Raw genomic sequence first — 57,671 nt, 5'->3', positions numbered from 1 at the left:
TAAAAGAGTTCATATTTTTAATTTCCACCTTCGTGCCGAACTCTTTTCTGCCAACGGGGCGCACCGAAATATTCACGTCGCAGCGCAGGGAACCTTCCTGCATATTCCCGTCGCCGACACCGATATAACGCACGATCCGGCGCAATTCTTGACCGTACTCGGCAGCTTCCGCGCCCGTTCGCAAATCCGGTTCCGAAACAATTTCGATTAAAGGCACGCCGGCGCGGTTGTAATCTACCATTGAATAAGTAGAACCGCTGAGGCGATCGCTACCGCCGTGAACCAATTTCCCTGCATCTTCCTCCATGTGCAAGCGAGTGATTCCGATTTTTTTTCTAGTAGAATTGCCCGTTTCGTCTACCATTTCAATTTCTATCGAACCGTTAATGGCGATCGGCAAATCGAACTGAGAAATTTGATAATTTTTTGGCAAATCGGGATAGAAATATTGCTTGCGGTCAAACTTACTATAAGGTGCAATTTGACAGTTGAGAGCTAGCCCTGCCTTCACTGCATACTCCAGCACTTTTTGATTTAATACTGGCAACACTCCAGGCATCCCCATACAAATTGGGTCAATGTTAGTATTTGGAGCATTACCAAATTCTGTAGAAGAGCTGGAGAAAATTTTAGTATTCGTACTCAATTGACAGTGAGTTTCGAGACCGATAACAGCTTCGTACTGAGTTTTAACTGATGTAGCAGCAGTCATAAGAGACCTATAAAGACTGAATAACTTTAAGATTCGGGCTAGAAGCCCATCCCACAAAAATCTTTTTTCTTGTGGGATGGGCTTCTAGCCCGTCCCAAAATTTGGTTAAAAGGATTTTTGCAAGAGGTCTATTATATTTTAGCTGTTTATTGACGAAACCGACTTGGGAGTATTTGTCGGCTAGGGACGGTTTTCACTTCACACCGGCAGAGTTCGCAAACAAGATCGATCGACCATTTGGGCCACTGGTGGCTAATAATTGACTTCCCTGGGTTAGTTTTCCCCCGCCGCGCTCTTCTTGCTGGCGATCGGCACACCCAATGCTCTACTACGGATGCGCGATCGGCTCGCGCACAGATCTGCCTCAGTATTATTTCGACGCCACGGGAACACAATCCTGTGCAAAAATATACAGAGCAGAGTGCGCCCGTACTTGGGTGAGGAGAGTTTTGGGGCGATCGATCGCAAGTGCCGATCTGCACGCTAAACCTATACCTGCCGTCTTTAATAGCACCGCCGCCACTCAAAATCGGCGCCACGCACAAATTAAAAAGTAAAAATGTATAATTTAACAATAAACTACACATTTTTAATTGTTAAAGTTTAATTTAAAAGTCTCAACCTAACACTTGCTTAACTGTCAAAAATATGCCTGAAATTCCAGTGGAAAGTGCCGCACTGTTTCAGAACAGCATCACTGAGCTAGAGGAGGTGGAATCAGCCCTCGAACTCGCTTGGAACGAACTCGAAAAACAAACAGCAGAAACCATTGCTCAGATAGCCAAAGCCGGCGCCGCAAACGCACAGGAAATCAGCGAGCGCTTTGTCGCAGCCAAGGAACTCCGCCAGCAACTTCAAACCAAAATAAAACAAGCCAACTCGCAGCGGGAATTTCACCTAGAAAACTCGCCAATGGCAGTTCTAGAGTGGGATAGCGAACTGCGGGTAGTGCGGTGGTCGCCAATGGCCGAACAAATATTTGGCTGGAGTGCAGCAGAAATAATCGGCCAATACTGGCACGAATGCTCAATAATTTATCCAGAAGACTTCGAGCAAGTCAGCGCTGCGGCAAATCAAATGTTTTACAGCAGAGAACCCCGCAACGTTTGCCGCAACCGCAACTCTACCAAAGATGGCTCAGTAATTTACTGCGAGTGGTACAATTCTGCACTAATCGATGCAGAAGGAAAATTAGTTTCAATTCTGTCTTTTGCCACAGACATCACCGAACAGCACCGCACTCAAGAACAACTTCGCCAGCGCCAACAGGCCTTCAGCGCCCTCGCGGAAAATGCTACCGATATCATAGCGCGGTTCGATCGAGAACTGCGCCACCTTTACGTCAACAAAGAAGTCGAACGAGCCACCGGAAAACCCCCCTCAGAATTTATCGGCAAAAGCAACAAAGAATTAGGAATGTCCCCCCACATTTGCAACCTGTGGGACGAAGCGTGTGTCAAAGTTTGTCGCACCGGCAAACAAGAAACCATCGAATTTGACTTTCCCACTCCCGATGGGACAAAATACTATCAAAGTCGAGTAATTCCCGAATTTGCTGAGGACAATTCAGTAGAAACAGTTTTAAGCATCACCCGGGACATCACAGAAATCAAACAAGTCGAAGCTCAGTTGCGTCAAAGCGAAGCTAGGTTTAGGCGCGTAGTTAACTCTAATATTATCGGCATCTTTTTTTGGGAAATTAATGGTCAGATTACCGACGCAAATCAAGCTTTTTTAAACCTAGTAAAATACACAAGACACGATTTGCTTGAAAAAAAAATTAGCTGGCTAAAAATGACACCGCCAAAGTACCGCAGCCTAGACGAACAAAAACTTGCAGAAATGACAGTTACCACCACAGCTATTCCCTATGAAAAAGAATACATCTGCTCGGACGGCAGCCGCGTTCCGGTGCTGCTAGGCGCTGCATTTTTAGAAGGAAGCCAGGAAGTTGGGGTGAGTTTTGTGCTGGATTTGACACAGCGCAAACAAGCTGAATTAGAGCTGCAAAAACAGCAACAACTTTTAGAAAGCATTGTTACAACCCTCCCGAACTTTCTGTACATTTACGACACAGAAGCACAGCAAAATATCTATGCCAATGCAGCCGTCACAGCCATCCTGGGCTACACTCCCCAAGAAATGCAAGAGTTGGGTACAGAAGCTATTTCTAGCTTAGTTCACCCCGAGGATCTGCACAAGTTAAGTGCAAGTATGCAGTTGCTGGAAAACAGCACCAACCCTCACGCTACAAATGACACTGACTACAGAATCAAACACAAAAACGGCGAATGGCGGTGGGTGCACGATCGATCGACAATTTTCAAAAGAACCCCAGGGGGACAAATTCAGCAAATTATCGGTTCGATACTCGACATCAGCGATGCCGTGGCGGCAGCTACGCAACGCAAACAAGCCGAAGAATCCTTAAAAGAGCAAAACGAAGTGCTGCAAACAATCTTCGACAACGTGCCAGTCATGCTATCATTCTTGGGACATAGCGGTGAAATAGAGTGGGTAAACCGCTACTGGGAAAAAGTGCTGGGCTGGAGTTTTGCAGAACTCAAAAACTACGATATCTTTGCCGAATGCTACCCGCAGGCAGAATACCGCCAATACGTTTTGGATGAAATCCAAGCAGCAACTGAGAACTGGAAAGACTTCAAAACAACAGTTAGAGACGGGCGAATAATTGACACTACTTGGGCAAATATTCGTCTCTCCGACGGCCGACACATCGGCATCGGTCAAGATATCAGCGATCGCAAACGAGCCGAAGAAGAACTCAAACAGCTCTACGAAACTTTAGAAGTTCAAGTTGCCCAGCGTACCGCCGAACTTGAAACTTTTTTTGATGCTTTACCCGATCACATTTTTGTTGTAGAACGCGAAGATATGCGTCAGGTTTTTGTCAATCAACCTTTGGCAAAAATGGCAGGGTTCAACAGCCGAAAAGAAATGCAAGGAAAAACCGTGTCTGAGTGTTTTTCCCCTGAAGTTGTCACAAAATTTGTGCGTGAAAACTTGCTGGTATTTGAATCAGGTGAAACTCTACACTTGCAAGAAAAATTTGTATTGTCCGGCGATACTGTTTACTTCGACACTTTTAAAATTCCTCTCAGGAATCTCGATGGCGAGGTTTATGCTTTAATTGGCACTTCTCGCGATATCACTGAGTTGGTTGAGACAAAACAAGCTTTGTCGAAACGCACTGAGCAATTAGAGGCTGCTAATCAAGAATTAGAATCTTTTTGCTATTCTGTTTCCCACGATCTCCGCGCTCCTTTACGCCATATTTCAGGTTTTGTTAATGCTTTGAAACAACGCTTAGAATCAACTGAAATCTTGAACGATCCTAAAATCGTTCACTACATGGAAGTGATTGATGATAGCAGCCAAAAAATGAGTTTGTTGATTGACGGTTTACTCGCTCTTTCGCGGGTGGGCCGCACCGAGTTAGTGCAAATTCCGATCGATCTCACCCGCCTGGTGCAAACTGCGATTAAATTGACTAAACCCCGAACAGCCGGAGATCTGGGCCCAACTCCCGACAGCGTTGAATTTGCCGTCGGAGATTTGCCGACGGTGATGGGAGATCCCACCTTGCTGCAACAGGTGTTCAGCAACTTGATTAGCAACGCCGTCAAGTTCAGCCGCGGACGCACTCCGGCTACAATAGTTATTGATTCCTTACCTGATGGAACGATTTTTGTCAAGGATAACGGCGTGGGTTTTCCGATGGAATATGCCGATCGACTTTTTGGAGCCTTTGTGAGGCTGCATTCCCAGAGAGAATTTGAAGGTACGGGGATCGGTTTGGCGATCGTCGGGCGGATTATTCACCGCCACGGCGGCACGATTTGGGCAGAAAGCATACCTAGTCAAGGAGCCACGTTCTACTTTAAACTAGGCAAACAATCTCAAACAGCAATGTAGATTCGCAAGTGACCAGTATATAGCAGTTCTCAGAAAGATCGGGTACGCTTGGGTAATCGGGAAAAAGGTAATCGGCAATCACCGAAAAGCTTGCTGTTCAAAAGCTTTCTGGCACATTATTCATTACCTATTACCAGACATACGTCACTCTTCGCCTTCGATGCTATAGTAGTTCTTAATTTATAATTGAAAACTATTATACAGTTCAATAAGTAACAGTCGGTTCTGCCAGCCCTCCGTTGCACGTGCTAAATCAATGTCATCAAAACATCATTAATATTGCTAAAGCATTAAAAATCTAACTAAAAACAGTGATACAAACTTAACTATACTCAATTTAATAAATGAAATCTAGCCCAAAAACGAACAACAAATTTAATACTCCACAATACCGTATGTTAGATAGAACTCAGACAAACTATTTACTAAAAACAGTATCAGAATCAACGTTAAAATTGTTGATTGTCGAAGACATGGCGGAAGATCTGGAATTAATAGTGCTCGCGTTAGAAGCGGGGGGAGTAAATTTTAACTACGATACTGCCGAAACAGCAACAGAATGCAGACAACTGATCCACAATTGCAAGTACGACGCAGTGCTGTCAGATTACCGCCTCCCTGGGTTTAACGGTTTAGAAGTGTTGAAATTAATGCAGGAATTAGGGCAAGAAATACCATTTATTTTAGTAACGGGAAGTTTGGGAGAAGAAGCGGCAGTTGAGTGCATCAAAGCCGGCATGAACGATTTTGTATTAAAAGGGCGGCTGTTTAGGCTGCCAACAGTATTAGAACGATCGCTCCAAGAATACAAAATGCGCCGCCAGCAACAATTCGCGATCGCCCAAATTCAGCGGCAAGCGACTCGTGAGGCGATCGTCAACCGCATCATCCAAGCCATGCGCGAAACCCTGGTACTCGACGAAGTGCTGCAAACTACCGCAGATCAACTGCACGAATCTCTCGAAATCAGCGGCTGCGCGATCTTGCAGCCAGATGCTGAAGGCAGGATTGTAGTCCGCCATATCAGCAAAGCCGCAGAGAAACAAGGACTCATCGGGCTAAATTGCACATTTGCCCAACACTACCAAACCGAACTCGCGGCAGGAGAAGCCGTCGTCATCGAAGAGTTATCGGGCCTGTGCCCGTCCCTGCAAGCATCAGCAGAGTTTGTAGGGTTTCGCACCGTCACGATCGCACCGCTGCTTTACCGTCAGTCATTTTTGGGAGGAATTAGTATCTATCAGTGCGATCGCGATCGCTATTGGAGCGCCGAAGAACTGTCGCTACTCAAAGCGATCGCAGATCAATGTGCGATCGCAATCCACCAAGCCGAACTCTACCAACAAGCCCAAACCGAACTCGCAGAACGCAAACGCGCTGAAGCCGAAGTCCGCGGCATCCAGCAACAGCTAGCCACAATGGCAGCCAACATTCCCGGTTCAGTCTACCGCGCCGTGCTGCATCCAGACGGCACAACCTCCATGCCCTACATTAGTCCGGGGGTGCGCGAACTTACTGGGATCGGGCCAGAAGAAGCAATGGCGTACCCCGAACAGTTGACCAAAATCATCCATCCCGATGACAAAAGTTCCTATGACAGCAGCGTCGCAGCATCGAGTGCCAGTCTGTTGCCCTGCGATCGCCAGTACCGTATCCTGTTGAATTCAGGCGAAGTCAAGTGGGTGCAAGACAGCGCCAGATTTTCCAAAAACAAAAACGGGGACATCATTATAGACGGAGTAGCCCTGAATATCAGCGGACGCAAACAGGCAGAATCAGCCCTCAGACAAAGCGAACAGCGATTTCGATCGCTGATTGAAAACGCCACAGACATCACGATCATTCTCGACGCCGAGGGCATATTCCGCTACATCAGCCCTTCCGTCAAGCGAATTTTAGGCTACGCGCCCCACCAGGCGATCGGGCGCAGCGCCCTAGGGACTGTTCATCCCGACGACTGCGCCGCGATCGCCCAAACCCTCCACAAAGCCATTGAAAACCCCAAAACAAGCCAGTGCCCCCTGGAGTATAGAGTGCTCCACCGCAACGGTTCCTGGTGTTATGTAGAAGCTGTAGCCACCAATTTACTGCACGATCCGGCAGTCAAGGGCATCGTGATCAACTGCCACGACATCACTCAGCGCAAACTCGCCGAAGCACAATTGCTGCACGACGCTTTTCACGATGCCCTTACCGGATTGCCCAACCGATCGCTATTTAGCGATCGGCTGGAACACGCTCTGAGGCTAGCAAAACGGCGCAAAGACTACTTATTTGCCGTGCTGTTTCTCGATTTAGATCGATTTAAAGTAGTCAACGATTCCCTCGGCCATGCGATCGGCGATCAACTGCTAGTTGCGATCGCGCAGCGTCTAACAGCTTGTCTCAGAGTCGGAGATACAGTGGCCCGCCTCGGAGGAGACGAATTTGTGCTGTTACTCGAAGACATCGACGGCGTAAATGAAGCTACCAACATAGTCAACCGCTTGCAAAAGACAATCACCTCCCCCATCCTGCTAGACGGACACGAAGTCTTTATCACCGCCAGCATCGGCATTGCATTGAGCTCCGGCGAATACGAGGAACCGACAAGCCTGCTACGCGACGCCGATACAGCCATGTACCGCGCCAAAGAACTCGGCAGAGCCCGACACGAAGTTTTCAATAGTTCCATGCACGCCCACGCTTTGAAGCTGTTGCAGTTAGAAAATGACCTGCGACGGGCGATCGAATCAATTAGAGACCCCGCTAGAGAAGAAGACTCTCCGCAATCAGCCCGATCGGGCTTACCTCCCTTATCCCCAACACCCCAGTTTATCATTCACTACCAGCCGATTATGTCGATCGCCCATAACACAATTATCGGTTTTGAGGCCCTGGTGCGGTGGCAGCATCCAGAACGAGGCTTAGTTTCGCCCAACGAATTTATTCCCATAGCCGAAGAAACCGGATTGATCGTACCGCTGGGCCGCTGGGTACTCCGCACAGCTTGCCAGCAAATCCGCCAGTGGCAGCAGCTATTTCAAAATAACCCGCCCTTAAGCGTCAGCGTCAACCTGTCAGTCAAACAGTTTTCTCAGCCAGATTTAATCGAATATATCGATCGAGTTCTCGAAGAAAGTCACCTCGACGGCAACAGTTTAAAGCTAGAAATTACCGAAAGCGTACTCATAGAAAATTCCGAATCAGTCACAGCCATGCTGGTGCAGCTTAGAGCCCGAAACATACACCTGTGCATCGACGACTTCGGCACCGGCTATTCATCACTCTCCTACCTGCACCGCTTCCCCACCAATACCTTAAAAATAGACCGATCCTTTGTCAGCAGGATGGGAGGCGACTTCGACCTCGGCAAAGGAGGCATCGACCCCACAGAAATTGTGCGATCGATCGTTACTTTATCCCACAATTTAGGAATGGATGTAGTAGCAGAAGGAGTCGAAGAAGCCTCGCAACTATCGATACTCAAAGGATTAAAATGCGAGTTCGCCCAGGGATTCTTTTTCTCAAAGCCAGTAGACTCTCAAACAGCAGCAGTCTTAATCCGGCAACAAGCAGAAAATTAGAATTTGCGAAGATTTAGTCTGTCACACAAAGGTCATTTTAAAAACACTGCACTTTGTGGAGGGAGCATCTCATTTTCGCAAAAATATTTTTTTTTACAGTGCGAGCGGGACAGCACTACTACAAATGCAAAACTGAGATGCACCCTTTGTGGATCCCATTTCAGATTGACACTCCTCAGTCTTTCATACACGAGGATTCTTGTTTCAGCGAATTGACTTGCCGATCGAGAATTACTTCTAAATCAGTAGCGGTCAATTCTCCACAAGCGTTATGGGTATTACCCCAAGTTCCGGTATGCCCTACCGTACTCAATCCTCTCCTGAGGATATTTCTAGCTGCATTATCGTCGCGGTCTAAAACACACCCACACCTACAAACATGAGTTCGTGTTGATAGACTTTTCTTGACAATCGTTCCGCAACTAGAGCATTCTTGGCTTGTTCCGTTTGGTGGAACGGCAATCGTTATTCTTCCGAACACCTTGCCGAAATATTCCAACCAAACTCGGAACACATACCAAGAAACATCGTTAATACATTTCGCCAAACAGTGATTCTTCACCATATTCTTGATTCTCAAATCCTCGTAGGCTACACAGTCGTTTGACTGGATTACGCATCTTGCTAATTTAATCGCAAAATCTTTACGTTGCCTACTTATCTTGAGATGGCACTTACCCAGAATCCCTCTAGCTTTCATCCGATTCTTCGACCCTTTGACTCGTTTTGATACTTGTCTTTGGGCTTTCTTTAACCTACGCTCTCCCTTGTCCAGAAAACGTGGATTTTCGACGACAACGCCACTAGAATCAGTGTAGAACTCTTTCAGTCCGACATCTAATCCAATAGTATTCCCAGTAATTTCACTCACTTCTGAGCGGTCAACTTGAATACAAAATTGAGCGTAATACCCGTCTGCACGTTTAACCAATCTGACTCGTTTAATTTGAGTCAACGAGTAAAAATGCAAATCGCGCGTCCCTTTTAGTTTCAGTTTTCCAATTCCTTTCTTATCAGTGAAAGTGATAGACTTTCTGTCTGATGCTAGTTTCCATCCCGATGTCTTGTATTCAACGGAACGGTTGTCTTTTTGGAACTCAGGAAAACCTTTTTTACCGGGAGTCTTCTTTTTGCAGTTATCGTAAAATCGTGAGATCGCAGACCAGGCTCTTTCTGCACTGGACTGTCTAGCCATGCTATTTAATTCGTCGCAAAACGGAAACTCTTTCGCTAAGACAGCACTATATTTGTTGAGGTCAAACTTGTTGACTTTTTCGTTATCCATCCAAAAGCGAATTGCTTTGTTACGGATGAATTGTACAGTCTTTATTGCTGCATCGACAGCATTAAATTGTTCTCGTTTACCGTAAGTTTTGAACTCAAAAATTAGCATGACGTTCGACCTCATCACGACTTTCTTATACTACCAGTGGTAGACTAATATTGCCTGCCGTGTTGCAAATCTTTACAAAAAACCATGCTTTTACCGTAGGCTTGAAGAGAAAGCCGTCCTAGAAGGACGGGGTTTTAAACGCGTTTTCTTGATAAAATCTTAAAATATTTTAAAGCTGTCCCTAACTACTGGCGTCATCCAAATCATTATGGCTATTGGCTACCTCGCCCTCGTTCTCCACGCCCACCTGCCCTTTGTCCGCCACCCCGAAAGCGACTACGTTTTAGAAGAAGAATGGCTGTTTGAGGCGATCGCCGAAACCTACATTCCCCTGCTGCAAGTCTTTGAAGGGCTAAAGCGCGACGGCATCGACTTTAAAATTACCATGAGCATGACACCGCCCTTGGTAGCCATGCTGCGCGACCCCTTGCTGCAAGACCGTTTCGACGACCACTTAGCAAAACTCGAAGAACTAGCCGAACTCGAAATTGAACACAACAGCGACAACGGTCACGTTAGGTACTTAGCCGAACATTACACCGCCCACTTCTCCCAAGTTCGGAATTATTGGGAAAAGTTCGATCGAGATTTAGTCAAAGCCTTCAAACAATTTCAAGACAGCAACAACCTTGAAATCATGACCTGCGGGGCCACCCACGGCTACCTACCGCTGATGAAAATGTACCCCGAAGCAGTTTGGGCGCAAATACAAGTAGCCTGCGAAAGCTACGAACAAAACTTCGGCCGCCGCCCAAAAGGCATTTGGCTGCCCGAATGCGCCTACTACGAAGGCTTAGAGAGGATGTTAGCCGACGCCGGCCTCCGCTACTTCCTCACAGACGGTCACGGCATCCTCTACGCCCGCCCGCGTCCCCGCTACGGTAGCTACGCCCCAATTTTCACCGAATGCGGAGTAGCAGCATTCGGTCGGGATCACGAATCATCCCAGCAAGTTTGGTCATCCGAAGTCGGCTATCCGGGCGCCGCCGAATACCGCGAATTTTACAAAGATTTAGGTTGGGAAGCCGAATACGACTACATCAAACCCTACATCATGCCCAACGGCCAGCGCAAAAACACCGGGATTAAATATCACAAAATCACCGGTCGCGGATTGGGTTTAGGCGACAAACAGTTATACGATCCGTATTGGGCGCGGGAAAAAGCAGCCGAACACGCCAGCAACTTTGCCTTTAATCGCGAACGCCAAGTCGAGCACCTCAACGGCATCATGCAGCGTCCTCCGATTATCGTTTCACCTTACGACGCCGAACTTTTCGGTCACTGGTGGTACGAAGGGCCTTGGTTCTTAGACTACCTGTTCCGCAAGAGTTGGTACGACCAAAATACCTACGAAATGACGCACTTAGCCGATTATTTGCGCGGAAATCCGACTCAGCAAGTATGCCGTCCGTCCCAGTCTAGCTGGGGTTTCCGGGGTTTCCACGAATATTGGCTAAACGATACCAATGCTTGGATTTACCCGCACTTGCACAAAGCCGCGGAACGGATGATTGAATTGGGAAACATGGAAGCAGAGGATGAGTTGCAGTTGCGGGCTTTGAATCAGGCTGCGCGGGAAGTGTTGTTAGCTCAATCGTCTGACTGGGCATTTATCATGCGTACAGGGACGATGGTTCCCTATGCGGTGCGGCGGACGCGATCGCACTTAATGCGTTTCCACAAGCTGTACGATGAAGTCAAAGAAGGCAAAGTCGATTCCGGCTGGTTGGAGAAGGTTCAGGAGATAGACAACATCTTCCCCGAGATCAATTATCGCGTTTATCGATCGCTTTAAGCAAACTTCGAGCTAATTTCCCGCATAAAAAAACCCGCCAGTGCGGGTTTTTTTATTAAGTCTTAATTTACCCGCTCGTAGTAAGTCTTAGGGTGCGCCGCCATCAACAATATGTCGAGCAAATCGAACCATATAGTAGCAACGCACCATGCCAGGGGTGGCTTAACTAATATCATTTCTCTCAATTAGGACTTACGCACTGGTGGTCTGAAACCGGATTTTTTTACAAAAATTATTCTCTAGAGGCACAACTTTTGGCGAAAAACCTGTTTACTCGATCTAAAATGCGTAATTAGTGTCAATTTTTGATACTAAAAAATTAGTTTTAAGTGTGTTTACTCAACTATTTTTCAGGTGCATCGCTGCTCAAAAAGTCGATTTTTATTGAAGATTTTTTATGTATCGGCACCCTAGGGCTTCAGACTACGTTTATCAACGTTAATCAGCCGTTTCCCTATCCATCAAAAAATTATGGGCGTTGCTGAATTTAGGTATGATTCAGTCGCTTAGGCAATCTCGGAAATGAGCGAGTAGGGGCAATTCATGAATTGCCCCTACTCGCTCATTTCCGAGGCAAATCATACTCCAAATCAGGAACGCCTAATTTTGTTCTCTAATTATACCGCGAATTTAGGAATACCAATTTGCTTACTTGTTCAGACGAAAAGAACATCAGGTTTGAGCGAACCAACTATACAATAAACAATCCTAATTTTTTATTGGTATTTAGAGGGTGGCAAAACTTGCGATCGCTTTTGGTAGTAGCAATAAAATGAAAATCATGTGGAAATTACGGATTCTAATCAGACCCCAAGTACGTTAAGATAATTTGTATCACAAACATAGTCAACCAAAAAACTCCCAAAAAGCTCTCAGATATTGTGTAAAAAAGCACACTTTTAGATTGACTGTGGTATATTATAACATAATTCACTCACTAGATTTAATTTAACTAAATGCTTATGAGTATTAAGATTAACTACCAATTAATAGAAAAAATCAACCAAGGTTTGAATACAGTAGTTTATCGGGCTCAGAGGAAGCAAGATCGACAAGCTGTAATCATCAAAATTTTGAGAGCAGAATATCCTAATCTCGAAGAGATTATGCAATTGAGACATGAATACGAACTCTCTAGAAATCTCAATTTAGAAGGTATTGTCAAGCCCTACGGATTAGAAAATCATCGCAATGGTCTGGCATTGATATTAGAAGATTCAAAAGGAGAAGCACTCAAAAACTTTTTGAGCATTCACAAGCTTAAACTAAAAGATTTTTTATCAATCGCTATTCAGTTAGCAGATACTCTGGGTAAACTGCATGACAACCAAATTATTCATAAAGATATTAAACCAACAAATATCATCATCCATCCTGCCACCCTCCAAGTAAAAATTACTGACTTTAGTATTGCTACGCGATTGTCTAGATCGACCCAAACACTCAGCCATCCCAATTTACTAGAAGGCACAATTGCCTATATGTCACCAGAGCAAACTGGGCGGATGAATCGCTCAATTGACTACCGCACAGACTTCTACTCTTTAGGTATCACATTCTATGAAATGATGTGCGGTGAAGTGCCATTTAAAGCTACAGATCCAATGGAATTAGTTCACTGCCATATCGCTAAACAGCCTGTATCGCCCTGGAAGATTATATGTGCAAAAGAGCAAAATAGGCAAGTAGAAATTAGCAGCAATCACTCCAAATCTCAAATTCAAAATGGCGAGATTCTCAAAGCAATTTCTGACATTGTGATGAAATTAATAGCCAAGACTGCTGAAGATAGATATCAAAGTGGTTATGGCCTCAAGGCCGATCTAGAACAATGTCTAAATCAATTGCAGCAAAGTGGAAAAAATTGTAACTTTATTCCGGGCAAGTGTGATAAATCAGGTCATTTTCTGATCCCCCAAAAACTGTACGGACGAGAAACGCAAGTAGCCAATCTAATGGATGCTTTTGATAGAGTTAGTGCTGGAACAGCCGAGATGATGCTAGTTTCCGGTTACTCAGGAATAGGTAAATCATGCTTAGTTTATGAAATCCACAAACCCATTGTCAGAGCAAGGGGTTATTTTATCGCTGGTAAGTTCGATCAATTTAAACGCAATATTCCCTATGGAGCCTTGATTCAAGCTTTTGAAGAACTAATTCGACAATTGTTAACAGAAAGTTCTGAAAAAATAAATTTTTGGAAACAGGAGATTTTAAATAATTTAGGTCAAAATACTAGAGTCATAATTGACGTTATTCCCGAATTACAATTAATTGTTGGCGAGCAACCCGAAGTTACTCAACTAGGGGCAAGCGAATCACAAAACCGTTTCAATCATGTTTTTCAACAATTCATTCATATTTTTACCCAAAAAGCACATCCCCTAGTATTATTTTTAGATGATTTGCAGTGGGCAGATTCTGCTTCTTTGAAATTGATTCATGTGCTGCTAACTGACCGAGATAGCAAATATTTATTCGTGATTGGAGCATATCGAAATAACGAAGTCAGCCCAGCTCATCCGTTAATGCAGACCTTAGATAGTATTTATTCATCTGGATCGATCGTCAATAATATCATCCTTCAACCGTTGACATTTAATACCGTCAGTCAATTAGTTGCTGATACTTTGGGTGAAAGCTTCTTATCAGCAGCATCTCCTCTGACTTGCTTGTTCGATCAACAAGAACAACTTGAGGAAGAAAGTTTACTTGTAGGAAACGATGGATATGAAACACAAAGATGGCAATTACTAGCTGAGCTAGTTTTCAATAAAACTCAAGGAAATCCCTTTTTCTTAACTCAGCTACTCACTACCCTTTACGCAGAAAAGCTGTTGACATTCGACTTCAGCATTGGCAGATGGCAGTGGGACATGGGACAGATTCAAACTGTAGGAATCGCCGATTATAATGTCGTCGAACTCATCGCCAGAAACATTGAAAAACTACCTTCAGATACCCAGAAAGTTTTAAAGTTAGCAGCTTGTATTGGGAATCGATTTGATTTGGATGTTTTGGCAATAGTCAATGAAAAATCTATATCAGAAACGGCATCTGCTTTATGGGAGGGGCTTCAGACTGGTCTAATTTTGCCTTTGGGAGAAAGTGCTTGCAAAATACCGTTACTGTGCCAGAGTAATGAGTCCTTGGTAGTAGCCAATACTCAAGGAACCCAATTAGAAATTAATAATTACAAAGTTTCCTACAGATTTTTGCATGACCGAGTGCAGCAAGCAGCATATTCTCTGATTCCTACTGAGCAGCAAAAAGCTACGCACCTGAAAATTGGTCAACTCTTGTTACAGAATATGAATCCAGACATCCTAGAAGACAATATCTTTGATATTGTTAACCAGCTAAATGTCGGAGTGGAATTCCTTACCGAGCAAGAAGAAAAATATAACCTGGCTCACTTAAATTTAATAGCTGGTCGGAAAGCCAAAGCAGCGTCAGCTTATGAAGCTGCTGTCACACAACTAAGAGTAGGGTTAAAACTCTTAGCAGAAAACAGTTGGCAGACCAACTACAATCTGACACTATCACTCTATGTAGAAGCCGTAGAAGCGGAATATCTTAATACCAATTACGAAAGGTCAGCAACCCTGGCTGAAGTTGTTTTGCAAAAAGCAAACACTCTGCTCGAAAGAGTGAAGGTATACGAGCTCCAAATCCAGTTTTATATGGCTCAAAATCAGATGTTAAAAGCCATTGATACGGGTCTGCAAGTATTGGATATGCTGGGTGTTTCCTTGTCAAATGAAGTGGGCGACGGGGGTTTTGTTTTTGAGTTACCAAAGCTCAGCGACTTAGAAAATATCCCAGAAATGACAGACCCCTACAAAATAGCAGCTTTAAGGATAATGACATCCCTTGTTTCTCCTGCTGTCGCTGCTAATCCCGAAATTTTGCCCCTGCTTATAGTGAGCTTGGTTAAAATCTGCCTGGAACACGGCAACTCCCCTCTTAGTGCTGTTGCGTATGTCTCTTATAGTGTAATACTGTGTTCGGCAATCGGGGATATAGATGCCGGATATCATGCAGGCAACTTGGCTTTAAAGTTGTTGGATAAATTTAATGCGAACTCGCTTATATGTAAAGTACATCAAATATTTTATGGTTTGGTTATACATTGGAAAGCGCATGGTAAAGAAGCGTTGTTACCCTTACTCTCTGGGCTACAAAGTGGACTGGAAACTGGAGATATAGAATATGCTGGTTATTGTATTACTGTTTATTGCGCGAGCATATTTTTGACAGGGGAGCGATTAGACATTGTAGATCAGAAGCAAAGACAATATCTTGATTTGGCAATCAAGCTAAAACAAGACTATTCAATCTACTACATCAAAATATTCCACCAAATGACGCTAAATCTTGAAGATAGAAGTGGAGAAAAATGTCAGTTGATTGGCGAAAGTTTTAATGAAACACAAATGCTGCCTGTTTTTATTGAAAGTAACAATCGAACTTTGCTATATGTTTCCTATCTTGCCAAAACAATTCTTTCTTATCTATTTAAAGAACCTAAGAATGCTATTGCCAGCGCCAGTTTAGGCGCAGAACACGCAGGTAACGTCATGGGTATGGTAGTTTCTGCTCCTCATAACTTCTATTATTCCCTTGCTCTACTCGCTGTTTATCCTCAAGTTTCTCAGGCCGAACAACAACAATATATGAGCTTGGTAGAAGCTAATCAACAACAAATGCAGAAATGGGCATTCCATGCCCCCTTTAACTTCCAGCATAAGTACGAACTTGTGGAGGCCGAAAAAGCAAGGATTCAAGGGCAAATTGTAGAATCAATGGACTATTATGACCGAGCTATAACGGGAGCTAAAGAACAAGGATACATTCAGGAAGAAGCACTAGCTTCAGAACTAGCGGCAGAGTTTTATTTATCCCTGGGCAGAGACAAGTTTGCTCAAATTTATCTGACACAGGCTTACTATGGATATATTCGTTGGGGAGCCAATGCCAAAGTTAAAGATTTAGAGTCTAGATATCCTTTGGTATTTTCCGAGATTCTAAAGCGAGAATCCATAGGCCTAGAGATTAATAGGACAACAACATCGGTCGCAGGAGGAAATTCGGCGGTATTGGATTTGTCTACTGTCAACAAAGCATCTCTAGCCTTGGCTGAGGAAATAGTGCTGGATAAGTTGCTGAATAAGTTACTTAAAATTGTGATGGAAAATGCCGGAGCTACAAGTAGCTGCCTGATTCTAGAAAAAGATGGAAAGCTTTTGATAGAAGCTACAGGTGTTGTGGATAGTGATGCGGTTGTATTGTATTCAGACTCACCATTTGAAACAAGTGACAATCTTCCTGTTTCTATGATTAATTATGTTCGCATTGCCAAAGAAAATATCGCATTAAATGATGCAGCAGTTTCAGGAATATTTATCAACGATCCTTACATCATCAAAACCAAGCCGAAGTCAATCTTGTCTATGCCTCTTATTAATCAAGGCAAACTAATTGGAATTATTTATTTAGAAAATAATCTGACAGTAGGTGCCTTTACAACGGAGAGGCTGGAATTGTTGAAGATACTTTCTTCACAGATAGCTATCTCCCTTAAAAATGCGATGCTCTATGGTAAATTGGAAGCCGCAACTCAAAAATTGAAAACAGCCAACGAGCAATTAGACGATTACAACCAAAGGCTGGAACAGAAAGTCGAAGCAAGGACGCTGGAGTTACAAGAAAAAAATAGACTTTTGAGAGAACAAGCAGTTGAGCTTGAACTTGCTTTACAGGAATTGCAAGCGACACAGACTCAACTAATTCAGACTGAAAAAATGTCAAGTCTGGGGCAATTGGTTGGTGGTATAGCTCACGAAATTAATAACCCGATTAACTTTATCTATGGCAATCTTACCCACTCTAGTGACTATGTCGATCACTTGCTGGGGTTGCTGAATCTTTACCAGCAGCAATTGCCTAATGCAACTCCTGAGATTCAAAACTATGCAGAAGATATTGATATCGAATTCATAATTTCAGATTTTCCTAGATTGATTGATTCGATGCAGGTAGGGGCAGAGCGCATTCGCCAGATTATCTTGTCGCTACGGAATTTCTCGCGCTTGGATGAGGCTCAAATGAAACCAGTAGATATCCATGAAGGGATCGATAGCACTCTGCTGCTGTTACAAAATCAGCTACAAGCCAGCACCTCAAAATTAGGTATTGAAATTGTTAAAGAGTATGGAAAATTGCCTAGGGTAGAGTGTTACCCCGGCTTTTTGAACCAAGTATTTATGAATATACTCAACAATGCGATTGATGCGATTGAAGAGTCATTTGCGGTTTGTCCCACAGTAGCTGCACAGAAAAAAGAATTTGTGACGCATAATAAAGGAAAAATTTGCATTCGCACCAGAGTCGTAAACCGTAATAAAGTGGAGATATCTATTGCGGACAATGGAGCGGGGATGACTGAGGAAGTATGTCGAAAAATTTTCGATCCTTTCTTTACTACGAAACCTGTGGGATCGGGTACTGGTTTGGGGTTAGCTATTAGCTATCAAATTGTGGTGGAAAAACATCAGGGGAGCTTAACTTGTATTTCAGCACGAGGTAAGGGAGCGGATTTCGTGATTGAGATTCCTATTCAGCAGAAAATTTAATAAGGAGAAGGTAGCAGGTATAATTTTTCTGAAAATTTGATAGTTAAAAATTATTCTATATTTTCGTCTTTCGATTATTGGCAATACCCTTTTTCAAGGGTTTTGCTACATCAGTCATGGATGCAAGTTTCACATTAAAGAAAGGTACGTTGTTGCGCTTGAGCGCTCTCATGTATCAACTAGAGCGCTCAAGCGCAACAACGTACCTAATTTTCGGACATTAGCGCTAAGTGAACCTTATAGAAATATAATAGGTGAGTTTAGGAATAGCAACTAAAATATAACGATGCCAGTGACTAGGTTTATGGGCTTGTATAAAGGGGTTTAACCCCTTATGTATGACGGCATTTTTGTTAATAATTTAAGCCTTTTGGCTGGATCAGCTTAACTCAGCAATAGTTACGAAAAAAAAGAAAAAAAAACTCTGTATACCTCGATATAAGGAAAAATAAAATGTTAGATAATTTCCCGGATAGGTGCATTCACGAACTATTTGAGTTCCAAGTAGAGCGATCGCCTGATGCCATTGCCGTAATTTTTGAAGGGAAGCAGCTAACTTATCAGGACTTAAACTCTCAAGCTAACCAGTTGGCACATTATCTGAAGACTGTGGGTGTTGGGCCAGAGGTATTGGTGGCAGCCTGTGTGGAGCGATCGCTGGAGATGGTTGTAGGTCTATTAGGTATTCTGAAAGCAGGGGGAGCTTATGTACCGCTAGATCCGCATTATCCGGCAAATAGACTGGCATTTATGTTGGAACATTCCCAAACGCCAGTGTTGCTTACACAACAGCATTTAGTCGAGTCTCTTCCCTCGCATCAAGCGCGTGTCATCTGTTTGGATGGGAATTTAGAAACTGTCGATCGCTCCAGAGAGGAAAATCCAGACAGTGGGGTGACATCGGATAATTTAGCTTATGTGATTTACACATCCGGCTCAACTGGTCAACCGAAGGGAGTAGCGATCGAGCATGGGGGTGCTGTCAACACTCTACTCGATATCAACCAACGCTTTGAAGTGGGAGCGGGCGATCGGGTCTTAGCTCTATCTTCCCTGAGCTTTGACCTATCGGTATATGATATTTTCGGCTTGCTGGCAGCAGGAGGAACTGTTGTAATCCCTCAAGTATCAGCAACGCCAGATCCCGCTCACTGGGTCGATTTGATAGTGCAAGCACAAGTCACTATCTGGAACTCTGCACCGGCATTGATGCAGATGCTGGTAGATTATGCCGCTGTTCATAGCAAAGATTTATCTTCGTCTCTGCGATTAGTCCTTCTCAGCGGCGATTGGATACCTTTGACTTTGCCAGATCAAATCAAAAATTTAGTTTCTAGGTGGGTGTCGGAAAGTTTAGATTTAGATATTGAACCTCAGTTGAGTAGGGCGGGCGTCCAGCCCGGCCAGTGCCTTGATTCAAGCTCTCAGCTAGACGAATCTTTAATCCCTGCTGTCATCGGCTTAGGAGGTGCAACGGAGGCTTCTATCTGGTCGATTTTATATCCCATCGAAACAATAGACCCCACCTGGAAAAGTATCCCTTACGGTGGGTCAATGACCAACCAGCATTTTTATGTGCTCGACGAAGCGATGGAACCATGTCAAGAGGGAGTAGTCGGAGAGCTTTATATTGGGGGAATTGGTCTAGCCCGATGCTATTGGCGAGATGAGGAAAAGACTAGCAAACGCTTCATCACTCATCCCCATACAGGCGATCGGCTTTACTGTACTGGCGATTTGGGTAGCTATCTGCCGGATGGCAATATCGAGTTTATAGGCCGCATCGACCACCAAGTGAAAATTCGCGGTTTCCGCATTGAACTAGGCGAGATTGAAGCGGTGCTGGGACAACACCCCGACGTGCAGGTAGCAGTGGTAGCAGCACAAGAAGATGTCCCCGGACAGAAGCGCTCGATCGCCGCTTATGTTGTTTCCAAGGTCACCGCAGAACGAATACCCTTTAAAAGCGAGTGTTTAGCAGAATTTGATGGCGATCGCTCAGTTAAGTTAGAAACAGAAGACATATCGATCAGTGGGATTGGCGCGATCGGAGTGCCAGATAATTGGTCAAAAGGTAAACGCCTGCACTTGCGCCTCGTGCTACCGGGAGATACCGAAGAGCGATGTTTTGAGGGAACTGTCGCTTGGTGTCAAGGAAATCAGGCAGGAATTGAGTTATCTCTCACAGCGAGTGAAAAAGCTGTGATTCAGCAGAGTATGGACTACCTCCTAGAAACTCAAGGCTTCTTAAAATTTTTGCAACGCACGACAGCGGGCAAGTTGCGTAACTTCCTGAAAGATAAGTTGCCAGACTATATGGTGCCTTCCAGCTTTGTGTTCCTGAAAACCATGCCGCTCACGCCCAACGGCAAAATAGACCGTCAGAAGCTGCTAGCGCCTGCCATTAAAATTCCCGAACTAGGACAAGATTATGTGGCACCTCAAACTCCTGTGGAAGATGTGGTGGCAGGAATCTGGGCCGAAGTTCTGGGACTAGAGCGAGTGGGTATTCGCGACAATTTCTTAGAATTGGGAGGTCACTCTCTGGTAGTCACGCAGATTGCAACTCGAATCCGAGACACTTTCCAGGTAGAGTTACCTTTGCGTACCTTGTTTGAGTCTGCCACAGTCGCCGATCTGGCTCGCAATCTGGAAATCGCCAGTCAAAAATCTCCAACACCCCAGCCTTCCTCGATTCAACCGATTTCGCGGCATCGGGACTTACCTCTATCCTTCAGCCAGCAACAACTGTGGTTTTTATGTCAACTGGCTCCCGATCTACCTTTTTATAACGAACCGATTACCATTCGCCTACCTGGTTCCGTCAACATTGCTGCTCTGGAGCGCAGCATCAACGAAATCATCAAGCGTCACGAAATTTTGCGAACGACCTTTGCTGTCGTGGATGGGCAGCCAGTGATGGTGATTCAAGATGCCTTTAATTTCATCCTGCCAGTGGTGAATATTGGGGAATTGCCAGAGGCAGAACGGGAGTCTGAAGCATTGCGGCTGGGAACTTTGGAAGCGCAGCAGCCTTTTGACCTTACCCAAGGGCCACTGCTGCGGGGTACTCTCATGCGGTTGGGCGAGGCTGATTACAGGTTGTTCCTGACCATACACCACATCGCGATCGATGGTGTTTCTTTGTACAGCTTGTTTATGAAGGAACTGGCGACACTCTACAGCGCCTTTTCTTTGGGCGGGCGATCGCCCCTGCCAGAACTGCCGGTTCAGTTTGCGGACTTTGCCTATTGGCAACGGCAATGGCTACAGCCAGAGGTGCTGGAAAACCAACTGAGATACTGGAAACAGCAACTAGCGAATCTGTCAACGCTGCAACTGCCCACAGATCGATCGCGATCGCCAATCCAAACTTTTCGGGGTGCAAGGCAATGTCTAGCGCTACCTCAAACTTTGAGCGAGGCGATCGCGAAATTGAGTCAGAAAGAAGGCGTTACCCTCTACATGACACTGCTGGCAGCGTTCAAAACCTTGCTCTATCGCTACACGGGGCAGACCGATATTGTTGTAGGCACTGTCACCGCAGGACGCAACCAGCCCGAGATTCAGCAGCTAATTGGGTGCTTCGTCAACACTTTGGTACTGCGTACCGATTTCAAGGACAACCCTACTTTCCGGCAGTTGCTCGAAAGGATGCGGGAAGTGACTTTGGAAGCATTTGCTTGCCAAGATGTGCCTTTTGAGAAGTTGGTAGAAGCACTGCAACCGGAGCGAAATTTGGGTCAAAACCCGCTGTTCCAAGTTGCTTTTGTTCTCCAACCCCCAATGTCAGGCGTTAATTCGATTCTGAATTGGAGCCAGTTAGATATTGATACCGAAACGGCAAAGTTTGATTTAACCCTGGAATTACAGGAGACATCCGAGGGCATAGTCGGTCGTTTTGAGTACAGCATAGATTTGTTTAATGCTGACACGATCGATCGGATGGTTGGACATTTCCAAACCCTGCTGGAAGGAATCGTCTCTAATCCAGAGCAAAAAATCTCAGAATTACCCCTTTTAACTGAGTGGGAACGGCAGCAGTTAGTAGCGTGGAATAATACCGCAACCGATTACCCTCAAAATGCGTGCATACACCAGTTGTTTGAAGAGCAGGTAGAGCGATCGCCAGATGCTATTGCCCTAGTATTTGAAGACCAACAACTTACCTATAAAGAGCTGAACCAACGAGCAAACCAGTTAGCGCATTATCTGGGCAAATTAGGTGTCACCGCTGAAGTAATGGTGGGAATTTGTGTAGAGCGTTCCTTGGAGATGGTAGTGGGACTGCTGGGTATTCTCAAAGCTGGCGGGGCTTATGTACCACTAGATCCAGCTTATCCGCCAGAGCGTTTGGCCTTGATGTTAGAAGATGCCCAAGTACCAGTGCTGCTGACTCAGAGGCGGTTAGTTGAATCTCTTCCCAAACACCAAGCGCGAGTTGTCTGTCTGGACACAGATTGGGAAATTATTGAGCGACAGAGTGAGGAAAATCCTGAATGCAGCTTAACCTCTGAGAACCTGGCTTATGTGATTTACACTTCCGGGTCTACAGGGAAGCCAAAAGGCGTACTTGTCGGGCATCGAGGACTATGCAACCTGGCTATAGCACAGATTCAGATATTCGACGTACAACCGAACAGCAGAGTTCTCCAATTTGCTTCCTTGAGCTTTGATGTTGCAACTTCCGATTGGGTTATTGCCTTGTGTTCGGGAGCAACTCTCTGTATCGCAATCAATAATGCTCTTTTGGCAGGTTCTGATTTGATTGAGGTATTGCGCGATCGAGCTATTACCCACATTGAATTACCAGTAGCAGTCTTGGGAGTTGTTCCTTTTGAAGAGCTTTCTACATTGCAAACAATTATTGTTGGGGGAGAAACTGTTTCCGTCGATGTTGTGGCTAAGTGGGCACCGGGTCGTCGATTCTTTAACGCTTATGGGCCGACCGAATCCACCGTTTGTGCAACGATCGCCGAATGTACCGATAGTCAAGAGCCGCCGTCCATCGGTCGCCCGATCGCCAATACGCAAGTTTATCTGTTGGATGCCCATTTGCAGCTTATGCCGATCGGCATTCCCGGAGAAATCTATATTGGCGGTGCTGGTTTAGCGCGGGGCTACCTCAACCGACCTGAACTAACTGCGGAACGCTTTATTCCCAACCCCTTTAGCAACGAACCGGGTTCTCGCCTCTATAAAACAGGCGACTTAGCTCGCTACTTACCCGATGGCAATATCGAATTTCTAGGCCGCATCGATCACCAAGTAAAAATTCGGGGCTTCCGCATCGAATTAGGAGAAATTGAGGCGGTATTAAGCCAACACCCAGATGTGCAGGAGTCTCTAGTTATCAGCCGCTCCGATGTCTCCGGCAACCAGCGCTTAGTCGCTTATATTATTTCCAACCTCGGACTAGAACACACAGATTTCGGCAGTTGGCGAAACTTTTTGAAGCAAAAACTGCCCGACTATATGGTGCCTTCCAGCTTTGTATTTTTGCCTAATTTCCCACTTACACCCAATGGCAAAGTAGACCGTAAGGCACTGCCTGAACCTGAGGCTATTAACCCAGAGTTGTCAGCAACTTATGTGGCTCCTCAAACTGAGATAGAACAAAATATCGCTACTGTTTGGCAACAGCTATTACACTTGGAAAAAGTAGGTGTAGATGATAATTTCTTCGATTTAGGAGGTCATTCATTATTGATGGCTCAGGCTCACAGCCAACTGCGCGAAGTGGTGGACAGAGATGTGTCAATCGTTGAAATGTTTAAATATCCAACCATCAGATCTTTGGCTAAATATTTAAGTGAGGAGCCTGAAGAACAATCCTCTGTTGGGTCAAGTCAAGAGCGGATTAAAAAACAAAAAGACGCCATGAACCGCCAAAAGCAAAAACAAGCCCTAAAGGGAAAAAATAAAAATCGATAGCTCTAAATTTTCCAAATGAGGTACGTAGTTGCGCTCTTAGGTACGTTGTTGCGCTTCAGCGCTCCGGAAGGAGGCTCAAGCCCAACAACATACCATCCCGAAAGAGGGCTAAAGCCCAACAACATACCATCCTCAAAGAGGGCTAAAGCCCAACAACATACCTAAGAGGGCTAAAGCCCAACAACGTACCTAAGAGGGCTAAAGCCCAACAACGTACCTAATCAATTGTCCAAAGTATTGTTACCAGGAAAGAATCAAAATGGATAACTCTGAAAAAACCACCCAATCTTCTCTAGAAGGTATCGCGATCGTCGGCATGGCGGGTCGCTTTCCTGGCGCGAAAAATGTTGATGAGTTTTGGCAAAACCTGCGTGATGGTGTTGAATCTATTTCTTTCTTCTCCGAACAAGAACTAGAATCTTTCGGGATTGACGAGTCAGTCGTGCGCGATCCTCGCTATGTAAAAGCCAGAGCGGTACTAGCAGATATTGAGTTGTTTGATGCTTCATTCTTTGGGTTGAATCCTAGAGAAGCTGAAATCACAGATCCACAACACCGCTTTTTCTTGGAATCGGCTTGGCAGGCTCTAGAAAATGCGGGCTACAACTCGGAAACTTACGAAGGTGCGATTGGGGTTTACGCAGGCGCAGGGAGTTTCAATACTTATTTTTTGAATAACCTTTATCCGAATCGTCAGCTTAGAGAATCTGTGGGAGATTTCCAACTTACGATCGCCAATGAGAAAGATTTTCTGTCAACTCGCGTTTCTTATAAATTAAACTTGAAGGGGCCGAGTGTTACTGTCCAAACAGCCTGTTCAACTTCATTAGTTGCGATCGGCATGGCTTGCCAAAGTTTGCTAAATTACCAATGCGATATGGCTTTGGCTGGTGGCGTTTCTATAGGCGTCAATCAAAAGACAGGCTATTTTTATAAAGAGGGCATGATTCTTTCTCCAGACGGGCACTGTAGGGCTTTTGATGCTAATGCACAGGGAACTGTTAGCGGTAGCGGTGTGGGAATTGTGGTTTTGAAAAGATTAGAGGAGGCGATCGCAGATGGAGATTATATTCATGCGGTAATCAAAGGTTGCGCTATTAATAACGATGGTGCTCTGAAAGTTGGCTACACAGCTCCTAGTATAGACGGTCAGGCGCAGGCGATCGCAGATGCCTTAGCAATAGCCGAGATTCCCCCTGAAACCGTCAGCTATATAGAGGCTCACGGCACTGGAACACCCCTCGGCGATCCGATCGAAATCGCTGCGCTGACGCAAGCTTTCTCACTCGATACTAAGAAAAAAGGCTTTTGTGCGATCGGTTCGGCCAAAACCAATATCGGACATTTAGATACTGCGGCTGGTGTTGCTGGCTTAATCAAAACTGTCCAGGCTCTCAAACACCAGCTAATACCCCCTAGCTTGCATTTTGAACAGCCAAATCCTAAGATTGATTTTGCCAACAGTCCTTTTTATGTCAATACCCAACTTTCCGAATGGAAAGCAGGTAAATCACCCCGTCGTGCTGGAGTTAGTTCTTTTGGCATTGGTGGAACTAATGCTCATGTAGTTCTTGAAGAAGCGCCTATTGCAGAAGCATCAGGAGAATCTCGCCCATCGCAACTATTAGTTTTGTCGGCAAAAAGTAGCTCTGCACTTAATAGTGCTACTGCCAACTTAAGCAAGTATTTGCAACAAAATACCGAGGTAAATTTGGCTGATGTGGCTTACACGCTGCAAGTCGGTCGAAAGGCTTTTAATCATCGACGCATAGTGGTTTGCAATGACAGTCAAGATGGTTTTACAGCCCTTGAGAATCTCGATCCAAAACGAGTTTTTACCAACTTCCCAGAGTCCAAAAATCCACCTGTCGTATTTATGTTTTCAGGACAGGGTTCGCAGTACATCAATATGAGCTTGGAGGTTTACCAAGTTGAACCAACATTTCGCGAACAGATCGATCTATGTTCGGAAATTCTGAAACCTTACTTGGGCATTGACTTGCGCCACGTACTTTATCCAAGCGCAGCAGAAGCAGAAGCAGCTACCAACCAACTAACACAGACTGCGATCGCACAACCTGCACTATTTGCGATCGAATATGCTTTAGCTAAATTGTGGATGTCTTGGGGAGTGCATCCTCAAGCAATGATTGGTCATAGCATTGGCGAATATGTAGCAGCTTGTTTGGCTGGTGTGTTCTCCTTGGAAGAGGGCTTATCCTTGGTAGCTGCACGAGGTAAATTGATGCAACAACTGCCTGCTGGTTCCATGCTTGCAGTGCCACTGACAGAACAGCAAGTCAAACCCTTACTCGGCAATAAGCTGGATCTAGCTGCGATCAATGGAGCATCTATAAGCGTGGTTTCAGGTGCCACCGAGGCCGTAGATGAATTGGAACAAAAACTAAAAGAAAAAGGTGTAGAGTGTCGCAGGTTGCACACATCCCATGCCTTTCATTCACAAATGATGGAGCCAATTTTAGAGCCATTTACCGAACAGGTGAAAAAAGTCAAGCTCAAATCACCAAAAATTCCCTACATATCCAATGTTACTGGGAATTGGATTACAGCGGAAGAGGCGACAAGCCCCAGTTATTATGCTCAACATCTGCGTCAAACAGTAAGGTTTGCAGAGGGTTTACAACAGCTATTAAACCAGCCCAATCAAATATTGCTAGAAGTGGGTCCCGGACGGACATTGAACACGCTAGCAAAACAACATCACAATAAGCCTTCTGAACAGATTATACTTTCTTCATTGCGCCATCCGCAAGACCAAAAATCAGATGTAGCTTTCTTACTTACTACATTGGGTCAGCTTTGGCTAGGAGGAGTACAAATAGATTGGTCTCAATTTTATGCTGATGAGCAGCGTTATCGTCTCCCATTGCCAACCTATCCGTTTGAGCGCCAACGTTACTGGATTGAACCACCAGGAATCGAGCAACCGATTAAAATTGGATCTTTACCCGATGACAATTCCCCAAATGTAGATTCAGCACAACTCCATTCTCGACCGAATCTACAAAATACTTATAGTGTTCCTAGAGATGAAATGGAGCAAACTATTGCTACGATATGGCAAGAATTTCTGGGGATTGAGCAAGTGGGAATTGATGATGACTTTTTTGAGTTAGGGGGGGATTCATTATTGGCAGTTCAACTAATAACTAAGTTAAACGAAAAACTGCAAAAAAACTTGTCTCCCCACAGCCTGTTACAATCATCAACTATTGCAGCTTTGGCTGAATTAATTAAAGATGATTCCGAGTTGTCTGCGAGTGATAATCGGCAATCCCAGTCAGCTTCTGAGTCCTTATTAGTGGAGATTCGGCGGGGGAGTTTGAAACAACCTTTGTTTTTAGTGCATCCGGTAGGCGGACACGTTTACATTTATCGGGATTTGGCACGTTATCTCGGTTCAGAGCGGCCTATTGTGGGAATACAAGCACCTGCTTCGGTTGATGAAACAGATGCCTGTACTACAGTTGAGGAAATGGGAACTCGCTATATCGAAGCTTTGCAGATTCGCCAACCTGAAGGGCCCTATTTCCTAGGAGGTTCTTCCTTTGGTGGCACAGTTGCTTTTGAGATGGCGCAACAACTGAATGCGATCGGTCAAAAAGTAGCATTGCTAACTCTGATAGATACTCCTGGCCCCGGTCAAATGCCTGTTTTAGAGACAGAAGATGATACAGCAATTCTGGTTTATATACTAGGTGTTGGTTTCGATCTGTCTCTTTCTTTGGATGTCCTCCAACAGCTTGAGCAAGATGAGCAACTTCTCTACTTTTTAGAGCAAGTAAAGATTGCTAATAGGGTAGTTCCTCCCGATTTTGGATTGCCTGAGATTCGTCACTTTCTTCATCTGTTTAAAGTACACGGTCAAGCTATGCGAAATTACATCCCTCAAGCTTATCCGGGTCGAATTATCTTTTTTCGTGCTAGCGAACAAAATGAAGTTAATCCTAAAAATCCTGAATTGCCATGGATTGAGGTGGCTGGGGGAGGGATAGAGGTTCGAGAGGTGCCGGGAAATCATATTACTATGAATTACCCTCCTCATGTTCAGGTTATGGCCCAACAACTTAGAGAATATATTGATTAGGTACTGATTAGGTACGTTTTAGGTACGTTGTTGGGCTTTAGCCCTCTTTCAGAGCTCTGAAGCACAACTACGAGCCTTTCGGAGCGCTGAAGCGCAACTACGTACCTTTCGGAGCGCTGAAGCGCAACTACGTACCTTTTGGAGCGCTGAAGCGCAACTACGTACCTTTCGGAGCGCTGAAGCGCAACTACGTACCTTTTAGAGCGCTGAAGCGCAACTACTTACCTTTATGTATGAATATCGGAAATTAACTTTAGAAGAACGGGTGCAACTTGTTAATGAAAGGTTGGCTAAGGGATATCCTGCTCATTCTCCACCTCATCCAGTGCGAGATTTTGAATTTTATCATCTTACAGTTAGTTGTTTTGAGCATAAATCTCGGATTAATACTCAGGAACGCCGTCACCAACTTTTAGATTCAATTTTTGAGAAGTTTATTTCCGATGGTATCGAAATTAATGCTTGGGTAGTTTTACCGAATCATTATCATCTCTTAGTCCATCATGTTAATATGCCACAATTAAGTGTGCTATTTCGTTCGATTCACGGCCCCTTGGCTCGACAATGGAATCTTGAGGATCGTGTTACAGGTAAAGTGTGGTGTTCATTTAGCGATCGCGCTATTCGTTCCGAAAGGCATTATTATACAACTATTAATTACATCAATTACAATCCTGTCAAACATGGCTGGGCAAAATCTCCTTATGATTGGTCAGCAAGTAGCGTACATTGGTATTTAGAGTATCAAGGAAGAGAGTGGCTAAGAAGTGCATGGACAGAATATCCGGTAAGAGATTATGGAAAAGGATGGGATGATTAAGGTAGGTAGTTAAAGGTACGTAGTTGCGCTTCAGCGCTCTTAGGGCTCGCATCCCAACAACATACCAACCAGGTACGTAGTTGCGCTTCAGCGCTCTTAGGGCTCGCATCCCAACAACATACCAAAGTGCTCTTGGGGCTGAAGCCCAACAACATACCAACAACTTATAATTGAAGATTGTAATTCACAGGATAACTCATGGTTTTATATACAGAAAATGCCCAACCTGAAGGCGAAAAATCATCGTCAGTGCTACTAGAAATGATGTATGGATTTAAAATATCCCAGGCTCTTTTTGTAGCGGCTAAACTGGAAATTGCAGATATTCTGAGTGATGGTTCTAAGACTGCTGATGAACTTGCGGAAGCTGCTGGGGTAAATTCTCAGGGTATTTATCACCTGATGCGTATGCTAGTAAGTGTTGGTGTGTTTTCTATGGAAGATAATGATAAGTTTTGCTTGAATGCTCTGGGCAAGCATCTCTTGACTGGTACTTCTGATTCTTTGCGAGGTACGGTTCTGGCAATGGGTGATGAACTATATCAGGGATGGGGGAATTTATTGTACAGTATAAAGACGGGAGAAACGGCTTTTGAACATACTTTTAAGATGAGTTTTTATAGCTATTTGACGCAGAATTCTGAGGCGGCTATAAATTTCAATGAGTGGATGAAGGAGACAACAAGGGAGTGGCTGCTTCCGGTGCTTGAAGCTTATGATTTTTCAGGATTTAAGACGCTTGTGGATGTTGGAGGGGGCATTGGAACTCTAACGGCTGTTATTCTGAATGCAAATCCCCAAATGCAAGCTATTTTGTTCGATCGCGAAGATGTTATTGTGGATGCACCTCAGGTTTTGCACGCGGCTGGAGTTGCAGATAGGTGTGAAGTAGTTGGAGGCAGCTTTTTTGAAGCGGTTCCGCGTGGTGGGGATCTTTACTTGCTCTCTCGTGTCCTCCTCAATTGGGATGATGAGCGTGCTATTACAATTCTTAAAAATTGCTATCAAGCTATGACAGCTAACGATCGCCTGCTGATTGTTGATTTTATGTTGCCTTCAGGCAAAATGTCGCCTTTTATTGGTATGGGTAGCCTAACTTTGTTTGTGATAGGCGGTACTTTTATGCGGAGGGAAGATGAATTTTATCATTTGCTTTCCTCTGCTGGCTTTAAAGTGACTGATACGATCGCCACAAAAGGGCCTGCAAGTGCGATCGAGGCGGTAATAACCAATCCTAGTTAGCCACTCCTTTTATGATTGGGCGGTTGAGACCGCTTGTGGACAAATGAAATGGGTGCATCTCACTTTGTACAAAGCAAAACTGAGATACTCTCAGCGAAGTCAGCCGACGCGGACTAATGAGTGCGGACTTCCTTCAGTCTTGTTGGGTAGAAAACTGGCGGGCGCCGATCGCAGAAAAGGCGATCGCAGCCACCAACAAAACAGGTATGCTGTACCAAGGAAACTTGGCGATATCGTAAGCAGCAGCCCTCAATCCAATACTGGCATAAGTCAGCGGTAACAGATAAACTATCCCTTTCAGGGCTACTGGTAGCGACGCGGGGTCGAAAAATGTCGCGCCCAAAAATGACATCGGAGTTATCAGAAAATTGTTGTACAATCCGACTGATTCGAGAGATTTTACGTTTAAACCCACTATCACTCCCAGGCCCGCAAATACAGCGGAGTTGAGAATTATCACTAACAAAAATAGCGGATGCAAAAATACTAGCTTTTGAGTAAACACAACTGCTACTAAAATCACGGAAACCGAAGTTAGCAGTCCCCGCAGTATTCCGGCTAGCATTTTGCCTGCGTGCAAAGCTAGGGGGTGTACCGGCAGCAGTAGCAATTCCTCAAATGTTTTACTAAAAAGGCGTTCGCCACAAATAGAAAATACTGCGCCTGTAAAACTTACTGTCATCGATGAAAGTGCAACCATTCCCGGCAGCATGAATTCTAGATAATTGCCACCAATTGCCGGTTTAGGCATGGAACTGCCCAACCCGAAACCAAAAGCTAGAATGTAAATTAATGGGGATGTTAAACCAGCGGCGGCAATTGGCAGGATTCGGACTCGCAAATCTAGCCATTCTCCCCAAAACACGGTCATTGTGTCTGTTAGTATAGTTTGAATTGAGTTTTGTTTCATGGCGAGGTGATTTGCATAATAGATATCAAGTTCTGTTAATTAACGGGACTAATGACCGTAGTAAAATTGGTTTGTAGTGAGGACTTTAGTCCGCATCAAAAAGGACTAAAGTCCTCACTACAAACCTTTTGGATGGCGGGTAATTGACCGGACATGATTTTACATCTTGCTCATTATCCGGTTAAAAGGTTAAATAATCAAGGCTGCTGCACTGTTCTAATTTAGTTTCAGTTAAAGGCAATGTGCCGGATTCTACTTTTTCCTGTTCTCGGTTCAACCAAATTGCTTTTAAGCCTGCGGATTTGGCGCCGCAATAATCGGCTTTGAAGCTGTCGCCGATATGCCAGACATTCTCGGCTGTGCAGTTGTGCTTTTGCAAAGCTGCGGTGAAAATTTCCGGCTGGGGTTTTGCTGCACCTACTTCGGTGGAAATTGTCACTGATGTGAAATATTCTGCTAAATTGAGTGCTTTTAATACTGGATAAAGTCGCGAGTCGAAATTCGAGACTACTGCTAATTCGATTCCTTGTTGCTGCCATTTATTTAAGGCTGGGAATACGTCGGGATAGACGAACCAAGGTTCGGGGGTGGCAAAATGAGCGTAGAGTTCGGCAAAAAATTTGGGAAAGTCTGAAAATTGATTGAAAACGCCTGCTATTTGAAAAGCTTTTGCCGAAACTGCTAGCCACCACTCAAATTCTAGTTGGGGAATTTTTGCTGCTTCGATTCCTGGAAATGTCATCGGATTTGCTGAGGCGAAGCTTTGGTAAAATGCTGTATTTAAGTCTTTACTATTAACTGTTACTCCGAAGTTTTTGGCTAGTTTTGCGTAGACTTCGCCGACGCTACCGCGAACGTAAAATAGTGTGCCTGCTGCATCTAAAAAGATAGTTTTTGTCATTGGTTAGAATGAATTTGAAAACGAGTAATATAATACCGGGCGAAGGTCATTCGCGTCTACACAAACACTCACGTGCCTCCGCAGGTTGAAGAACCAGAATCAGAATAATACCGTGCGAAGGTCATTCGCGTCTACACAAACACTCACCTGCCTCCGCAGGTTGAAGAATCAGAATAATACCGGGCGAAGGTCATTCGCGTCTACACAAACACTCACGTGCCTCCGCAGGTTCAAGAATCAGAATAATACCGGGCGAAGGTCATTAAGTTATTTTTTTCAGTCCGCGGAGGCGGACATCGTTTGTGTAGACGCGAATTCTATTCGTACGTCTTATCTCAAAAAGATGAGGTATAACTGACAGCTTACATAACCGTTTAAACCAAGAGGGCTGAAGCCCAACAACGTACCTCATCTTTCTGATAACCGCTATATTACTTTTTCAGCAACTCCTGAATCGGCTTGCTAATCCAGTTGAAACCAACTTTTAGTTGGTGGTCAAATGTTGGCATTCGATAGAGATAGGCTAGGCGGCGTGCAATGTGTGCTAGTTGTCCGTCGAGTTTGATTCCTAAACCTGTCAGGGTGGCTTCGTCTATTCCTAATGTCATCATTTCTCCTAGCGGCTGGTACCGGAAAGGTAGTAATGGTCGATCGCTCAGGGATGCCCATATGTTCCATGCCGTGTAGTCAGCTTGCTGGAATGCTGTTTGGGCTGTTCCGGGGACTTTTTGACCTGTTGCGTCGTGACATTCGGCTAAGTCTCCCAAGGCAAATATGTCTGGATGGTCGATGATTTGCATCTGGGAGTTAACTATTAATTGACCGCGGTGGTTTTGTTTCAGGGGGAGCGATCGCACTGCTTGACTAACTTGGGTTCCTACTGTCCACAATACTATGTCTACGGGAAGAACATCTAATTGTCCTTTGTAGAGTAAGGATATGGTGTCGGATTCGATCGCCTCTACTGCTGTTTCTAAGTCGATCCAGACTTTGCGTTTTTCTAATGCTTTGTTGGCGGCTTCGCGGTTGAACTCGGGTGATGTCCGCAAAATCGTGTCGCCTTGCTCGATTAATCGGACGCGACCTTTGTCTCCGAGTCGATCGGCTAATTTACAAGCTAATTCTACTCCCGAATAACCGGCGCCGACGATCGCAATCCGAATTTTGTCGGGGTTGCTAGCTTCGAGAAACCGCAGTCTTTCTTCCAAGCGGTAGGCGTCGTCGAGGCTGCGGAAGGAATAAGCGTATTCAACGGCTCCTTTGACCATATCTAGGGGTGTTTCGCCACCTAAAGCTAAAACGAGGCGATCGCACGGAATTTCTGGCCCGTCGTGCAACTGCACTTGCTTGGACTCCACGTCGATGCCGGAGACAGTGCCTTGACAAAAGCGCACGCCTGTGTTTTGCAAGAGTTCCGCAAAGGGCGGCGCGATTTCCCAGGTTTGGAGTTCGCCGGTGAGGAGCTCGTACAGTAGGGGAACGAACAGGAAGCGATCGCGACGGTCAACTAGGACTATTTCGGGTTTTTCGGTTTTGGAGAAGGGTAACTGACTCAAGCGGAGGGCTGTGTGGAGTCCGCCGAAGCCTCCGCCGAGAATGCAAATCCGGGGTTGTTGTTGAGTCATGGTTTTTGTTTGAGGGCGATCGGTAGCAAGGCAACTTATCTTATTGTAACGAGAGTGGAGGATTGGGGGAGCGGGAGAGTCGGGGATTGCGGGATTGGGGGAGTTGGAGAATTGGAAAAATTTTCCCTGAACATCCATCCGTTACGGGTGCATCTCTGTTTTGCTTTTAATAGTGCGAGCGTCCCCGCTCGCTTGGTTCTATAAGCAAGCGAGCGGGGACGCTCGCACTGTAAAAAGAAATGATTTTTACAAAAATGAGATGCTCCATCCGTTACATCCGTTACATCGGTTATACAATCCCTTGCCGAACAGCCTTCTGCCTTCTACATAATATCCTTGATTAGCTTTGCCTATTATCCACCCTCAAATTTTTTGAATGTTCGGACAAGTAATTTTGTACTATATTAGTTGATAGCGTATTATTTCGCCAATTAAATTCACTTTTTATACAGCCATCTACTCTAACACTTGCCCCCGCAGTCACAAGTGAAAAAATCATGCAAATTTCCTCGAATTCTTCTAAAGTTAAGAATGGCGATCGCCATAACGAAGACAGCTCATCTTTGTTAAGCAGCGAAGAACGATATAAAAATTTAGTAGCTAATATTCCCGGTGCTGTATACCGCTGCAACTGCGAATGGACGGGATCCGATGGCGAATTAATACGGACAATGGCGTTTTTGAGCGAGGCTGTTCAAGAAATATCTGGCTATCCATCATCTGATTTTATCAACGATCGCGTCCGTTCTTTTGCGAGCATCATCCATCCTCAAGACCGCAAAAATATGGAGGAGGCTCTCATAAAAAGTGTAGCAACTAGAACTCCGTATATCCTGGAATACCGCATTCTCCGGGCTGACGGCGAAATTAGCTGGGTTTACGAAAAAGGTCAAGCTGTCTGCTGCGAGGGGGATGAGGCTAGAGAAAGAAAAGAGGGACAAGGGGAAATAGAGGAATTTTTGTCGGGTGTAGTTTCGTCGGTTTCGCCGATCGCAAATTCTCTGTGTCAGGTTGTCTATCTCGACGGAGTGATTTTGGATATTACTGAGCGCAAGCGCGCTGAGGAAAAGCTGCGAAAGACTCAAGATTTTCTGAATGCGGTACTGCAAAATCTGCCGGTTAGCGTCTTTATTAAAGATGCCGTGGAACAAAGATTTATTTATTGGAATGCTGCTAGCGAAGAATTGTTTGGCTATTCGAGGGACGAAGTGCTGGGAAATAATGCTGCTGACTTGTTGGAAGCAGATCAGGCAAATTACTTGCAAGCACAAGATTTAGAAGTATTTGCCACGGGAAAAGAGGTTGATATACCAGAAGAAATTATCCAACTTCCGCACCGGGGAAAACGGATTTTGCACACAAAAAAAGTTCCTTTGTTTGACGCTGATGGCGCGCCTAAGTACATTCTGGGTATTTCTCAAGATATTACCGAAAGCAAAAAAACTGAAACAGAATTGTCGCGCTTGGCCATCGTGGCTCAAAAAACGCAAAATGGTGTGATTATTACTGATGCTCAAGGCTGCATTGAATGGGTGAATGAAGCATTTACTCGGATTAGCGGTTACGTGTTAGAAGAAATGCTGGGAAAAAAACCGGGTGATGTGCTGCAAGGCCCTCAAACAGATCCATTAACTATTGCCCAATTGCGATCGGCTTTGGATAAAGGCGAGCCGTTTAATCAGGAAATTTACAATTACAGGAAGGATGGAAAGGGTTATTGGGTGGCGCTTTCGATCGCCCCGATTTATCGAGAAACCGGGGAACTTGAAGGTTTTATTGCGGTGGAAACTGATATTACCGATCGCAAACAAGCTACTGAATCTGTCAGGGAAAGCGAGAGTTATTACCGCTGCATCGTCGAAACTGCTTCGGAGGGCGTTTGGATGTTTGACGCCGACAGCAGCACGACTTTTGCGAACTGTCGGATGGCCGAAATGCTGGGGTATACTGTGGAGGAAATGCTGGGGCGATCGCTATTTGAGTTTATCGATGACGAGGCTCGGGAAATAGCCGAAAGTTATGTGCAGCGCAGGCGGCAAGGCATTCGCGAACGCCACGATTTTCAGTTTACCCGCAAAGATGGCTCTCACTTGTGGGCGATCGTCTCAGCGACACCAATGTTCGACGCTGACGGCGAATTTGCGGGGGTTTTGCGGATGATTACCGATATTAGCGATCGCAAACAAGCCGAAGCAGAATTGCGCCAAACTCTCCAAGAATTAGAATTTGAAAAATTTGCCTTAGATCAATCGGCAATTGTCTCAAATACCAACGAATTCGGCGTTATTACCTACGTCAACGAGCAATTCTGCGAACTGTTTAAATATTCTCGGGAAGAATTGAACGGCAAAACCCACAAACTTGTAAATTCCGGCTATCACCCAACTGATTTTTTCAAGCAGCTTTGGTCAACAATCCGCCAGGGAAATGTTTGGCGGGGAGAAATGAAAAATCAAGCTAAAGACGGCAGATTATTCTGGTTGGATACTACGATTGTACCTTTCTTAAATTCTCGGGGAGAACCCCATCAATATGTAGCAATTCGCAAAGATATTACCGATCGCAAACAAGCAGAAGAAGCTGTGCGGCTTTCCGAAAGTCAATTGAGGACTAAAAATGAAGAATTAGCGAAAGCCCTGCGGGACGTGCATAAAACTCAAAGCATGATGGTTCAAAATGAAAAAATGGTAAGTTTGGGGCAATTAGTAGCTGGCGTCGCTCACGAAATAAACAATCCAGTTAGCTTCATTTACGGCAACGTCATGCACGCTGACGATTACTTTCAAGACTTGCTAAAAATGCTGCAACTTTACCAGCGCGAATACCCGGAACCAACAGAGGCAATTCGAGAAGAAATAGATGATATAGATTTGAAATTTCTGCTCAAAGATTTGCCAAAGCTATTAACTTCAATGAAAATGGGAGCCGAGCGAATTCGCCAGATTGTGCTGTCACTGAAGAATTTCTCGCGATTGGATGAAGCAGAACAAAAACAGGTGGACATTCACGAAGGGATTGACAGCACTTTGTTGATTTTGCAGCACAGGTTGAAAGAAACAGCAGGACATCCGAAAATTACGCTGGTTAAAGAGTTCGGCAATTTGCCCCGCTTACAGTGTTATGCAGGACAGTTGAATCAGGTATTTATGAATATTATTGGCAATGCAATTGATGCTTTGGAAGAGGCAATGGAAACCGGACAGTGGGGCGACGGGGAACAGGCGCCTATTCCTTCTTGTCCTTCGCCGACGCTGCGGATTTGTACTGAGGTAAAATATGAACAGGCTGCTGTTTGTGCTGATTCTATTCGCCGTCCTTCTCATATTGTGATTCGGATTGCTGACAACGGGCCGGGGATTCCGATAGATGTTCATGAAAGGCTGTTCGATCCGTTTTTTACTACGAAAGAACCGGGGAAAGGTACTGGCTTGGGGCTGTCTATCAGTTATCAAATTGTGGTGGAAAAGCACGGCGGGCGGCTGAAGTGCAATTCTGCACCGGGTCAAGGTACGGAATTTGCGATCGAGATTCCTGTCGCTAGAAGTTAGCGGTAAAATTGGAAATTATGAGTTATAATTCCATAGATGCAGACGGCGGTTGAAACCGCGTCTATACAAACAATGTCCGCCTCCGCGGACTGAAGAAGATAATGTATTTTAACCGCATTGCCTTCAACCCGCGGAGGCGGGTTTTGCTTGTATAGAAGCGGTTTCAACCGCCCAGTTTTCTAGGTTATTGACTTATGAATTACAACGTAATTTACGACGGCAATTGCAATCTCTGCGTCACATTGGTGCAGTTACTAGAAAATCTAGATCGAGGCGAGAACTTTGAGTATATTTCCATGCAAGATTTAGAGGGATTAAAGCGGTTTGATATAACTGCTGAGGATTGCGAAATGGGGATGATTTTGATAGATAAGAATAATCCCGAAAAACGCTGGCAAGGTAGCGATGCAGCCGAGGAAATCGGGCGGATATTGCCTGCTGGCGAGGTGTTTGTGGCAGCTTACCGGGCAATGCCGGGGATGAAGTGGATGGGCGATCGCGTGTACGAACAAGTGCGCGATAACCGCTATACTTTGTTTGGCAAGCGATCGACAACTTACAAATCGGCTTATCCAGTGGGCTGTAGGTCGATCGACAATTGCGATAATCAAGACTTAAAATCAGGTTCGTAGTGAGGACTTCAGTCCTCTCCATCTGTGGTTCGTAGTAAGGACTTCAGTCCTCTCCATCTGTGGAGAATTTAAGTCAAGAAGGACTAAAGTCCTCACTACAAACCTGGACTTCAGTCCTCTCCATCTGTGGAGAATTTAAGTCAAGAAGGACTAAAGTCCTCACTACAAACCTGGACTTCAGTCCTCTTCATCTGTGGAGAATTTAAGTCAAGAAGGACTAAAGTCCTCACTACAAACCTGGACTTCAGTCCTCTGCATCTGTGGAGAATTTAGCTCAAGAAGGACTAAAGTCCTCACTACAAACCTGATTTATGATGAGTCATTAACCGGGAATTATTCTCAGCAATTAAACAAACCTAATATCTCGCGGCAAAAGTGTTTGAGCTTTTCGGCTGATTCCGCAGCGGGCTCAGTTTCACCCACAAAACCCCAATTTTCCACGGTAGAAAAGCGCCACTGTTGACCAGTATGATCGTAACCTGCCGCCTCAACCCCGATCGCCCGCCGAGATCCTTCGACCGGATCTTGGTAAAATCGGATTTGGATTAAGATACTGCGGCTTTGCAACAACCGACTTCTACCGGGAAAATGGAAGCCAATATCGATCGACTCAGGATCGACAAGTTCTCTGGTATCCTGGTCATTCATCCAAGGTTTCAAATCGACTTTCACATCCGGAAAATCTGACTTAAATAAATTAACAACCGCAGCAATTTTGCTAGCTAATTCTATATTTCTGGCTTGTTCGGCAGCGTTCACTCGAAATACTCCTATCAAATACAGTTATTACACATTTAGTTAACAATGTAACTGCATATTGCCTGCTTTAAACGGTAAACTGTGGACTATTTGATAGATTACAGTTCGCGATTGCACGGGTGGCCAGAAACCGGGTTTTTTTACGAAAAAACGTGTTACAGCCGACAATGCAAGTAAAAACCCGGTTTCTTTGGTATTGATGCGTCCAATCTGCTACATTTTCCCAGGTTGAATGAATTTTAGTCGATCGGCACTTCGATCGCAAATTCCGTACCTGGGCCCAACACAGATATGCCCTATGTAGTGGCGATGCGTCACAATCCTTTGTTGAAAGCGACTCGCTGTGCGATTATTGGCTCGTGGCTGGCGTGAAAATGCAGGTGATTGGTGCGAGTCATGCGGAAATGGGTACATTTGCCTTTTGGGATTTTAAAATCCCAAAAACCTTTCGATCCAACTTATTTGCTCGCTACCCCTTGACTTTTCAAGACAGGAACTACAGCATTTTGGGATGTTTATTGAACACCAATAAACTTGTGAGTTTGCAAAGACAACCTGTAACTCGGATGCTGTTTCAATAACTCCAAAATCATCGGAATTGCCCGATCGCGCTTTTCCCACTCCGGCTGCAAATATACAGGAATATTCACATTATCAGCCAAATATTTTGTGTAAAAATCAACTTCTTCGCCACTGCTAACCACCAACTTAATTTCATTAGCTCTCGTCCAGAAACGGTCTTGCACCGGATATTGAGGATTGACGTGTTCTTTAGGAGAAAGAGTAATCCAAGCCAGCGGCGAAATATCCTGCCAGTAAGCGCCAGAAGTTTCAATATTCACCTGTTTGTCAGTTGCTAACAAAGCTCGCACTAACTCCGGCAAATTCTGGTGAATAAAAGGTTCGCCACCACTAATGACAACCCTCGAAGACTGCAATTGATCTAGCAATTGTGCGATCGACTGTGGCACCGATGGCAAACCTTTGCCACCATTTCCGTAGCCTGTATCGCACCAAGCACACCGCACAGGACAACCAGCTAATCTGATAAAATCAACTAAAGTCCCCGTCCAATAACCTTCACCTTGAACCGTACACTGAAAAGTTTCATGAATCGGTAATTTTATTTGTAAATTCGATCCCTGCATTTTTACCTCAAAGTAATTAATAATACTTGTTATTACTTTTAGTAATTGTAATTTGTCATCGGTAATTGATATAGTCCTGGATGCACCGGTAGGCAGAAACCGGGTTTTTTATGCAAATACTGTATCGCAGCCTTTAATACAGATAACCACCCGGTTTCGAGGAGTCTTAATGAAGTTCCCAGCCACTTGAACTATTTAATTCTGTTCTTCAGGTTCCATCATCGTAGCCCAGCGGCGTTTCAGGGCCAAACTCAACCCGTCACCAATGGGGACAACACTGAGTGTTATTCTCGGATCGTTACGCAACTTGTCGTTGAAACTACGAAGGGCGAGGGTACTTGTGTCTTGTACTTCAGGATCCGCAACTCGTCCAGACCACAGAACGTTGTCAATTACAATTAAACCGCCATTCCGCACCAGTTGGAGCGATCGCTCAAAATAAGCCTCATAATTTTCTTTATCGGCGTCGATGAAGGCAAAATCAAAGGTTCCGGCTTGTCCCTCGGCTATGAGTTTGTCGAGAGTATTTAGTGCTGGGCCCAAATGCAAAGAAATTTTGTTAGCCACACCCGCAGCTTCCCAATACCGTCGCGCGATCGAAGTATATTCCTCGCTGACATCGCAAGCAATAATTTTACCGTTAGAAGGCAGTGCTAAAGCTACACATAGCGAGCTATAACCAGTAAAAACTCCAATTTCTAAGGTTTTTGTCGCTCCCATAAGCTGCACGAGCATCTCCATAAACTGCCCTTGTTCGGGAGCTATTTGCATCATACCCATAGGATGCTTAGCAGTTTCTTTCCGCAGTGAAGCGAGAATATCTGGTTCCCGCAAAGAAATAGATAACAGATAATCGTAAAGTTGATTTTCTAGGCCAAGAGTTGAGTTCGCCATCGGTTTGTCCTTGCTGCTGACTTTTGATTTTACGTGGTAGACGTGCAGTTATTGGAAATTGCAGACGGTAGAGTGAATTTTGGCACCTATTTTGCTGTCGTTTCTCTCAGGGTAAGAGTATCGCCGTCTCGCTTGCAAGAATCTGGTAACTTGCTCTCACGGGCGATCGACCTCCCAATCAGTTTATCTCAGCTATAGGTGATTTAGTCGCCCTGGAAAAGAAAAGAGAACAAAAGGATGGTTTTGAGATTGCTGCATTCCTCGCGCTGCGTAACACTGTGAGTAATGCCAGCTTAACAAAATAATCTAACAGTCGGCAAGTTGCCAACCGATATACAATTAGTCATTCCTCATCTTAACTCTCCAACTTGTAGGAGCGCGCCTTGCTCTGAGCGTAGCCTTTCATGAAGTCGAATGATCTCAAATGTCAAATGGTACGATCTGGGGAGAATATAACTTAATTTTGACAACTAATCGCCAATAAATAATTATTTATAATTTGCCCACAACTCACACAAATAAAGTTTAATTTGAGTCTTGTTGATGGCTTATAGCCTGTGTATTTTTCAGGAATCAAACAGGCGCATGGCAATCCTTCTATCCGGGAGGATTACTAATAACTAACAAGTCGGCTAGACCGGGACAATTTTTTAAGTGTCACAGTATATTTATCCACACCTAAACCACCTACCCACAATAAAAACAACATTCTCCTGTTGAAGCAGAACAAGTATTTTGGTGACAAAACCCGGTTTTGGGCAGCCTTTGCCCTGGACTGTTACTAACCACTAACGAACCGGGAACACTCTGACAATTTCTTAACTGTCACAGTTGATTGCTCGACACATAAACAACTTACCCACAATCAAAATAACATTTCGCAAAGGCAATCGCTATGTATTATACTTTTGCAGGTTTCGGTGCTGGTACTGGCCTATTGTTACTGTTAATTTTTGCTATTTTACAATGGCTGCACGTCCCCGCCGGCAGTTTTATAGATTGGGTAATTGCCATTGCTATTTTTGAATGGCTGTTGCTGATAGTTACAGTTCCTTGGAATATCCATTTTGAAGCTAAGGAAGTGTTAGCCCAAGGCGCAGAATCTACTAAAAAAAATATTGCTGTCGATTCCGAACAACTCAAATACGTTACTGTATTAGCTAGCCGATCGCTCTGGGTGGCGATCGCCCTTCACCTGGTTAGCGCGATCGCACTTTATGCCCTATCCGCCACCGGCATTAGTGCTGTTGGCTATCTCAGTTCCGGTGCAGCACTGCTTTTAACTATACTGCGTCCAGCTATCCGAGGTTATCAGTATTTAGCCCAGCGGCTGACAACCATCCGCAGCGAATTTTTCCACCCCCGCGAAGATATTCTCGAACTCCGCAACCGCTTTGCAGAATTAGAATCTACAGTCAAAAATTTTGCCGATCAATTAAATTCAGACGATCCTAATTCGTGGGCGACTCTCCAACAGCGGGAACAACGGGCCACTAGAAGAGAATTAACTAATTTAGCCGCATCTCTAGAAAATTTGCGATCGACAAATCAGGCAGAACACACTAAACTGGCAAGAGATGCCGAAAGTGCGATCGCCCAACTCACCGATGACGGACAATTTCTCAACCACGTCCGCGAAATCATCCGCTTCTTCAAAGAATCGTAAAAGTAGTCAGTAGTCAGTAGTCATTAGTCATTAGTCATTAGTCATTAGTTAGTTGCCATGCCCAATTCCCAATTCCCAATTCCCAATTCCCAATTCCCAATTCCCAATTCCCAATTCCCAATTCCCAATTCCCAATTCCCAATTCCCAACCTTTAGATAGATGTCAGAGCCTCGCAGACTGTGAAACTTTTAATTAAAAGAGAACTTTATCAGTCTTGAGGAAGACTCAATAAATGTATTTTACATTACAGCAAGTTTCAGGAAACTATAACCAAAGATAGTTAGTGAATGAGTTAGCTTAGGCTTAATATTTAAACATAAGCCAAAGACCTTTTTGAAAAGATAACTCAGGAATAAATCATGACAACTAGCAAATCAACACCGACCGACGAACAAATCGAAGCTAATATGGAAGCCCCCCACTACGATAGGGGCATTACTCCTGCTGAGACAGCAGCGCGGCAAGAACGCGAAGGCTCTAACTTCATGCACACAACCACTGAAGCGAAGCAGCAAAGCGCCAAAACCGACGACCAAACCGATGACGAAAGCATTCACACTACAGATGGTTATACAGTAGACAAGGAAGGTCTGGTTAACAATTACGCGATCGAACCCGAAATGTACATCAACGAACCGGGCGATTTGAGAGCAAAAGAGGAAGCCGAAGCCGCAGAACGCGCTCAAATTCTCGCAGAAATCAAAGATAAAAAAGGTGAGGAAGGAAAACTGACAATGGATGAAGACACCCGCGGCAAAGGCCCAGGAATGATCTAGGTTGTCTGCTTGGTAGTTGCGCTTTGGCGCGCGAGGCTGCAACTGCAAAGCCAAGGGGCAGGTTTTTCTAGATACGGGAATTGTCGATCTTTTCGGTAAAACCAGCCTCTATTTTGCTTTCGACTGATGTTTTGATAATATACCTCTTGCAAAAATACCTACGACGGGCGGGACGCCCATCCCACAACTTTTTTTCTTGTGGGATGGGCGTCCCGCCCGTCGTAAAATTTCATTAAAAGGACTTTTGCAATTCAGGTCTAATTTAGGACTTAATATTATCCTCCGTCAATTACCTCCAATAAAAACAGCTCGAGCGCGATCGCTTCAGTCAAGCGTCATGGATGAGGGCTGAAGCCCTCACTACAAACCAATATTGTATTCGGAGATGATATTACGCACGGGTGGTTAAAAAACCCGGTTTCTTGAGCAGGAGTGCTTCTGTTTTGAGAGTTGAAAATTTACCTCAATGCCGATCGCATTAAAATTAATCAAGCCCTCACATTCTCCCTCAGCCAATTAAACTTTGCTTGAGCTAGCGCCAAATTTTCCAGGACGTTCGGATTAATATCCTCCCGATCTAATTCTTGCTGCTCCAATTCTATATTGCGACCGTATTCTATATGTCGGATCGTACCGCGCATCCGGTCTGCCAGACACAGCGAAATTCCATAATAAAATCTGGAAGCAAAACCCATATCATGTTGAAGTTTGACGACTAGCTGCCTTCGGGGAATTACCAACAAGTGAGTTTCTTCGATCGCCATCACCGTGGCCAAAGGAGGGCGTGCGTCAATGAAAGAAACTTCTCCCACAAGTTCTCCGCTACCTATTTTAGCGAGTTCTTTGCTCTGCTCAGCCTCGATCCAAACGCTCATACTCCCCTTCAAAACAATGTAGAGGGCATCGTGCTGTCTCCCTTCATGGATCAAAATCTCGCCCGGTTCGAGAATTTCTTTTTTCCCTTTTTGAACGATCCAGTCGATATCGTCATTATTTAACTGGCTCAAAATAAAAAGCGCTTTTTTTCTACTGCTGTCGGCCATAACTTTAGCTCCCGATCGCTTATTTATATTAAATTTAGAGGGCGCGCGGTCGCAACTTCTTCCTAAGCAGTCACTCCTCGCTGAATACAGTTTTTTTATCCTGCCTAACTGCTTGGCAAAATCCTATTAGGGCAGACATTCCCAATATTCACAGATGAACCAGGCTGAATCATAATCTCTCAATACTAGCATTCGTTGAACAATCTTTTTTAAATCGATCGGCATTCCAAAAAATCCTGCTTCATCTCCGTCTTAAAACCAACCCGGTTCTCCCCCACAGCATGGGTGTGGCAGGGGGCGCGGGAGACAGTGCTCCGCGCCCCATCTGCTGTATCGCTAAATCGATCGCAAATCAGGATAGCCAGCCAACATATCATCAGCAGTCAGAGTGTCGCCGTTAGCTTGAGGAGTCCACAGCACCTCAACCGCCAGCAACTGCTCGCTCGATACTCCCCCAATTTGGCGCAAAGCTTGGCGCAAATCTTCAGAGTTTTTCACTGCTGGCAATTGCAACTTGCCCTGAGTACCGACAATCACCGTTACCACAATAAATTCACCGGGCTCTGAATTCAAATCAGAACCAACTAGGGCGCCGTTTTCCTGCACAACTGGCAGGTTATTGCTGCTCCCTGCTTGCCGGAGCTGGTTGTTATAATTCGAGAGCGTTTCTTCAGTAAACTTACTGCGTTCTGCCAAAGAAAACTGGTTAAATTTAGCTTCGGCTGCTTCCAAGCGAGTTTGCACAGAGTCAGCGCCCGCGTAAACCCAATATTCAGGATGGCGCAGCATCGCCAGAGTAGATTCTTGCAGCACTTGAGCGCGGCCGATCGCTGTATCGGTATTCGCTTTGCGCGCTAGCGCGTCGAGTTCGGCTTGCAAACCGCGGGCTTCTGCTAGCAAACCAACTTGCAAGCGTGCCACAGATACCGTGGTAGTAGGCGCGCTGTTGCCGAGTTCGTCAGTTGAATCCCCAGCGCGGCGGAAGCTTTGCACGAGGAAATTGGCGATCGAAATAAAAATCAAAATCGAGAACAGGCCGCCAAAGCCGCCACCAAAGCCAAAAAACGGCAGCAAGAATGGGAAACCGAAACCGCCACCAAAACCGCCGCGATAGCCACCACCGTACCCACCAGACGGCGCGTAAGTGCTAGTCGGAGACGAGTAACTGCGCGCCGGAGCTCTAAAAGATCCGCCCCCCATCCGTCCTCCGCTGCGAGCAGCCAGAGCTCCGTCAGCGTTACCGAGGGCTAGCGTCAGTACCAGACCGATCGCAAATAGTGATTTCAAAAGCGGTTTGATCTTTGAAATTAGTTGCTTGTACATAAGACCGTTACTATTCGATACATTTATAATTTACAGTCTATCCTCGCTTATGGGCAGCCCGGTTGCAGGTGTGCAGCGTGCGAGATATCCGTACCAACCGATCCCAGCACCCCGAGAGAAGCAGAAAGGCTAGAGTCCAAAGCTACCGCCTGCCACCTCAGATGACCCATAATTAATTGTCAAAACAATCCTATCTACTGTCCAAAATTCCCTTATTCTCATCCGGCACAAATTCCGTCACCACTTGGCCGCCGGCACCGTCACCTTTGACAATCACAGTTTGATTTTTTAACTCTCCCGCCGCCCTCGGCCCAGTCAAATTAAACACCGGATTTAATTGCTTGTAAACCACATTTCCTTCGGCGTCGAAGGTCTGGTTACTTAAATACCACGTTACGCGATCGGTATTTAATTGAGATTCACGTTTCTCCCCGATTCCTACCACATTTCCCGTCAAATAAAAAATCTTTTTATCTAAATCTCCCCGCCCAGTATCCCCGGTCATCGTCACCTTTTCCACGCGGTGAAAAATCTTCACATGCCCGGGCGATATCACATATTGAGCCGGAAAATTCCAACTCATCAAACTGCTTTCTATTTGCAGCGGCGGGTCTGATGGCATCAATTGAGCGTTTTGGGTTAGCGTGGCAATTTTGGTTTTTAAGTCTACATCTACCTTGTCGGCAAAACCGCTGTCTGTTACTTTTTTATCTTTATATCTGTCAAGTTGAGTCGGTTGGTCGCTGTGTACCTTTTGTTGCTCCACAAACCAAACTAAATGTTCGGTTCGCAATTGCAAAATTGGATCTTTAACATTCGCCACCACAGATCCGAATAACTCCATCCTCTTAGCCCTGCTGAAAACCCGCGCTTCCTTCGCTGAAGCAGTCACCTGTTTGTTCTGTCCAGTCAAGTTATTGCGGACAACTAAAACATCTTCCTTCGGGCGCCACTCCAACTCATTTCCTCGCAATACCACGCCGTTTTTCAGATCGGTAGCGACTATGTTACCTTTGAGAAAAACCTGATTTCCTTCCTGAAATACCTGCCCGGTTTCTCCCTGAATATCATAAATTTCTTTGCCGTCCTGAAACAATTTGCCCACAGGTTTCTGAACGTTAACTATTTTTTGGTCTTTGCTGTAAACCGCATTTTTCGATTTTACTTTCCAGAACGTCTCACCCTTTTCGTTTGCTTGTTCTAGGGTTACTTTGTTCAAAGTTAAAGTGCTATTTGACTGCTGAGCTGTTTTGATATCCTCAGCTAATTTGTTCTTTTGAGTCTCTTGGGGAGCCGCACAAGCATTAATCCCCAAAATCATTGCTGCTAACAATAGCGACATTGATTTTGGGGATTGGAAATTGGTAATTTGGGATTTGAGATTAATCATTGGTAATCGATAACAGGGCATTGGCCAAACAGGGCATTGATAATTGGTAATTGGGCAAACAGGGCATTGATAATTGGTAATTGGCCAAACAGGGCATTGATAATTGGTAATTGGCTAATTAAAAACACTAATCAAAAATCTGTCATACTTGAGCTAAATTTTTAACTTCTAATTTTCAATTATTCAACCCATCAGCTATTACCCCTTACCTATTACCCATTCCCCATCCCCCATTCCCCATTCCCCATTCCCCATTCCCCATTCCCCATTCCCCATTCCCCATTCCCCATTCCCCATTCCCTATCTGTCGTCGTGTTCGTCCATCAAGCTCAAACCCGACAACGGGCGGTAGGCATAATTAGGACGCGAAGTTTTTTGGATGTCGTCTTTAATCATTTCCAAATCGATATAGCGATCGGCTACATTGATTAAACTGTCACTGGTCATCGATCGCAAACTCACCACCTCAACCCGCACGCCGCGATAGCTCACAGCATCCACAGCATAGGCCAAATCGCCGTCGCCGCTCACCAAAACAGCCGTGTCGTAGGAACCGACCAACGCCATCATGTCCACAGCGATTTCTACATCCAAATTCGCCTTCTTAGAACCGTCGGGTAACTGCACCAAATCCTTAGAAATCACGCGATAGCCGTTGCGGCGCATCCACAGCAAAAACCCCTGCTGTTTTTCGTTAGTGCGATCGACACCCGTGTAAAAAAAAGAGCGCAACAGCCGCGATCCCGCAGTTAAACGACACAATAGCTTAGTGTAATCAATCTCAATTCCCAATTGCAAAGCCGCGTAAAAAAGATTAGATCCGTCAATAAAAATTGCCACTCGACCGCGATTTTCCAGAACCTGTTCCGGCGTAAAAAGGTCGTTGCTTTCTATTCTATTCAACATGATTGTTATGCCTCAAATTTTATGAAAGATTGGTAAGGAAATTAAGTGCTAATTCATAATCTGTCATAGCACCCCGATCGCAGGCTGCCGACTATGACGCTACTGTTTCCAGCAGTTCCAGCCGCTTAAACACTGGTTGGGGTTCCCCCAGAGTTTGGTTTGCAGGCAAAGCGCCCCAGGCAGCATGAACTGCAAAAGTCGCTAAACTGTTAACTGCAACCCGATCGTTAAAGTCAATTGAAAAACCTAGCTGCTGATAGATAGCACTGCTGATATTGGGAATAATCGGCGATAAAAGGTAAGATGCTAGTCTAACAGATTCCAGAACAGAATATAGCACTTGTTGAACACTTTCGAGCTGTCCTTGCTTGTACAAACTCCAAGGTGCTTGTACGTCAATAAACTTGTTACCGGCTCGAACTAATGCAAGCACAGCTTCGCAAGCCTTGCTAAAAGCTAACTCTTCGTAAAAACCCGCCACTCGATCGCCCAAATCCAGGCTCATACCCTTGAGAAGGTTGTCGCCGGAAATACTTTCCCCAGACACATTTGGCACGCAGCCACCGCAATATTTGCGAGCCATGTTTAAGGTGCGGTTAAGCAAATTTCCCAAATCATTTGCTAGCTCAGCATTCAATATATTGATAAACCGAGTTTCGTTAAAATCGCCGTCCTCTCCAAATTCAATTTCTTTGAGGAAATAGTAACGAACTGCATCAGCGCCGTATTTATTCACCAATTCGACTGGGTTTAAAGTATTTCCCTCCGTTTTTCCCATTTTTTTGCCGTCTTTGGTCAAAAAACCGTGAGCGAAGACGCGGCCAGGTACGGACATACCCGCGGACATCAGCATTGCCGGCCAATAAACTGCGTGGAAGCGGAGAATATCTTTGCCGATCAAGTGCAGGTCAATCGGCCACCATTTAGATAAAGCATTCTCTAACAATGGGTCGCTGTCCGGATCGAGCAGAGCCGTGATGTATCCCAGCAAAGCGTCAAACCAGACGTAAATGGTGTGGCCCGGATCAACTGGTATTGGCAGGCCCCATTCCAGATTCACCCGAGAAATCGAAAAGTCTTGGAGTCCGGAGTTGACGAAGCTGAGCACTTCGTTACGCCGACTTTCCGGCGCGATAAAGTCGGGACGTTCTGCGTACAATGCCAGCAGTTGGTCTTGATAGCGCGACAGGCGGAAAAAGTAATTTTCTTCGTCGCGCCACTCCACTTCTTTGCTGGTGTGGACGGAACAGCGATTTCCGGGGAGCAAATCGCGTTCATCTTTGAATTCTTCGCAGGAGACGCAGTACCAGCCTTGTTGCTGGTTCAAGTAGATATCGCCGGAGTTCCAGACGCGCTGGAAAAATTCTTTGACAATGTACTCGTGGCGTCGCGAAGTTGTGCGGATAAAGCGATCGTAATGGATAGAGAGTTGCTCCCACAGCGCCTCAAACCCGGGAACTACTAAATCGCAGTGAGCTTGGGGCGATCGTCCCAAACTGCTTGCCGTGCGCTGAATTTTCTGCCCGTGTTCGTCGGTTCCGGTAACCAACAACACTGATTTGCCCCGCAGCCGCTCAAATCTGGCTAGGGCATCGGCTGCCATAGTCGTGTAAGCGCTGCCAACGTGAGGCAAATCATTGACATAATACAGAGGCGTTGTTATGGCAAAGGTATTCTTAGTTATATCGGTCGATTTCATTGAATGGTAAAAGAAAATTCCCTAAATTTAATTTCGATCTTAACTCAGCGCTTCAATCTTTTCTGGAGTGGCATTCAAGCCAAAATTGCTGCAACTTGTGGGCAATTGTTTAACCCGGGCTATTCCCAAAAGAAATATAGCTTTCCTCTCAAGACTAATCTTTTTTAGATCTTTTTGACGAACTCTCTAAAATGTCTTAAGATTTTGATATTTTGCTGCCTTGGGGGCCCATAGAAGTGCAGATCCCGGGTCTTCAATTCATTTCTCGCAGGCACTATCCTGGAGTGCGCGGGATCGCCAACTGGATAGTGCCGACAAAACTCCTTGCTTAGCTTGCTGAAAGCAACCGAGCGACTGGCGCTCCGCCAGCGCTTCCTGTAAATGGGCGATCGGGGTTCACTGGCTGTGTCAAACCCGATCGCCCGCAACTCCTGCCAGTTTCCGAGTTACTCGTAGAAGCAGCAACCGGGTTGTTTGCGAAAATCTCTATTGAACGATGCTTTGGTTTCTTGCCCCAGCAAATCTGGTTTTTGAAGAGGGCGAAGCATGACCGCATATAAGTTATTAGTTATAATCTTATATTCACTGCGGTCATGCTTCGCCCCTACAAACATATTTGCCTTGCACAGGTCGCTGCACCCAAGCAAATGTTTATTGACAAAAAAATGGTTTTTTTAATGTTGCCACTACATCCGGCAAACACAATTAAACCCCAAGCCAGTTAGGCTTGGGGCTATCTAAATTATGGTAAATATAACAATATGTTATCCTTCGGGAAAATTCACTCGATTTCCGCCAATAGCTTCGGACAAATAATCCGCCGCAGCTTCCACCACCGCGATCGCATTTTCGTAAACCATCCGCGTCGGTCCCAAAACCCCAACACTACCCACTGGCATTGATCCCCGGCGGTAAGTCGAAGAAATCAGAGTACAGCCGCGAATTGGTTCTAACGAATTTTCTGAACCAATACGCACCGTTACCCGTTTCCCAGGCGAGTCCAAATCAGGCGATTCAAAAATCAAAGGCCAAAGCAGTTCCTGTTCTTGTTCGAGCAGTTGCACCAGGGTTTGAACTTGCTGCAACTGCGAAAACTCTGGCAAGCGCAGCGCTTCTGCCAAACCGCCGATCAGAATCCGCGTGTAGGTTGGATTGCTTTGACGGCTGCTCAATGCAGCCAGCATGGTTTCCATCCACTCCGCGTACAGTTCAAAGTCCCGGTCTAACTCGCTCCAGTCTACAGCGGAGAGTTCCGAGAGCGATCGCCCGCGTAACTTGCTGTTCAAAAAATTTGACAAAATCTGCAATTCGCGATCGACAATTTCAACATCAGGCCAATTACCTTCTGCGCCCTTCGGCAACTGTACTAACACCGAATGAGTTTCGTAGGCATCCGTCACCACGATCAGCATCACCTTACCCGCCTCTAGCTGCACCAGTTGCAAGTGTCGCAAGCAAGCCATATTGGTTTGCGGTATGGTAATCATGGCAATATAACCGCTGATCGTTGCCAGAATTTTAGCAGCGCCGCGGAGTGCCCCATCCATGCGCCCATCCGACCAATTGAGTTGATCCAGTACCTGTTCCACCTTACGGGCCAGCGTATCAGATGGCTGAATCAACTGGTCTACGTAAATTCTGTAGCCGGAGTCAGAGGGGACTCGTCCGGCAGAAGTGTGGGGCTGATATAGCAGTCCAGCTTTTTCAAGAGTCCCCATCGCATTGCGAATGGTAGCTGGGCTGACGCTGAGGTTGTATTCGTCAACCAAAGCTTTTGAGCCAACGGGTTCCGCTGTTGCTATGTAGTGGCGAACCGTTGCCCAAAGGATGTGTTGTTGCCGATCGGTGAGGTTAACGCGCACAAATAATATTTAAGCAGAGTAAGATTTTAGAGTTGAAAGCCATTGAAAAGCTTTGTCCGAAAAGGGCGATCGGACAGACTTATCTACTTAAACATAACAGATTTTAGGTTAAGGAAGAAGTCAGTTGTTACTGGTTATTGGTTATTGGTTATTGGTTATTGGTTATTGGTTATTGGTTATTGGTAAGTTCTAATGCCCCATGCCCCATGCCCTGGGAAGGCCCATGCCCCATGCCCCATGCCCCATGCCCTTTAAGTGTGTTCTTTCAGAATATTTTGTAGGTAACTAGCCACTGCATCTGGCTGTTCCACCATTGCCAAATGGCCGCAATCGGGAAGCTGAAGCACATTTTCGCCACAACCTTGGAACATCCAGTGAAAGCTAGCCAAATGCAGCACGTATTTTGGTTCCATAATTTTGTCTTTAGTGCCGGCAATAAAATACACGGGCTGCTTGAGTCGGGAAACTATTTGTGGCAACAGGTGAATCTCGGCTTCTGTGGTGGAGTCCAACAAAGCCCCCAAAGCTGCATCTGGATGGGCTGCCACGAAATCTCTCAAGCGCTGCCGTCCCCACGATCGCCCGATCGAGCGATCGACAGAATCGCGGGCAAACACCAAATCTGCTAGTGGCAAATGAGGCAGCCAGCGGGGACGCATTTTTACTAGCTGTGTGCCGACGGCTCGAAATCGCTCGAATTCTTCCTTTAGATAGATGCCGCCGCCTGCATTAATACAGAGAACACCTTTAATACGATCGCACAATTGGCTGGCTCCCCAAAGAGCGATCGTACCGCCGAGAGAGTGTCCCACCAGCCAAGCACTAGAAATATCCAGTTTTTTGAGTAAAATTTCCAAATCGCGAGCGTAGGCTGCGGGAGTGTAGGAACTTAGCGATTCTCCTCGCTCGCGACTATCATCGCCGTCGGATTGAGAATCGCCAAACCCTCGCAAATCGTAAGTCAGGCACTGATAGCTGGGTGCCAAGCGATCGGTCAGAGGTTGCCAGTAGCGGCGGCTTAACAGCCAGCCGTGGACAAATACCAGAACCGGGGAAGTTGGAGTGGGAGCCGTCAAATCGCAAGCGTGCCGAACCCCTAGGATGTCGATGGTTGCCATAATTTTATCCTATCGCGAAATCAAGACAGAGGGATCGGCAGTTACACTCCGGGCGATCGGCTCAGTTTAACTTTCTCTCGATGAATATCAGGTTTTGAGCAAAAACCCAGTTTCTGAACGCAAGAGAAATGGAAGTCGGAAGTAGAAATCACAAAGAAGTAATAAAATCAAGGGTTTCAGGAATTAAGAACGTCCTTAAGCTCGATCTGATAGCTCCGAAACGTTGTTGTGATAAACCGGCTTTCACCAGCGTCAGGCGCTATTCCTAAAACCGCTCGCCCAACAATCTTTGTCGCACCCCCTCAGCGATTTTCTGCCCCAGATACTCAGGAATCAAACTTTCATTGGGGCCCAACAAGTAGAGAATCAAGCGAGTTCGCCCCCGCCAAACCAATAAATTTGCATTTACCACCAACAAATCCTCTTGCCAGATGGCATACATAACTTTGTAAAAAAGTCCAGGCTGGTTGTCTGCTTCAATCAGCAAAGCCGGCAAGTGGAAAACCGGATCGACGTAAAATTCAGTAGCCACATCCTCCAAACCCGCGTCTAAATTAAATTCCACAGCCAACATCTCTTCCACCTCAAAATGCCCCGCCAAGGCCTCTCGAACCGCCCTACAGACGTTTTCGGCTGTTTTATCTGCCAGTACCTTGCCACCGCGAGATACCACCAATTTGATAAATACCAGCATCGGCGGGTAAATTTGACCGTAGAGACTGAGACTGTGAATCGTCAGCCCGTAGGCAGCCAGCACACCGAAAATGTCGCTCAGTAGAAAAGACTGGTTCCGGTAAGCAAAATGCAGGGCACTTTTGTTACCTTCGGCTCTTATTTCGATGACGGCTTGCCGAGTTTTGTAAAGTTGGTAAGCTAATTTGAGGTTTTGCAGTTGGATTTCGCTGCTGACAAATTGCTCGTAAAACTGTGGAAACGCTCGGTTAAAGCGCTTGAGAAGTTCTAGTGTAGATGGTTTTAAACCCGAAGCCATAATTGAGGGGAAGGTGCGGGAGATATACTAGGTATTGACTGATACATTTACGCGACACTTGCCCGGCTATTACCGGACAAAGTAACGAGAGCACTATCACCCTCATAGGAGATAGAGGCGGTATCCCGCAAAGCTTTCAGTAATATACCAAAAGCGCCATTGTAATCTCGTGGGATTGAACAGCCACATTCAGGACAAGTAAACACTTTAGAACCACCTAGCTTTTGATGTACGTGACCGCAATGGGTACAAGTTTTAGACGTGTATTCTTCAGTGACATCAATCACATTGACATTTCTAACATTTGCCTGATGTTTGATGGTTTGTTTGAATCTGTAATGCGCCCATGTCAACATGGCTCTAGCAGTTTTTGAACGAATCTTTCTTCGTGCTTTGGCGACCATTTGGGAAGACTCAAAAGTCGGAAGAAATATGACTCTATAGTTGCTAGTTAAATAGCAAGCGGTTTGTTTCTGGCATTCGTCTACTAAATTACGAATGCGTATTCTCATACGGTGAGCCGCTTGTCTCATTCGTTTTCGGCGCTGTTTCGTAGCTTGAGACATTCGGCTCATTAGGTTATCTAGGTGTTGACAGAGACGAGCTATTCGCCCCATGTCACCACCTCCAAACTCAAGGAATTTATTGCCATCAAACCCGGTCATAAATGTTCTTACGCCGGGATCTAATGCAATAATTCCTGTTGCGTCCGTAGGCTCTGCGGTAACTGACAGAGGAAACACTGCAAACCAACGACCCTTGCAGTATACCAACTGAGTACCTCGATCGCACTCAGGAATTATCTCAGAAGTATGATAGGTTAATCCTTTGGTTAAGGAAGGATACCAAGTGCCTTTTTTGAAGTTTGAATCGTTAAACTTTATGGTTTGAGAGTAATCTCTGATGCTACGGAACTTGGCGTCTGAACTTGCCTTAAATGCTCGGTGAGCATCAAAAATAGCATTCTGTCTGATATGACAAGGCGTTTCTTTTACCCATTCTGGTAAATCGCCTCGCATAACTTCGTTACGCAACTGCAACTTACTTAAGGGCTTTTTGCGCTGCATTGCTATTGCTTGGTTGAAACAATAACGACAGGCTGCTAGCCATTTACGCCAGACTTTATTTAATTCCTGACTGGGATAAATCCTGAGCTTGTGAGATTTGAGTTTTATACTGTCGCCGTCCGTACAATCTACTACTCGATCGGTGGAGGACTGCAAGCACGTCTTCAAGCATTTTTTGTTCTGGACTAAGGTTTGTTTTACCCGGTACCAGGAGTTTACACCAGTTTTGCTCGCTGTTCCATTGGCATTGGTCAAAGCCTCTTCTTGCCAATCGGTTTTTGTGGGCAACGACAACCATTCGGACATCTCATGAGAAAATTCGTTCCAATAGGGGAAGAAGCTTTTGGATTTTTCACTGGCTTTGTTCCCAACATCGGAGATTTCTTTCGTTGACTCCAAGGATGAATGATGGTGAGAGTGGGACGTACTTGACAATAGTTTTTTCCTCAACTCTTGTTTGATTGTATCAGATTGTCCCGTAATGTCCGGCAAATTTGTTATTTAGTTAGTCCTCCCATGCCTTATGGCAATGGGATTTTCGATTTGACGATTCGACTTAAATTTCGCCCGTCTCCTCACTAAAAACAAAAATCAAATCTGTCTGGGAATATCTAACTAGAATGTCACGGTTGTGCCATTCCATTAGCATTTTCCACCAAGTATATGAGTTCCGACGCGATCGGCGGTACTCAAAAGAAGCAATTCCTAAAATGCCTCTGTCCTGGTTGGGCAACAAATTTTACCTTAACACTGGGTTGTCCTGGCACAGGCTAGGAGAACAGTTCTACCAAACTTGACGAGAAGCAAAAAAGCACAGAGTCAATGTTGGACGACAAATCCCTGTTTTCGGCGTAAGATGAGTGTACCGTAAACTGTTCCTCAAGAGGCTACCCGCAGTTCATCCCACGCCGATCGGAGTGGGTTTATCTATCGGGCTCTCTTTCACGTCGTCCAACTTCTACTACCTTAACCGCGCCTGCATGGGTTTTTGGAAAAACTTATTTAGTAGTTCTGAGTCTGCCTCTGTACCCCAAACAGCGGAATTTGAGGAAGATGTGGCTCTTGGGTTAGGCGATCCGCTTTCCCCAATGTTTCGCAAACCCGCCAGCGGCAACGCTCGCATCTTTTTTAGTTGCGATCGGGACATTGACCTCTACGAACTCGAAGAACTTTGTAATGCAGTGGGTTGGTCCCGCCGTCCCCTGCGTAAAGTCAAAAAAGCTATTGTGCACAGCTTCCTAGTCGTCTCTATGTGGGAGATACGGGGCAGCCAGCGACGGCTGGTCGGTTTCGCCAGAGCGACTTCAGACCATGCTTTTAATGCCACGCTTTGGGATGTGGTAGTTCATCCTGATTACCAGGGTAAAGGCATGGGCAAGGCACTGATGAAATACATCATTAAAAAACTCCGCAGTGAAGACATCAGCAACATTACCTTATTTGCTGACCCTCAGGTGGTGGATTTTTACCGAAATTTGGGCTTTATGTCCGATCCAGAGGGCATTAAAGGTATGTTTTGGTATCCAGATTAGCTCGTCCGGTGGAGGTCAGCATTGATTTGTTGAATAAATCCAATATTCAAGCTGTCAAACACCTCACAAGCCTGTGGGCTGCGGTCAGTTACGCTTTTATGTATCCCCGCAGCTTGTCAAGCCCCACAACCTTAAAAAAACTTCGACGTAGCTGCATCGAAAGCTAAAATTAAAAAAAAGCTTGACAAGCAGGTGGTTTTCTGCGTTAATGGTTAAGAGATAGCCAATACACCGGGATGTAGCGCAGCTTGGTAGCGCGCCTGCTTTGGGAGCAGGATGTCGCAGGTTCAAATCCTGTCATCCCGATCGCACAATTTTAAATAATAGATTCAAGCACAAACTGCGGCTGAGGTTTACATTTGTTGAAAATGCCAACCGATTGAGGTAGTTTTTGCCGATCGTGTCAAGGAGCCAGTCTTTGCGTTAATGTGTTTCAGGATCGCTCGGGAGTGGAAAAACATGAAATCATTAGTTCGTTTAGGCGCAATATTGGGGATTGTGGGCTGCACTCTGCTCGGCCCCTCGCCCATTGCCAAGATGTCTGCACTCGCATTGCCAGTGCCACAAGTTGTAGAAAAGTTAAGCCCGGTGCCGGTATTTACGATTACAGACGGTCAGAATGCGTTCTTCATCACTACTGTTCCCAAGCAAGGTCAGGGTCAAACTGGTAATGCTTCGGTAGCCAGAATTTTCATCAGCCAGAAAGATGCTCAAGCTTTTGTCGATCAACTGAAAACGGGAAATCCTCAGTTGGCGGCGTCGGCGCGTGTGACACCCGTGTCACTGGGGGAAATTTATCGGTTGGCTCAAGAAAATAAAGGCAAGCCGGATCAGGTGCTGTTTGCTTTTATTCCGGCAGCGCAGCAGGTACAGTCGGCGAAAACTGTACTTCAGCAGACTGGCCAACAAGTTAGCGAGTTAAACGGTGTACCTCTGTTTGTGGCGAGAGGTGGCCCGGAAAATGGTTATTTGACGATTCAACGGGGCGATAAAGAAGAGCTTCCTCTGTTTTTTAATAAGGAGGACTTGCAGGAAATGGTCGAGCGTTTTAAGCAACAGCAGCCGAACGTGACTGCCACAATTAAGATTGAGGTAGTGAACTTGGAGAGGATTTTGGAAGCTTTGGGTACTGAAAATGACCCGTCTTTGAGCCAAATGATTTTGATTCCGTCGCGGGAATCATTAGAATATCTGCGATCGCGCCAACCGGCTGGTACTGGCAACCAAAATCCACAGGCGGCTCCATCTCCAGCCCCAGCTCGACCGGCTGCATCTCCAGCTCCAGCTCGACCGGCTGCATCTCCAGCTCCAGCTCGACCGGCTCGCTAATAGTCAGTAGTCAGTAGTCATTGGTCATTAGTTAGCAGTCATTAGTCATTAGTCATTGGTCATTGGTCATTAGTCATCTTGCCCGCTCGCGAAGCCGAAGGGTACTCATTGGTCATTAGTCATTAGTTACAGACAAGATTTACTCAAAAATTGGTTTCATGTGCTACTTATAGTAGCGGTAAGGTGCGCTGTGGATGGAACCCTACATAATTAGGTTTTGCGTTCGGGACTAAGTTGGTAGGTTGGATTGTTGCATTTCTCGACTCAACCTACTATTTATCAATTCTCAATTACCAATTACCAATTCTCAATTACCAATTACCAATTACCAATTACCAATTACCAATTACCAATTACCAATTACCAATTACCAATTACCAATTACCAATTACCAATTACCAATTACC

At 45.3% G+C, this 57,671-nt stretch carries 34 protein-coding genes, 1 tRNA gene and 1 pseudogene (1 of these 36 running past the window's edge); 17 read left to right on the top strand and 19 right to left on the bottom strand.

Annotation, left to right across the window (positions count from 1 at the left end; genetic code table 11):
* Positions 1–712: the 5' end (the start) of an Asp-tRNA(Asn)/Glu-tRNA(Gln) amidotransferase subunit GatB gene (gene gatB, locus JGK20_RS03960; protein ID WP_293219398.1), read on the bottom strand. Its footprint begins 779 nt before the window's first position; only the first 712 of its 1,491 coding nucleotides appear in the window; the start codon lies at positions 710–712; the stop codon falls past the left edge of the window.
* A gap of 320 nt (positions 713–1,032) precedes the next feature.
* Here gatB and JGK20_RS03955 point away from each other — a divergent pair, with 320 nt between their 5' ends.
* The 3 genes from JGK20_RS03955 (at position 1,033) to JGK20_RS03945 (ending at position 8,214) form a co-directional block, all read left to right on the top strand.
* Entirely contained in the window at positions 1,033–1,269 is a 237-nt protein-coding gene (locus JGK20_RS03955; protein WP_293179892.1) for a hypothetical protein, read from the top strand.
* Positions 1,270–1,360: 91 nt separating this feature from the next.
* Complete coding sequence (locus tag JGK20_RS03950) at positions 1,361–4,648, top strand: PAS domain S-box protein (RefSeq protein ID WP_293211844.1); 3,288 nt, start codon at positions 1,361–1,363, stop codon at positions 4,646–4,648.
* Between the two features lie 395 nt (positions 4,649–5,043).
* On the top strand, positions 5,044–8,214 hold the full coding sequence (locus tag JGK20_RS03945; protein ID WP_293229420.1) for an EAL domain-containing protein: 3,171 nt from the start codon (positions 5,044–5,046) through the stop codon (positions 8,212–8,214).
* 175 nt (positions 8,215–8,389) lie between these two features.
* Here the strand turns inward: JGK20_RS03945 and JGK20_RS03940 are convergent, their stop codons facing one another.
* On the bottom strand, positions 8,390–9,607 hold the full coding sequence (locus JGK20_RS03940) for an RNA-guided endonuclease TnpB family protein (protein WP_293229417.1): 1,218 nt from the start codon (positions 9,605–9,607) through the stop codon (positions 8,390–8,392).
* A gap of 208 nt (positions 9,608–9,815) precedes the next feature.
* On the opposite strand from JGK20_RS03940, the gene JGK20_RS03935 reads away from it, so the two are divergent.
* The 6 genes from JGK20_RS03935 to JGK20_RS03910 all read left to right on the top strand — a co-directional run bounded on the left by JGK20_RS03935 (position 9,816) and on the right by JGK20_RS03910 (position 30,144).
* Positions 9,816–11,405, top strand: a complete 1,590-nt coding sequence (locus JGK20_RS03935; protein WP_293179901.1) for a glycoside hydrolase family 57 protein — start codon at positions 9,816–9,818, stop codon at positions 11,403–11,405.
* Positions 11,406–12,367: 962 nt separating this feature from the next.
* Entirely contained in the window at positions 12,368–18,040 is a 5,673-nt protein-coding gene (locus JGK20_RS03930) for an ATP-binding sensor histidine kinase (protein WP_293229414.1), read from the top strand.
* A gap of 453 nt (positions 18,041–18,493) precedes the next feature.
* Positions 18,494–23,974: a non-ribosomal peptide synthetase gene (locus JGK20_RS03925; protein ID WP_293229412.1), complete on the top strand. Its 5,481-nt coding sequence runs from the start codon at positions 18,494–18,496 to the stop codon at positions 23,972–23,974.
* A gap of 259 nt (positions 23,975–24,233) precedes the next feature.
* The gene (locus JGK20_RS03920; RefSeq protein ID WP_293229409.1) at positions 24,234–28,082 is read left to right on the top strand and encodes a type I polyketide synthase; all 3,849 of its coding nucleotides are present in this window, start codon (positions 24,234–24,236) and stop codon (positions 28,080–28,082) included.
* 229 nt (positions 28,083–28,311) lie between these two features.
* Entirely contained in the window at positions 28,312–28,902 is a 591-nt protein-coding gene (locus tag JGK20_RS03915) for a transposase (protein ID WP_293179913.1), read from the top strand.
* A gap of 198 nt (positions 28,903–29,100) precedes the next feature.
* Positions 29,101–30,144, top strand: coding sequence for a methyltransferase (locus JGK20_RS03910; protein ID WP_293229406.1), 1,044 nt, complete (start codon positions 29,101–29,103; stop codon positions 30,142–30,144).
* Positions 30,145–30,277: 133 nt separating this feature from the next.
* Here the strand turns inward: JGK20_RS03910 and JGK20_RS03905 are convergent, their stop codons facing one another.
* The 3 genes from JGK20_RS03905 to JGK20_RS03895 form a co-directional block, all read right to left on the bottom strand.
* Positions 30,278–31,054 (bottom strand): ABC transporter permease, encoded by a 777-nt coding sequence (locus JGK20_RS03905; protein ID WP_293190902.1) that lies wholly within the window; start codon positions 31,052–31,054, stop codon positions 30,278–30,280.
* Between the two features lie 181 nt (positions 31,055–31,235).
* On the bottom strand, positions 31,236–31,955 hold the full coding sequence (locus JGK20_RS03900) for an HAD-IA family hydrolase (protein WP_293179922.1): 720 nt from the start codon (positions 31,953–31,955) through the stop codon (positions 31,236–31,238).
* 431 nt (positions 31,956–32,386) lie between these two features.
* Complete coding sequence (locus JGK20_RS03895) at positions 32,387–33,580, bottom strand: NAD(P)/FAD-dependent oxidoreductase (protein WP_293211832.1); 1,194 nt, start codon at positions 33,578–33,580, stop codon at positions 32,387–32,389.
* A gap of 497 nt (positions 33,581–34,077) precedes the next feature.
* On the opposite strand from JGK20_RS03895, the gene JGK20_RS03890 reads away from it, so the two are divergent.
* On the top strand, positions 34,078–37,128 hold the full coding sequence (locus tag JGK20_RS03890) for a PAS domain S-box protein (RefSeq protein WP_293229403.1): 3,051 nt from the start codon (positions 34,078–34,080) through the stop codon (positions 37,126–37,128).
* A gap of 194 nt (positions 37,129–37,322) precedes the next feature.
* Positions 37,323–37,760 (top strand): DCC1-like thiol-disulfide oxidoreductase family protein, encoded by a 438-nt coding sequence (locus JGK20_RS03885; protein ID WP_293179931.1) that lies wholly within the window; start codon positions 37,323–37,325, stop codon positions 37,758–37,760.
* 339 nt (positions 37,761–38,099) lie between these two features.
* Here JGK20_RS03885 and JGK20_RS03880 read toward each other — a convergent pair whose 3' ends face one another.
* The 3 genes from JGK20_RS03880 to JGK20_RS03870 all read right to left on the bottom strand — a co-directional run bounded on the left by JGK20_RS03880 (position 38,100) and on the right by JGK20_RS03870 (position 40,561).
* Positions 38,100–38,519 (bottom strand): hypothetical protein, encoded by a 420-nt coding sequence (locus JGK20_RS03880; RefSeq protein ID WP_293190896.1) that lies wholly within the window; start codon positions 38,517–38,519, stop codon positions 38,100–38,102.
* 515 nt (positions 38,520–39,034) lie between these two features.
* Positions 39,035–39,667 (bottom strand): 7-carboxy-7-deazaguanine synthase QueE, encoded by a 633-nt coding sequence (locus tag JGK20_RS03875; RefSeq protein ID WP_293179937.1) that lies wholly within the window; start codon positions 39,665–39,667, stop codon positions 39,035–39,037.
* 195 nt (positions 39,668–39,862) lie between these two features.
* Complete coding sequence (locus tag JGK20_RS03870; protein WP_293204347.1) at positions 39,863–40,561, bottom strand: class I SAM-dependent methyltransferase; 699 nt, start codon at positions 40,559–40,561, stop codon at positions 39,863–39,865.
* Between the two features lie 42 nt (positions 40,562–40,603).
* On the opposite strand from JGK20_RS03870, the gene JGK20_RS03865 reads away from it, so the two are divergent.
* The 3 genes from JGK20_RS03865 to JGK20_RS03855 all read left to right on the top strand — a co-directional run bounded on the left by JGK20_RS03865 (position 40,604) and on the right by JGK20_RS03855 (position 43,004).
* Positions 40,604–40,759, top strand: a complete 156-nt coding sequence (locus tag JGK20_RS03865) for a hypothetical protein (RefSeq protein WP_293179943.1) — start codon at positions 40,604–40,606, stop codon at positions 40,757–40,759.
* Between the two features lie 697 nt (positions 40,760–41,456).
* Positions 41,457–42,227, top strand: coding sequence for a hypothetical protein (locus JGK20_RS03860; protein ID WP_293229400.1), 771 nt, complete (start codon positions 41,457–41,459; stop codon positions 42,225–42,227).
* Between the two features lie 360 nt (positions 42,228–42,587).
* Positions 42,588–43,004: a hypothetical protein gene (locus JGK20_RS03855; RefSeq protein ID WP_293152017.1), complete on the top strand. Its 417-nt coding sequence runs from the start codon at positions 42,588–42,590 to the stop codon at positions 43,002–43,004.
* A gap of 488 nt (positions 43,005–43,492) precedes the next feature.
* Here JGK20_RS03855 and JGK20_RS03850 read toward each other — a convergent pair whose 3' ends face one another.
* The 11 genes and pseudogenes from JGK20_RS03850 to JGK20_RS03800 form a co-directional block, all read right to left on the bottom strand.
* Positions 43,493–44,047 (bottom strand): cyclic nucleotide-binding domain-containing protein, encoded by a 555-nt coding sequence (locus JGK20_RS03850; RefSeq protein WP_293179952.1) that lies wholly within the window; start codon positions 44,045–44,047, stop codon positions 43,493–43,495.
* A gap of 336 nt (positions 44,048–44,383) precedes the next feature.
* Positions 44,384–45,370 carry a DUF1517 domain-containing protein gene (locus tag JGK20_RS03845; RefSeq protein WP_293179955.1) on the bottom strand — a complete coding sequence of 329 codons (987 nt, stop codon included), beginning with the start codon at positions 45,368–45,370 and terminating at the stop codon, positions 44,384–44,386.
* A 190-nt stretch (positions 45,371–45,560) separates the two neighbouring features.
* Positions 45,561–46,712 carry an LPS export ABC transporter periplasmic protein LptC gene (gene lptC / locus JGK20_RS03840; RefSeq protein ID WP_293203162.1) on the bottom strand — a complete coding sequence of 384 codons (1,152 nt, stop codon included), beginning with the start codon at positions 46,710–46,712 and terminating at the stop codon, positions 45,561–45,563.
* A 348-nt stretch (positions 46,713–47,060) separates the two neighbouring features.
* Positions 47,061–47,666, bottom strand: coding sequence for an NYN domain-containing protein (locus tag JGK20_RS03835; RefSeq protein WP_096831201.1), 606 nt, complete (start codon positions 47,664–47,666; stop codon positions 47,061–47,063).
* A 91-nt stretch (positions 47,667–47,757) separates the two neighbouring features.
* The gene (gene metG / locus JGK20_RS03830) at positions 47,758–49,365 is read right to left on the bottom strand and encodes a methionine--tRNA ligase (RefSeq protein WP_293179961.1); all 1,608 of its coding nucleotides are present in this window, start codon (positions 49,363–49,365) and stop codon (positions 47,758–47,760) included.
* 764 nt (positions 49,366–50,129) lie between these two features.
* Positions 50,130–51,227 carry a heat-inducible transcriptional repressor HrcA gene (gene hrcA / locus JGK20_RS03825; RefSeq protein WP_293179964.1) on the bottom strand — a complete coding sequence of 366 codons (1,098 nt, stop codon included), beginning with the start codon at positions 51,225–51,227 and terminating at the stop codon, positions 50,130–50,132.
* A gap of 251 nt (positions 51,228–51,478) precedes the next feature.
* Positions 51,479–52,345, bottom strand: coding sequence for an alpha/beta hydrolase (locus JGK20_RS03820; protein WP_293179967.1), 867 nt, complete (start codon positions 52,343–52,345; stop codon positions 51,479–51,481).
* A 265-nt stretch (positions 52,346–52,610) separates the two neighbouring features.
* Entirely contained in the window at positions 52,611–53,336 is a 726-nt protein-coding gene (locus JGK20_RS03815) for a hypothetical protein (protein ID WP_006631881.1), read from the bottom strand.
* A 47-nt stretch (positions 53,337–53,383) separates the two neighbouring features.
* Positions 53,384–54,559 (bottom strand): transposase, encoded by a 1,176-nt coding sequence (locus JGK20_RS03810; protein ID WP_293190945.1) that lies wholly within the window; start codon positions 54,557–54,559, stop codon positions 53,384–53,386.
* A pseudogene (locus JGK20_RS03805) lies at positions 54,459–54,839 on the bottom strand (hypothetical protein). The gene JGK20_RS03810 and the pseudogene JGK20_RS03805 overlap by 101 nt, the downstream one beginning before the upstream one ends.
* A 120-nt stretch (positions 54,840–54,959) precedes the next feature.
* Positions 54,960–55,139: a hypothetical protein gene (locus JGK20_RS03800; RefSeq protein ID WP_293211822.1), complete on the bottom strand. Its 180-nt coding sequence runs from the start codon at positions 55,137–55,139 to the stop codon at positions 54,960–54,962.
* Positions 55,140–55,383: 244 nt separating this feature from the next.
* Between JGK20_RS03800 and JGK20_RS03795 the strand changes: the two genes are divergently transcribed.
* From JGK20_RS03795 to JGK20_RS03785, 3 genes are all read left to right on the top strand, one after another.
* On the top strand, positions 55,384–55,935 hold the full coding sequence (locus JGK20_RS03795; protein WP_293152075.1) for a GNAT family N-acetyltransferase: 552 nt from the start codon (positions 55,384–55,386) through the stop codon (positions 55,933–55,935).
* 232 nt (positions 55,936–56,167) lie between these two features.
* A tRNA-Pro gene (locus tag JGK20_RS03790) sits at positions 56,168–56,241 on the top strand.
* Between the two features lie 153 nt (positions 56,242–56,394).
* Positions 56,395–57,264, top strand: coding sequence for a Tic22 family protein (locus JGK20_RS03785; RefSeq protein WP_293229397.1), 870 nt, complete (start codon positions 56,395–56,397; stop codon positions 57,262–57,264).
* The last annotated feature ends 407 nt before the right edge of the window (positions 57,265–57,671 follow it).

It is taken from the genome of Microcoleus sp. PH2017_05_CCC_O_A (genome assembly GCF_020738785.1).
Taxonomy (GTDB): Bacteria; Cyanobacteriota; Cyanobacteriia; order Cyanobacteriales; family Microcoleaceae; genus Microcoleus.
This window is presented reverse-complemented; position numbering and strand designations above follow the sequence as displayed.

Coding starts and splice junctions, on each gene's coding strand:
- JGK20_RS03955 (WP_293179892.1), top strand. CDS start 1,033: ATGCTCTACTACGGATGCGCGATCGGCTCGCGCACAGATCTGCCTCAG.
- JGK20_RS03950 (WP_293211844.1), top strand. CDS start 1,361: ATGCCTGAAATTCCAGTGGAAAGTGCCGCACTGTTTCAGAACAGCATC.
- JGK20_RS03945 (WP_293229420.1), top strand. CDS start 5,044: ATGTTAGATAGAACTCAGACAAACTATTTACTAAAAACAGTATCAGAA.
- JGK20_RS03940 (WP_293229417.1), bottom strand. CDS start 9,607: ATGCTAATTTTTGAGTTCAAAACTTACGGTAAACGAGAACAATTTAAT.
- JGK20_RS03935 (WP_293179901.1), top strand. CDS start 9,816: ATGGCTATTGGCTACCTCGCCCTCGTTCTCCACGCCCACCTGCCCTTT.
- JGK20_RS03930 (WP_293229414.1), top strand. CDS start 12,368: ATGAGTATTAAGATTAACTACCAATTAATAGAAAAAATCAACCAAGGT.
- JGK20_RS03925 (WP_293229412.1), top strand. CDS start 18,494: ATGTTAGATAATTTCCCGGATAGGTGCATTCACGAACTATTTGAGTTC.
- JGK20_RS03920 (WP_293229409.1), top strand. CDS start 24,234: ATGGATAACTCTGAAAAAACCACCCAATCTTCTCTAGAAGGTATCGCG.
- JGK20_RS03915 (WP_293179913.1), top strand. CDS start 28,312: ATGTATGAATATCGGAAATTAACTTTAGAAGAACGGGTGCAACTTGTT.
- JGK20_RS03910 (WP_293229406.1), top strand. CDS start 29,101: ATGGTTTTATATACAGAAAATGCCCAACCTGAAGGCGAAAAATCATCG.
- JGK20_RS03905 (WP_293190902.1), bottom strand. CDS start 31,054: ATGAAACAAAACTCAATTCAAACTATACTAACAGACACAATGACCGTG.
- JGK20_RS03900 (WP_293179922.1), bottom strand. CDS start 31,955: ATGACAAAAACTATCTTTTTAGATGCAGCAGGCACACTATTTTACGTT.
- JGK20_RS03895 (WP_293211832.1), bottom strand. CDS start 33,580: ATGACTCAACAACAACCCCGGATTTGCATTCTCGGCGGAGGCTTCGGC.
- JGK20_RS03890 (WP_293229403.1), top strand. CDS start 34,078: ATGCAAATTTCCTCGAATTCTTCTAAAGTTAAGAATGGCGATCGCCAT.
- JGK20_RS03885 (WP_293179931.1), top strand. CDS start 37,323: ATGAATTACAACGTAATTTACGACGGCAATTGCAATCTCTGCGTCACA.
- JGK20_RS03875 (WP_293179937.1), bottom strand. CDS start 39,667: ATGCAGGGATCGAATTTACAAATAAAATTACCGATTCATGAAACTTTT.
- JGK20_RS03870 (WP_293204347.1), bottom strand. CDS start 40,561: ATGGCGAACTCAACTCTTGGCCTAGAAAATCAACTTTACGATTATCTG.
- JGK20_RS03860 (WP_293229400.1), top strand. CDS start 41,457: ATGTATTATACTTTTGCAGGTTTCGGTGCTGGTACTGGCCTATTGTTA.
- JGK20_RS03855 (WP_293152017.1), top strand. CDS start 42,588: ATGACAACTAGCAAATCAACACCGACCGACGAACAAATCGAAGCTAAT.
- JGK20_RS03850 (WP_293179952.1), bottom strand. CDS start 44,047: ATGGCCGACAGCAGTAGAAAAAAAGCGCTTTTTATTTTGAGCCAGTTA.
- JGK20_RS03845 (WP_293179955.1), bottom strand. CDS start 45,370: ATGTACAAGCAACTAATTTCAAAGATCAAACCGCTTTTGAAATCACTA.
- lptC (WP_293203162.1), bottom strand. CDS start 46,712: ATGTCGCTATTGTTAGCAGCAATGATTTTGGGGATTAATGCTTGTGCG.
- JGK20_RS03835 (WP_096831201.1), bottom strand. CDS start 47,666: ATGTTGAATAGAATAGAAAGCAACGACCTTTTTACGCCGGAACAGGTT.
- metG (WP_293179961.1), bottom strand. CDS start 49,365: ATGAAATCGACCGATATAACTAAGAATACCTTTGCCATAACAACGCCT.
- JGK20_RS03820 (WP_293179967.1), bottom strand. CDS start 52,345: ATGGCAACCATCGACATCCTAGGGGTTCGGCACGCTTGCGATTTGACG.
- JGK20_RS03815 (WP_006631881.1), bottom strand. CDS start 53,336: ATGGCTTCGGGTTTAAAACCATCTACACTAGAACTTCTCAAGCGCTTT.
- JGK20_RS03795 (WP_293152075.1), top strand. CDS start 55,384: ATGGGTTTTTGGAAAAACTTATTTAGTAGTTCTGAGTCTGCCTCTGTA.
- JGK20_RS03785 (WP_293229397.1), top strand. CDS start 56,395: ATGAAATCATTAGTTCGTTTAGGCGCAATATTGGGGATTGTGGGCTGC.